Genomic DNA, 57,671 nt, shown 5'->3' on the forward strand with positions numbered 1-57,671 from the left:
CCCAGGAGACGCCCCGGCTGTCGCGCTGCGCGGCGGGCACCCGCACCTGGTAGCGGCCCTTGCCGTCGACGAAGAGGTAGGGCTTCTCCCGGCTCAGCGGGGTGGTCTCCAGGGTGGTGTACGGCGGATCGGGGAACGTGGCGTCGTCCGGTGCGCCCTCGACCCCCGCGAACACCTGGTTCCACACCGCGTTGGACCAGCCGCCGACCTCGCTGTTGCGGGTCAACCACTGTTGCTGCGAACCGTTCGTGGTGGCCGGCAGCCGTGAGTCGGCGATGAACCCGCCGCTGGCGTACTGCGGGCCGGCGGTGCAGTAGTCCATCAGCGACAGACCGCCGCCGCCGATGTTCAGTCGGCGCATCGAAACCGCCTGAGAGACCGCCCAGAAGTTCGCCGACGACCGGCAGTCGTCCTGACCGGTCGCGTTGATGGTGAGCGAGAGGTTGGACAGGGTGCGCCAGAAGTTGACCAGCGCGAGGCAGTTGCCGGTGCCGCCGTCGGCCAGGCAGCGGTTGTAGACCTCCAGCTTGCCGTTGATGGTGACGTCGGTGGGCGAGGCGCCCAGGCCGGACACCTCGGTGTAGTAGCCGACCTTGGCCTGCAACGGCTGCGCGGCCTTGCCGTACGTGCCGGGCTTGAACAGGTAGGCGTGCCGCTCGGTGCCCATCTCGTTGTCGACCTGCCGGGCGTGCGCCGCGTCGAGGGTCTGCTGGATCTCGGCGACCGGCATGGACGGGTCGAAGATCGTCACGTTCGGGCCGAAGTCGGGTGCGCCGTGCGTCGGGCGGCCGGCGCTGGCCGCCGTGCTGGTCATGACGACGGCGGTGGTCACCACCAGAGCAAGAGTGAGGGTACGTCGGGACGGGCTTGTCATCTGGTTCGTCCTCTCCGCTGGCCGGGCGTGACTCCGGCGCAGCTGGGGCGGTGAGAGCGCTCTCTGATCCCTGCCGCCGGAGGTTGGGCCGGGCCGGAAGGGGTTGACATGTTTCTACCCGCTAATTGGGCCGCCCGCCATGACCACGGGCGGCGAACTTGGTGCCGGGCCGATCGGCGAACTCCGACAAGCCCGGATCAAGGCGGGCGCCGTCCCCGCAGCTCGCCCGACTTCAACCTCACGCGATCTTGCACTTCGTGTAGCCGTAATGCGGCTTTCACGACGTATGCCGCCGTCGAAAGTGCAAGATCGCGCGCCGCCCTACGTCGCGGAAAGGTGCCCATGTCCCCGCCCGTTCACGGTCTGCGTCAGGTCACCGTACCGGCGTTAGGATGACCGCCGTGCAGTTCGGGGTGCTCGGGCCGCTCGCCGTGACCACGGACACCGGCGAGCCGGTGGTGGTGCCCGGCACGAAGGTGCGGGCGTTGCTGGCTGACCTGTTGGCCAACCGCAACCAGGTGGTCTCGGCGGACCGTCTCATCGACGACCTGTGGGGTGACGACGCCCCCGCCAATCCGGCCGGCGCCCTCCAGGTGCGGGTTTCGCAGCTGCGCAAGGCGCTCAACGATGCCGAGCCCGGCGCCCGCGATCTGGTCGAGTCCCGGCCACCCGGCTACCTGCTGCGGGTCGACGCGGTCGACGTCGACCGCTTCGACGAGCTTGCCCGCTGCGCCGACGTCGAACGGCTGACCGAGGCCCTCGCGTTGTGGCGCGGCGAGGCGTACGCCGACGTGGCCGACGCCGAGTTCGCGCGGGCCGAGGCGGCCCGCCTCGCCGAGCAGCGCCTCGTCGTTCAGGAACGGTTGGCGCAGGCCCGGCTGGCCCGGGGTGAGCATGACCTGGTGGCCGCGGACCTGGCCGAGCTGGTCGCCAAACATCCGCTGCGCGAGGGCCTGCGGGCGGTGCAGCTACGCGCTTTGTACGCGGCCGGCCGCCAGTCCGAGGCGTTGGAGAGCTACGCCGAGCTGCGGGCCCGGCTCGCCGAGGAGCTGGGCCTCGATCCCGGCCCCGAGCTGGTCGCGCTGCACCGCAGGATCCTCGAACAGGACGCCGGCCTGAACGCCCCGCCGAAGGCGGCGATCATCCGGAACAACCTGCCGGCCGCGCTCGACGAGTTGATCGGGCGGGACGAGGCGCTGGCCGAGCTGCGGGCGTTGCTGCCCCGGCAGCGGCTGGTCACGCTGGTCGGGCCGGGCGGCGTCGGCAAGACCCGACTGGCCACCGAGACGGCCCGCGCGACGTCCTACCCGGACGGTGTCCTCCTGGTCGAGCTGGCCCCGCTCCCGGCCGGTGACGCGCGCGTCGCCGACCAGGTGCTCGGCGCTCTGGGCGCCCACGAGGCCGCCGGAACGACCCACTCCCCCGCCGACCGGGTGGTCACGGCACTGCGGCACCGGCAACTGCTGCTCGTGCTGGATAACTGCGAACACGTCATCGAACCGGTCGCCGAGCTGGTCGCCCGGCTGCTGCGCGACATGTCCGGGGTGAGCGTGCTGGCCACCAGCAGAGAGCCACTCGGGCTGACCGGTGAGCTGCTCTGGGAGGTACCCCCGCTGCCGGTGCCCGACGACGGTGACCTGGACGCGGTCCGGCGCTCGGCGGCGGCCCGGTTGTTCGTCGCCCGCGCCGCCGCGCAGCAACGCGGTTTCCGCCTCGACGGGCAGACCGCGACGGCGGTGGCCCAGCTCTGCCGCCGCCTCGACGGTCTGCCGCTGGCGTTGGAGCTGGCTGCGACCCGGGTCCGCGCGCTGGGCGTACGCGGGGTGGTGGACCGGCTCGACGACCGGTTCCGGCTGCTCACCACCGCGCAGCGGGACGTGGCACCGCGACAGCGGACGCTCACCGCGGTGATCGGATGGAGCTGGGACCTCCTGGACGGGTCCGACCGGGTGGTGCTCGCCCAACTGGCGGTGTTCCCGGACGGCTGCACCCCGGAGGCCGCCGAACAGGTCTGCCGAACCGACCTGGACGCCCTCGCCCGGCTGGTGGACCGGTCCCTGGTGGTGCTCGACGACTCCGGCGCGGCCCCCCGCTACCGGCTGCTCGAATCGGTGGCCGCGTTCTGCCTGGAACGCCTCACCGACGCCGACGAGGTACGCGGGCGGCACGCCACCTACTACACCGAGCTGGCCGAACGGGCCGACCCCGGGCTGCGCGGGGCCGACCAGCAACGCTGGCTGGCGCTGCTCGACACCGAGCTGGCGAACCTGCGGTCGGCGCTGACGCACGGTGGTGGGCTGCGCCTGGCGGTCGCACTGAGCTGGTACTGGTTCCTGCGCGGCCGGCTCACCGAGGCACGGCGGGCGCTGGCGGTGCCCGGCGACCCGGAGCAGGAGGCCCGCGCGGCCCCCTGGCGGGTCGGCTTCGCCCTGTCGCAGGGTGAGGTGATCGCACCGGACGACGTGCGCGCCGCCGTGGCCGGCGACCCGGACAGCCACGCCGCCTGGTTCGCGGCCAACGCGGTGATCGAACACGGCGACCTGGCCCTGGTGTCGGAGCTGCTGCCCACCGCCGCCACCGACCCGTGGACCGAGGCCGCGGTGCTCACCTCCCTGGCCCACATCGCCCACGCCAACGGTGACCAGGCCACCCTGGAGCACACCGCGACCCGCAGCGCCGCGCTCTTCGCCGACCTCGGCGACCGGTGGGGTCGGCTCCGGGCGACCGAGTGGGTGGGTGGGCTGGCCGACATGCGCGGCGAGCACGAGCGCGCCGCCGCGCTGCACCGGGAGGGGCTGCGCTGGGCCGAGGAGTTGGCGCTGTGGCCGCAGGTCTGCGCTGAGCTGTCCTGGCTGGCCTGGCTCGCCGTGCAGACCCGCGACTACGCCCAGGGTCGGGAACTGGCCGAACGCGCCTATGACCTGGCGGTGGAGCAGGGCTCGCCCGGCGCGCTGATCTTCGCGGAGATGAGCCTCGGGCTGGCGGCCCGCCGCGACGGCAAGCTCGATCTGGCCGTCACCCACCTCAGCCACCTCGCCGACCTGGGTCGGGGAGAGAGCCAACCCGCGCTCTACCTGCCGATGGTGCTGGTGGAGCTGGGTTACGCGGTCGAGCAGGGCGGCGACCCGGACGCCGCGTTGGCCCTGCACATCGAGGCGTTCGAGGTCGCCGAGGCGATGGCGACGATGCGGGACGCGATCAACCCACTGGAGGGGATGGCGGCGGCGGTGCGCTCCCCCGAGGTCGCCGCCCGGCTGCTGGGTGCCGCGGCCGCCGCCCGGCTCGCCACGCAGTCCCCCGCCGCGCCGGCCGAACGCGACGACACCGACCGGGTGACCGCGCGACTGCGGGCCGAACTCGGACCGGAGCGCTTCGACGCGTTGCTCGCCGAGGGCGCGCGGCTGAGCCCGGGCGAGGCCCGGGCCCAGCTCTGACCGGTGCTCAGGAGGTCACCTTCGGCTGGTACGAGGCGACGATCACGCCGCTCTTGTGCACCCGGGTGTCGACCAGGTCGAACGACGCCTTGAGTTCGGTCAGCGGCGCGGTGAGGCTGGGGCTGCCCTCCAGCACCGGGTGGATCCAGAACCGGACCTCGTCCACCAGCCCGGCGCGGATCAGCTGGGCGGTGACCGAGCCGAAGCCGTACTGGATGATGTTCTTGCCCGGCTGGGCCTTGAGCGCGGTGACCGCCTCGACCAGATCGCCCTGGAGCACCTCCGTGTTGTTCCAGGTGGGGTTGGTCAGGGTGGTCGAGGCGACGTACTTCTTGACGTTGTTGAAGTACGCGGCGCCAGTGGTCGGGTCGCTCTCGTCCATGTTCGGCCAGGCGGCGGACATGCCGTCGTAGGTGGCCCGGCCCATCAGCATCGCGTCGGCCTCCTCGGTCTGCGCCCCGGCCAGGCTGGCGGCCTCCTCGTCGAAGTACGGCGCGGTCCACATCGGGTTGTCGATGACGCCGTCGAGGGTGATGTAGGTCGAGTTGACGAGCTTGCGCATCGGGATCTCCTGGGTGTCTGTCGTGCTCTCCGGTGACACCCAGAACTCTGCCGGAGCCCGCTTACGATTCGCTTCAGGTGCTCTTACCCGCGTCGTCGGCCCGGCCCTGCGCCGGGTCGGTCAACGGGATCGGCAGCGCCTGCGGGGTCACCGTGCCGCCGCCGGTCGAGTGGGCCGGGGCGGGGCGGTCACCGCCGCGGCTGTGCAGCCGTCCGCGCCCGGCCGGACCGGCCCGCCGGGTCACCTCGACGGTCACCATCCGCACCGGCGGTGACGGCGCGGTGAAACGCCCGACGCCCCACCGCACCCAGATCGGGATCCGGCCGGCGTCCGCCTCCGCGCGCAGCTTCTGCACCGTCCGGGCCCGGTCGGTGTGGTCGACCTCCACCACGACGGGTGGGCCGTCGGGACGGGCACACGCCACGTCGAGCACCGAGTGCCGCTGCTCCAGCGGCGGTGGCAACGGCAGCACGCTGGGCGCGCGCCGGTAGACCCGCCAGCCCTGGGCCTCGGCCCACCGCACCACCGAGTCGATCACCCGCGCGGTGACCTCGTCGGTGTCCAGGTCGACGAAGGTCACCTCGGCCAGCCAGCGACCCAGGTCCGCGGCCAACCGCTCGTCCTGCGCCGCGACCTCCACCGGCGCAGGATAACGCCTCAGCCGACGACGGTCGCGGTCGCGGCGAGGTGCCGGGCCAGCCAGCCGGTGGTGGCCGTACGGGCCGCCTCGGCGTTGGCCCGCGCCAGGAAGTCGTGCCCCTCCCCGGCGAGCACCAGGTGCCCGTACGGCACACCCCGGTCGGCGAGTGCCTGGGCGACCTGCGCCGACTCGCCCGCTGGCACGTTTGTGTCGTTGGCGCCGTGAATCAGCAGCACCGGCACGTCCAGCCGGTCGATGTGGGTCAGCGGGGAGAGGTCGCGCAGCAGGTCGGCGTCCCGGTGCGGGTCGCCGTACTTGCTGACGGCGGCGGCGGCGATCCACGGCTCGGTGCCGGCGAAGAAGGTCTGGAAGTCGGAGATGCCGCACTCGGCGACCCCGGCGGCGAACAGACCGGGGAAGTTCACCAGCACCGCGAGGACCAGGTAGCCACCGTAGGAGCGGCCCAGACAGCCGAGCTGGCCGGGCCGGGCGACGCCGGCGTCGACGAGGAAGTCGGCGCAGGCCGCCACATCGGCGATCGCACCGTAGCGGCCGGCGAGGTTGTCGGCGGCGACGAACGACCGGCCGAAACCGGACGACCCCCGGACGTTGGGCGCGAAGACCGCGACGCCCTGCGCCACCAGGGCCTGGAACAGCGGGTGGTAGCCGGGACGCTCCTGCGCCTCCGGTCCACCGTGCAGGCTGATCGCCGTCGGCCAGGGCCCCGGGCCGGCCGGGCGGTAGAGCCAACCGGAGAGCGGCAGCCCGTCACGGGCCCGCAGGTCGAGAAGTTGCGGTGCCACGCCGGCGTCGTCGATGCGCGGGGCGGTGTCCGGCCGCAGCGGGCGCGGCGCCCCGGTCGACGGGTCGACCAGCCAGACCTCCCGTGGTTGCACCGGCCCCTGCGCGGTGAGGCAGAGCAGGCCGCCGTCGGCGGCGAAGACGGCGTCGCCGAGCACCTCGCCGGGGGCGGTGACGGCCCGCTGCACACCGCTGGCGAAGTCGAGCAGGCTCAGTTCGCTGCGCCCGCCGTAGGTGTTCCACAGCAGCGCGCCGCGCTGCCCGTCCGCGCTGGGCGTGACGTGTTCCAGCTCGGCGTCCGGCCGTCCGGCGAGCCGGGTCGGCGGCTGCTCCGGTCGGGTCAGGTCGACCCGTACCAGCGCGGCGAGTTCGGAGTACGCGTCGGTGCGGGCCAGCACACTCGTTCCGTCCGGGCCGAACCAACCCTGGTCGGTGCTGCCCCGCCCGGTGTCCGGGAATAGCCGCAGCCGAACGCCGGTGGCCACGTCGAGCACCTCCAGCCAGCGGGCGTTACGGGGGCCACGGCGCAGCAGCGCGGTGCCGGCGTCCGGGGTCACGTCCAGGAGGGTGAGCAGGTCGCCCTGGGCGAGCACCCGCCGGCGCCCGGTGGCCGCGTCGACCAGGAGGGCCTGCCCGTGCTCGTCGGTCTCGGTGACCGCCAGCACCGCGCCGTGAGGCAGCCAGCCGGCCAGCGCGGCGCTGCGGCGACCGAACCCGGCGACCTGGTGGCGTCGCGTGCCGTCCGGGCGCAGCACCCACAGCTCGGTGCGGGGCGCGCCACCGGGGGCGACGACACAGGCCAGCCACTGGCCGTCCGGGGACCAGCTCAGCGCGAGGACCGGCTCGTCACCGACGGGCAGCGCGACGGGCGCACCCGCGTCGACCTGGCAGACCCAGACGCCGGGCGTGCCGGCCCGGTCGGAGAGGAACGCCACCCGGCGGCCGTCGGGGGACGGCGCGGGGGCGAAGTCCTCGCTGATCGGCACCGGCGGCGACACCGGCCGGTGGCTCGCGGGTCGGGGCCGCCGGGTGGTGCGCGGCGGCTCAATCCGTACGCTCATCTAAACCCCGATCCGCTGCAACCAGAGCTCCAGCAGCCCGAGCTGCCAGAGCGCGTTGGAGCCCAGCGTGGTCCGCCGGGCGTTCGGCGCGTCCAGCAACTCCTCCAGGTAGTCCTTGCGGAACAGGCCCCGCTCGCGCGCCGGTCGGGCGGTCAGCGCGTCCCGCACGTCGTCGAGCAGTGGGCCGGAGAGGTGCCGGATGGCGGGCACCGGGAAGTAGCCCTTCGGCCGGTCGATCACCTCGTCCGGGACGATGCCCCGGCTCGCCGCCTTCAGCACCCCCTTGCCGCCCTGCGCCAGCTTCATGGCCGGTGGGCAGGCGGCGGCCAGCTCGACCACCTCGTGGTCGAGGAACGGCACGCGGGCCTCCAGCCCCCAGGCCATCGTCATGTTGTCGACCCGCTTGACCGGGTCGTCGACAAGCATCACCAGGCTGTCCAGGCGCAGCGCCGCGTCCAGCGCGGTGTCCGCGCCGGGCGCGCCGAAGTGCGCGGCGACGAACTCCAGGCTGGCGTCGTGGTCGAGCATCCACTCGGGCGCCAGGTGCCCGCCGAGCGCGTCGTGGCGACGGTCGAAGAACACCCGGGCGTACGCCTCGACGGCATCCGCGCGGGCCACATTGGCCATCGGCGGGTACCAGTCGTAGCCGGCGAGGATCTCGTCGGCGCCCTGCCCGGACTGCACCACCGTGATGCGCTGCGAGACCTCCTCGGAGAGCAGGTGGAACGCGACGCAGTCGTGGCTGACCATCGGCTCGCTCATCGCCGCGATGGCCTGGTGCACGGCGGGGACGAACCGCTTCGCGCCGATGCGGATCTGCTGGTGGTCGGTGTCGAAGTGGCGGGCCATCAGGTCGGAGTAGTGGAACTCGTCGCCGCTCTCCCCCGCCGCCGCCTCGAAGCCGATGCTGAAGGTGGCCAGGCCGGTCTGGCCCTGCTCGGCCAGCAGGGCGACGATCAGACTGGAGTCGAGACCGCCGGAGAGCAGCACGCCGACCGGCACGTCGGCGACCATCCGCCGTCGTACGGCGGTGCGCAACGCCGCCATGAGCCGTTCCTGCCACTCGTCGGCCGACATGGCCGGGACGGCGGCCCGGTTGAACTCCGGCCGCCAGTAGGTGGTGTCGGTGCTCCGGCCGTCCGCGGTGATCACCCGCACGGTGGCGGGCGGCAGCTTGCGGACCCCGGCGAGGATCGTGCGCGGCGGCGGCACCACCGAGTGGAAGCTCATGTAGTGGTGCAGCGCCACCGGGTCGAGGTCGGTGTCCACGTCACCGGCGGCGAGCAACGCCGGCACTGTCGAGGCGAAGCGCACCCGGCCCGGCCCCTCGGCCAGGTAGAGCGGTTTGATGCCGAGTCGGTCGCGGGCCAGCACCACTGTGTGTGTGGCCAGCTCGACCAGGGCGAACGCGAACATCCCGTAGAACCGCTCGACGCAGGCCGTCCCCCACCGGTGGTACGCCTTGAGGATCACCTCGGTGTCCGAGGTGGACCGGAAGGAGTAACCGGCGGCGGTCAGCTCGTCGCGCAGCTCCCGGTAGTTGTAGATGCAGCCGTTGAAGACCACGGCCAGACCCAGCTCGCTGTCGACCATCGGTTGGGCGCCCGCGTCGGACAGGTCGATGATGCGCAGCCGGCGGTGCACGAGGGCCACCGGACCCTGCTGCCACAGCCCCTCGCCGTCCGGGCCCCGGGAGGCCAGGGCGGGGAGCATCCGCTCGACGGCGGCCAGGTCAGGTGGTGCCCCGTCGAGGCGGAACTCGCCTCCGATACCACACATGTCACGCACCTCTCATCGGCTGGGGCCGCTGACCGGTCCAGGCTTGGCGGACCGGGTTGCGTCCCGATGACGTGTGGGTCAAGCGTGGGTTACACCGATGGTTCGTCGGCTCCACCGAGCAGCCAGGTGTCCTTCGACCCACCGCCCCGCGACGAGTTGACGATCATGCTGCCGGCCGGCGCCACCCGGGTCAGCGCCACCGGCGCGACCTCGGCGGTGTCACCGAGGAACACGAACGCTCGCAGGTCGACGTGGCGGGGGGCCAGCGCCGTGCCGTCGAAGACCGGGTGGGTGGTCAGCGCGATCATCTCCTGGGCGATCCACCGGTGCGGGGCCGCGAGGATCTGCTCCCGGACCGCGTCCAACTCCTCCGCCTCGGCACGGGGGCCGATCACCACCCGGTCACCGCCGTACCCGTCGACCGGCTTGAGCACCAGCTCGTCGAGCCGGCCCAGCACCTCGGCCCGCTGCTCGGGCAGCCCACACAGGTACGTCGGCACGTCCCCGAGCAGCGGTTTCTCGCCCAGGTAGTACTCGATCAGCCGGGGCACGTACGCGTACAGCGCCTTGTCGTCACCGACACCGTTGCCCAGCGCGTTGGCCAGCGTGAGCCGCCCGGCGTGCACCGCGGCGAGCAGCGGCCACCCCAGCGGCACCCCGTCCGCGCCCGGCGCGTGCAGCAGCGCCTCCTCGTCCATCCGCAGGTAGATCACGTCGACCTCGCGGCGGCAGCCCTCGCGGACCAGCCGGACCCGGCCCTCCTCCACCAGCAGGTCACTGGTCTCGGTCAGCGGCACCCCCATCTCGTCGGCGAGCAGCCGATGCTCGAACCACGCCGGATCACCGGGGCCGCTGCTGAGCACCACCACGGCGGGGTCGTCGGCCGCGGCGGGGGCGGCGGCGACCAGCGCCCGGTACAGCATCGCCGGCGTCTCGTCGGCGGGCAGCAGATCCTCCGGCACCGGCAGCTCCGGCAGCACCGCCCGGGTCAGCCGCCGGTTCTGCACCGCGTAGCCGATCCCGGAGGGCACCCGCAGGTTGTCCTCCAGCACGTACCAGCCGCCGTCCGGGTCCCGGACGAGGTCGGTGCCGGACACCTGGGCGCGGGTGCGCCGCCGGCCCATCAGCGCCCCGGTCGGGCGCAGCCCGGGTGAGGACTCCACCACCCACGCCGGCACCACGCCGTCGGCCACCACGGCCCGGTCGGCGTAGACGTCGCGCAGGAACGCGTCGAGGGCGCGGGCGCGTTGCACCAGGCCGGTCCGCAGGGTCCGCCAGTCGGCGGCGGGCACCACCCGGGGCACCAGGTCGACCGGGAAGAGCCGGGTGCTCGCCTCGCCGGCCACGCTGAACGTCACCCCCCGGGCCCGCTGTTCCTCGTCCCGGTCGCGTTCGCGTTGACGCAGGGCCCCGGCGCCGAGCTGGCGCAGGGCCGCGAGCATCGGGGCGTACGCCGGCTGCGGTCCGGCCGGTCCGAAGACCTCGTCGCCGGCGTCGGCGTACGTGGGCAGCGCCGGCGGTGTCGGCGCACCCGGCAGCGGCCCGCGGACCCGACCCCGGGTCTCGTCGAGCAGCAGGTCGACCACGTCGGCCAACCGGCCCCGTCGCTCGTACGCCCGCCGCTGCCGGGCGGCGGAGCTGCCACGTTCCAACGCGTACCGGGTCAGCTCGCTGACCTGCTCCCAGTCCCCGGTCGCCTCCAGCTGCGGGCGCAGGTCGGTCACCAGGCGACGGACCGCCTGGGCGGCCGGCACCGGTCGGGCCGACCGGGGCAGGTCGAGCAGGTCACCTTCCAACCCGGAACGGGCCGCCCGCCACACGGCGGCGCGCAGCACCGGTGGTCGTACGGCCGTGCGCTCCACCCCGGCGCGCAGGGCGGCGACCTCCCGCCGCACGAGCGCCCGGAACAGGCCGGTGAGCAGGACGATGGTCTCCACGTCGGCGTTGGCGTCGGTGATCCGCAGCTCCACTGTGGGCACGTGCGCCGACGGCCGGACGTCGAAATAGATCATGGCGGGGTCGGTGATGGTCTCGGAGGAGATCAGCTCGGCGACCAACGCCTCGTGGTCGGCGGCGCTGGTCACCTCGCCCGGGTCACCGGCGGTGGGCCAGCGCTGCCAGACCAGGGACCGGACGCTGGCGTAGCCGCTGTCCTGACCCATCCAGTACGGCGAGCTGGTGGAGAGGGCGAGCAGCACCGGCAGCCACGGCTGGACCCGACGGGTGACCGCCACCGCCAGGTCCCGGTCGGAGACGCCGACGTGCACCTGCGCTCCGCAGATCAGCTGCTCCCGGGCGAGCAGCTGGTACTCGTCGAGCATCCGCCGGTACCGGGAGGTGGGGGTGACACTCGGATCGCCGTCGGCGCGCAGCGGCACCGTACCGGCCGCCACGATGCCCAGCCCGGCCCGGTCGGCGACCCGGACGGCGGTCTGCCGCAGCCCGGTCAGCTCGGCGCGGATTTCGTCCAGGGTGCGGCAGACAGCGGTGTTGGTCTCCACCACGCTGCGGTGCAGCTCGGCGGTGAACGAGGCCGCCGGCAACCGGTCGAGCAACTCCCCGGCGCGGGGCACCAACTCCCGGGTGTGCAGGTCGACGACGTGGAACTCCTCCTCCACACCGATCGTGGCCAGGTCAGCCGGGTCGCCGTCGTCGAGCGACAGGGCCGGATGGATGCGCGGCGTGGGCAGTGTCCGGCCGTTGCCGGACCGGCCCACCGGTCCGTCGTACGTCGGCGCGTTCGTGGTGTTGTCGGCCATGGTCACCCCGGTTCGCGTGTCGGTGGTGTCGACTGTCCGACGAGCGTTCCCAGGGTTGGTACCGGGGGTGTTTCGGGCGCGTTAAGGTGAGGCGCCCGTTCTGCCCGGGCTGCTCAGGGCAGGTGATCAGCCTGCGGGTGGAGTCGGGGACCGGCGCGCCGCTAACGGGTCAGGGTCTGCGGCCGGTACTCGATGGTCGCGGCGACCCGGTCACCGTCGTCGACCACCCGCTCGTCGAGAACGGTGACGTCATGCGCACGCAACTCGTCGTACGCGTTGCGGTTGGTGGTCGCCCGCCGGCCGGTCAGCAGGCCGGCGGCGGCGAGCAGCAGCGCACCGGTGCACACCGACGCCATCCACTGCGCCGATGGCGCCAGCGCGACCAGCCTGGCCGGGAGCACGCCGCGTTGCGCCTGGGCCAAGGCACCCTCTGCGGCCCGGTTCAACGGCCGGTACGCGATGACGGTGTGCGCGCTGGACGGTGGTTCGGTCTCCACCACCACCGTCGGCCTGGAGCTGACCGTCACCGCGACGCTCGACGCCCTCGACGACGCCGACACGGTGATCGTGCCCGGGTTCCGCCGTGGCCCGGCACCGCCGCGCGCTCTCGAGGCGCTGCGGCTGGCTCACCGTCGTGGCGCCCGCATCGCGTCGATCTGCACCGGGGCCTTCGCGCTGGCCCAGGCCGGTCTGCTCGACGGCCGCCGCGCGACCACCCACTGGGCGCACGCCGACGCGCTCGCGGATGAGCACCCCCGGGTGCTGGTGGACGCGAATGCGCTCTACATCGACGAAGGTGAGGTGCTCACCAGCGCCGGCCTCGACCTGTGCCTCTACCTGGTCGGCCGCGACCACGGGCAGGATGTCGCCATCCAACGGGCCCGTCACATGATCACCCCACTGCACCGAGCCGGCGGTCAGGCACAGTTCATCCCGGTCGGCGTCGGAGGTGAGGCGACGAGTTGGCCGCGGTCACCGCTTGGGCGAGCAGCAACCTGCATCGTCCGATCACCGTCGCGGACCTTGCCCGACAGGGTGTGATGTCCAGCCGTACGCTGCATCGCAGCTTTCAGAGTCGGTTCCGGATGGGCCCACGAGCGTGGCTGATCCAGCAACGGCTGCGCGAGGCCTGCACCCTGCTCGAGAGCGGCGAAATCACCGTCGACGAGGTCGCGCCGCGCACCGGCCTGGGCACGGCGACCAACCTCCGTGCGCATTTTCAGCGGGCCTTCGCCACCCCTACCGCGTACCGGCGGGCCTTCACCCCCTGAACCTGTCGACGGTGGCCTCGGCGGGATTGATCGACACGGGTTTGGTGATGTCGGGGTATCCCGCCGGCCTGGACACCCCGACATCAGCAGTCTCGATTCGATCAATCACGGCCAAGGAGCGGCCGAGGTCACCTCATGTTCGCCACCACGAACGGCGCGTGGCCGTGCAGGTAGTTGGTCCACCCGCCGGTCACCGGCGCGCCCGGGCTGAGCAGGTTGGTGGTGTCGGTGCCGACGTCGAGCTTCCAGGCCGTCCAGGAGATGCCGTTCGCCTTCATCCAGTCGATCCAGGACTGCGCCTCCGGCAGGCAGGCCCGGCCGTCGAGGCCGCCATCGGCGTTACTGGCGCCCCACTCGGTGACGAACAGCGCCAGACCCGCGCGGATCGCCGCGTCACCCTTGGCGCGCAGCGACGCCCCGTGCGTGCAGGAGTAGAAGTGCAGTGTGTACATCAGGTTGGTGCCGGTGACCGGGCTGGCCGCCGCGACGTCCACGTCCTGTGACCAGGTCGGGGTGCCGAGCACGATGATGTTGTCCGGGTCGGCGGCGCGGATCGCGGAGACCACCGCCTGGTGGTACGGCTTGATGACGTTGGTCCAGCTGACCTGGAGCGGCTCGTTGTAGGGCTCCCAGATGACGTTGGGCAGGTTGCCGTACCGGCGGGCCAGGTCACCGAAGAACGCCACCGCCTGGGACTGGTTGTTCTGCGCCTCATGCGCGTGCCAGTCGACGATCACGTAGACCCCGGCCGTGACCGCGTTGTTGATGATGGTCTCCACCTGCGCGCGTGCCTTGGCCGGGTCACTGAGGTACGCCCCCGCCGGCTCCACGCCCATGGCCGCGCGGATCACCTGGAGGTTCCAGTTGTCCCGCATCCAGCGCAGTGCGGAGAGGTTCTCGGCGTACGGGGCCGTCTCCCAGTTGAGCCACATGCTGCTGATGCCGCGCAGCTGCACCCGCGCGCCGGACTTGTCGCACATCGTGGTGCCGCAGACCCGCAGTTGCCCGTGCCGCTCGACCGGCGTGCCGGTGGTCGGCGGCGGGGTGGTCGGCGGCGGGGTGGTCGGCGGCGGGGTGGTGGGTGGCGGCGTGGTCGGGGGCGGGCCGCCGGCGCAGGACGCGCCGTTCACTGTGCAGTTGACCGGGGTGCCGGTGCCGTTGACGAGGAAGCCGAACGAGGTGGAGGCGCCGGCGGCGAGGGTGCCGTTCCAGGACACGTTGGCGAAGGTGTAGTGGCTGCCCGAGGTCGTCTGTTGCGCGTTCCACGACTGGCTGACGGTCGAGGAGGACGGCAGGTCGAACTCGACCCGCCAGCTGGTGATTGGTGCGGAGGTGTCGTTGGTGACGGTGACCTGCCCCTGGTAGCCGTTGCCCCAGTTGTTCGTCACGGAGAACACGGCGGTGGCCGCGCTGGCCGGTGTGGCGGCGACCACTGCCACCCCAGCGGCGAGCAGGCCGGCGACGGCCAGGGTCGTGACAAGTCTCAGTGTGCGCATGCGGAACCCGCTTCGGATCGACGGTGGTGGTCTGAGGCGGGGCGGCGCCTGCGCGCACAATATCGATCAATGCCAATGTATGCAAGGCTGGCCGGAGGGGGTCAGCGCCAGCACCGCACCCGCCCGGTCAGGGGCGCAGCGCGTTGAGCACCAGGTCGGCGTACCGGCGCCACACCGCCGGGTCGCGCTCGTCGAGCACGATGAGCTGCCGGACCGCCCCGCAGAGGATTACCCGGATGTCCAGTTCCCCGGCGTCCGGGCGGATCTTGCCGGACGCTCGGGCCTCCGCCACCAGCTGCCCGATCAGCCCCAGGATGCGCGCGGCGGGCACCAGCCTGCCCTCGAAGAACGCGTCGGCGAGGACCCGGTCGCGGGCGAGGCGTCCGAACAGGTCGGGCACGTAGGAACACCACTCCCGGTACGCGTCGACGCCGTCGAGCGCCGCGCGGGTGCGCTGCTCCAGCTCCTGGAACTGCCGCTGGACGACCGCGACGATCAGGTCTTCCTTGCTGGGGTAGCTGCGGTAGACCGTCGCGCGACCCACCCCGGCCCGCTCCGCCACCTGCGGCACCGTCACCTGCAGACCCTGCTCGCCGAAGAGCTCCCGGGCGGCGGCGATGACCCGCTCCTGGTTGCGACGGGCGTCCAGACGGCGATGGGGAGCATCCGGGTCGCTCGGCGTCGGTGGGGCCATGGCCTCAGTCTGCCCGTTCGGTCTCGTCGGTCAGCAGCGGCTCGTCGCCGTACACGGTGGTGAGTTCGACGTCGAGCACCGTGGCCACCCGGCCGAACGACCAGTAGTAGCCGATCACCTGGAGTACCTCGACGATCTCGCGCTCGCTGAGGATGTGCCGCACCTTGTCGAAGAGGTCGTCGGGAACGCGCGGTGACCGCACCACCTCGGCGGCGAACCGGATGAGCGTGCGGTCGTACGCGCGGAGGTGCGGGTTGTCGATGTCCCGGCTGCTGATGATCTCGCGGGTGCCCTCGTCGACGCCGGCCGCCTCGGACATGGGAGCGTGCTGGGCCGCCACGAACTCGCACCCGGTGTACTCGGCCACGGTGAGGATGACCAGTTCCCGCAAGCGGGCGGGCAGCTCCAACGAGGTGAACTGCGCCCTCGCGAGCTGGATGAAGAGCTTCACCGTGCCGACCGAGTGGGTCAGCATCTTGACCATCGGGTCGGGCGGCAGGGCGGACAGAACGTCACGGACGTCGGCCGGGATCGCGTTCGGGTCGGGGTCGGCAAGGCGGGGCATGGCTCGCTCCAAGGGTGGTCGTCGAGACGGTTCAGGCGGGCAGGTCGAAACCCGTCTCGCTGAGGTGGCGGAAGCGGCCGTCCTCGGCGTACGTCCCGAAGATGGTGATCTCCCGCCGGGCGGTCGACCCGTCGGCCAGGGTGATCTCGTAGACGTGTCGTTCGGCGTAGCGGAGACCGTCGCGCAGCTCGTCGAGGACCCGCACGGTGCCGCTGACGATCTGACCGCGTACCCGGGTCACCATCTCGACGAATCCGGCCCGGTCGAGGGTCTCGCCGTCGCTGCGGTGGGTGTAGTCGGGGGCGTAGAACTCGTCGAGCGCCTCGGTCAGGTCGCGCGTCGGCTCGAAGACCACAGCGCGCAGGGCGTCGCTGATCCGTACCGGATTCATGGGGCTCCTCGTGGGTAACCGTCGGGGTAGATCCGGACTCGCAGGTCCGCTTAACGCCACCGTACCGGACTCCCGAGTCCACTTTCGGTGAGAGTCGTCACGTACCCGGGGAGCAGCCGCGCCCGCCACGGCGGGTGCGGGTCGGCCGGTCCGGTCGTAGCGTGGGGCGCATGCGAACCACCACGCTGGGCAGCACCGGACCCGAGGTCGGCGTCATCGGCCTCGGCTGCATGGGCATGAGCCACGGCTACGACATCACCGGCCCGCGCGACGACGACACGTCGATCTCCGTCATCCGACAGGCACTGGACCTGGGCGCGACGCTGATCGACACGTCGGACGTGTACGGGCCGTACACCAACGAGGAACTGGTCGGGCGGGCGCTGGCCGGCGGGCACCGGGAGCGGGCCGTACTGGCCACGAAGGTCGGCCTGGTGGCCACCTCCCCCACCGGTGGCCCCGGCAACTCACCGAAGATCGGCAACAACGGCCGCCCGGAGCACATCCGTACGGCGATCGACGAGAGCCTGCGCCGGCTCGGCACCGACCACGTCGACCTCTACCAGTTGCACCGGGTCGACCCGGAGGTGCCCATCGAGGAGTCCTGGGGCGCGATGGCCGAGGTCGTGGCGGCGGGCAAGGCCCGGCAGCTCGGGTTGTCCGAGGTGACGGTCGCGCAGATCGCGCGGGCCCAGGCGGTGCACCCGGTGGGGTCGGTGCAGTCCGAGTTGTCACTGTGGACGCGCGACCCGTTGGCCGAGGTGTTGCCGTACTGCGCCGAGCAGGGCATCGCCTTCCTGCCGTTCTCCCCGCTCGGTCGCGGTTTCCTCGCCGGCCGGTTCACCTCGTTCGACGACCTGCCCGCCGACGACTTCCGGCGTGGCCTGCCGCGCTTCCAGCAGGACGCGCTGCGCGCCAACCTCGCCATCGTCGCCCGGGTCCGGGAGATCGCCGACCGGGCCGGCTTCAGCCCCGCGCAGGTCGCCCTCGCGTGGGTGGTCGCCCAGGGTGACCAGGTCATCCCGATCCCCGGCACCAAGACCCCGGAGTACCTGGTGGACAACTGCGCGGCCGCTGATGTGCGGCTCAGCGCGGAGGACCTGGCCGACCTGGACGCGCTGCCCGCACCCGAGGGTGGCCGTTACTGAGGCTCCGGCGGCCCGGCACCGCGTGGCCGGGCCGCCACCGGCGGGCCGAACCGGACCCCGACACCGGGCGAGTAGAGCACGCTGACCGGCGGCCCGAGCGGGGCCGGCAGCCCGGCGGCGGCCACCAACTCGTCATCCAGGTGCAGCACCTCGGCCCGGTGCAGCGGCCAGCTCGGATGCCAGTTCGGCAGGTGCAGCGTGCGCCCGTACGCCCGGGTGTGCAGCCCCCAGCGGGCGGTGACGAAGTGTTCGAGCGGGGTCGGCTCGACGATCCGCTCCCCCACCCGCACCACCATCCGGCTCGTCGCGCCCGCCGGTCCGGGCCAGCGCCGCCGGCACCGGTAGCTGCGACGGTCGCCGTCGCGATCCAACCGCATCGACGACCAGAGGTACGGCAGGCGCAACGTCGCCCGCGCCACCAGCACCGGCACCAGGCGGGACGCGTCGAGCGACCGGAACACCACCGCTCGTCGGCCGGCCTCGTCGACCGAGTACAGCCGGACGTTGGTCTCCCAGAAGGTGCCGAAGTAGGGCACCCTCGGCCCCCGGCCGAAGCCCAGCCCGACCATCCGGAAACCGATCAGGCCGACGTAGCTCACCCCCTCCAGGGTGTCCGGACGGGTGCCGGCGGGCAGCAGCGGCGCGACGAGCGCCGGAGCGACAGCCCAGTGCAGGAAGGTGAGGTCCTCCCAGCGCTGCCGCAGGAGCGCCCAGGGGAACGCCTGCCGGGGTGCGTGGTCGACCGGTTCGGGGTGCACCCCCTCATCCTGGCTCAGCGGGCTGGCCGGCGTGGTCTCAGGCGTGCGGGCCGACACCGATGGTGCCGATGGTCAGCGACGCCTCACCCTCCAGGATCTCGCCGACCCGCTCGACCTCCTCCCCCAACGCCCGCTGTTGGGCGGCACCGAGCGTCCGCAGCGGCTCGACGGTGACCCGGATCGAGCGGCCGGAGCGGCGTTGATGCCACACGCCGGCGACCACCCCGTCGACCAGCAGCACCGGATAGTTGCCGGCCTGGCCACCGGCGAGCGCCCGCTCGGCGGCGGCATCGGGGAAGAGCCGTTCGCGGGGGTGGCAGCCGACCGCGTACGCGTCGAAGTACGGCAGGAGCCGCAACCCGGACGGCCGGTCGTCGGGGAATTCGGTGTCGTCGGGGGCCACCCAGGCCCGGGTGCCCTCCACCGTCACCTCGGTCAGGTCGAGCGAGTCGAACAGCAACGTCCCCCACCCCGGAGGCACCCCCAGCCAGCGGGCGAACTGTGCCGGGGGGGCCGGCCCGTACGCGTGCAGGTAGCTGCGGACGAGGGCGGCCAGGGCGGCGGGACCGGGCATCGGCGCGAAGTCGGGCAGCCACCGGGTCGGGCTGGTGTACGTGCTGGCCCGACCGCGATTCGGGCCGAAGCAGACCACTCCGCCACGGGTGGCTGCGGTCATCGCCGCGACCCACCGGGGCCACTTGTCCTGGAACGCCTCCATGACCAGGTCACCCGCCCACGGGCCGGTACGGGCGACGATCTCCTCGGTCAGCTCGGCGGTGGTCAGGTCGGCGTCGGCGACCGCGTCGGCGATGGCCGCGAGGACCTGCTCGGTCTGCCGGGGCGTCAGCAGGACAACGCTCCGCTCCCAGGACGGCGCTGGCAACGCGGTCAGCGCGCCGACCCACATCGGCAGGTCCGCTGCGGCGAGCAGGTGCACGGTCCCGCGTGGCCCACGGGTCTTGACCAGGGTTCGGTCGGTCCACAGTGACCGGCGTACCAGGGCGCGGGTCGCGCCCGGCACCCGCAGCCCGATGGACAGCTCGGCGGCCGACGCGATCTGGGCGTGCGCGCCGCAGATCGCCGACACCACGTCGGCGATGCGCGCGGCGTCCGGTGCCGCGTCCGCCGCCGGTGTGCGGAGCCGGTGCCGCGCAAGCCGTCGGGCGGACACCTGCGCCCAGCTCAGCTCGATCATCGCAGGCCCTCGAAGAACGCGCGGATGTCCGCCGCGTGCGCCAGCGGCTCGTCCATCGCCACGAAGTGGCTGCCCGGGTTGCCCTGCGGCCAGTGGACGATCGTGTTGTCTCGCTCGGCGAGGCGGCGCATCAACGCGGAGCCGCCGCCGTACACACCGGACGGCACCCGCCGCTGGCCCGTCGGCCAGGCGAAACCGCCATCGTCGGCGACGGTGAGCCGCTCGTACATGGGCCACGACGACGTTCCCGACGTGCCGGTGAACCAGTAGAGGCTGACATTGGTGAGCAGGTGGTCCCGGTCGATGGCCTGCTCCGGCGTGGGCACCGTCATGGTGAACTCCTTGAACTTCTGCATCATCCAGGCCAGCAGCCCGACCGGCGAGTCGTTCCAGGCGTACGAGAGGGTCTGCGGCGCTGCCCGCAGCAGCGCGTGATGGTCGACGCCACCGCTCATCCACTGCTGCATCTGTTCCCACTCGGCGCGTTCCGCCGCGCTCATGTCCGGCACGTCGGCGGCGGTCGGGAAGCCGAACCCGCCGTCGATGTGCACGCCCACCACCTGCTCCGGCGCCACCGCGGCCACCCGTGGCGCGATGTACGCACCGAGGTCGCCGCCCTGGGTGCCATAACGGCGGTAGCCGAGGCGGGCCATCAGCTCGACCCACATCCGGGCGAGCCGGTCGATCGTGAACCCGGCCGGCGGCGCCTGCGAGAAACCGTAGCCGGGCACCGACGGCACGACCACGTGAAACGCCTGCGCGGGGTCACCGCCATGAGCGCGTGGGTCGGACAGCGGGCCAATCAGCTCGGTGAACTCGACCACCGAGTTCGGCCAGCCGTGTGTCAGCAGCAACGGCAACGCGTCCGGCTCCGGCGAGCGGACGTGCAGCACATGCACAGCCAAGCCGTCGATCTCGGTGACGAGTTGGGGAAAGTCGTTCAGGCGCGCCTCGTGGGCCCGCCAGTCGTAACCATTCGCCCAGTACTCGGCCAGCTCGCGTAGGTACGTCACCGGCACCCCACGGCTCCAACCGGTGCCGGGCAACGAGCGGGGCCACCGGGTTCGGGAGAGCCGGTCACGCAGGTCGTCGAGGTCCACCTGCGCAATGTCGATGCGAAATGGCGTCATGCCGGGAAACGCTACGGCCCATATAGGACAGGTTCTGGCACACATCGCTGGCATTCTGGGATCATGTCCGACACCCCCGCCCGACTGCTGGGCCTGCTGTCGCTGTTGCAGACGCCCCGCGAGTGGCCCGGCAGCGAGCTGGCCACCCGGCTCGGGGTCAGCCTGCGCACCATCCGCCGCGACGTGGAGCGGCTGCGCGACCTCGGCTACCCGGTGCAGGCGACGATGGGCGCGATCGGCGGATACCGCCTGATCGCCGGCAAGGCCATGCCTCCGCTGCTGCTCGACGACGACGAGGCGGTGGCGATCGCGGTCGGTCTGCGCACCGCCGCCGGTCACGCGGTGGCCGGCATCGAGGAGGCCTCGGTCCGCGCGCTGGCCAAGCTCGAACAGGTGCTGCCGTCCCGGCTGCGGCACCGCGTCAGCGCGCTGGGGGCGGCCACCGAACCGCTGCTCACCTGGGATCGACCGACTGTCGACCCGGAGCACCTGAGCGCGCTGGCCGCCGCCGTCAACAATCGTGAGCAGCTGCGGTTCATCTACCGCCGTCGCGACGGCGTGGACACCGAACGGCTCGTCGAGCCGTACAAGCTGGTGTCGGCGGGGCGGCGCTGGTATCTGGTGGGCTACGACAACGACCGCGACGACTGGCGGATCTTCCGGGTCGATCGGATCACCGACCTGCGCCCCACCCGGACCCGGGTCGCCGCCCGGCAACTGCCCGCGTCCGACGCCGCCTCGTTCATGACGGAGAAGCTGCTTGAGCTGACACCCGTCTACCGGGCGGTGGTGACGCTGCACGCGCCGGTCGAGCAAATGGCGGGCCCGCTCGGTGGTACCGGCGTCGATCTGGAGCCGATCGACGCGACCTCCTGCCGGTTGCGCAGCAACGCCGACACTCTGGAGTGGCTGGCGTGGCGCCTGCTGACCCTCGGTTGCGACATGGAGGTGCACGAGCCTTCGGAGTTGATCGCGCACCTACGGCAGATCGGCACCCGGGCGACCCGCGCCGCCGGCCCGTCCGCAGCGTAGGACGGTCGACGGCCCGGGGGCATCGGCACGCCGGTCCGCCGTACGCTTGATGGAGCACAAGCGTACGGAACAGGCGTTTCGGGGAGGAACTGGGCGTGACGCAGAGCGACGGGGAGCTGGTCGTACTCGCGCAGGCGGGAGACGCGGCCGCGCTGGGGGCGCTGCTGGCCCGGCACGAGGCCGGGATGCGGGCCGTCGCGCTGGGCGTCCTCGGTTACGGGCCGGACGCCGAGGACGCGGTGCAGGACACGATGGTCGTCGCCCTGCGTCGCATCGGCGAGATCCGCGACCCGAACGCCGTCGGCCCCTGGTTGCGGGCCATCGTCCGCAACAACAGCCGGATGGCGTTGCGCGGGCCCCGAGCCGTCCCGGTCGCCGAACCCGAGTGGTTCACCCGCCCCGCCGACACACCCACCCCTGAGGAGGCACTGGACCGGGCCGCGATGCGCGACTGGGTGTGGCACTCCCTCGGGCAACTGTCCGAACCTGACCGGCTCGTCACCCTGCTGAGGTACTTCAGCGACGCGTCCTCGTACGAGCAGATCGCGGCCGTGTGTGGCGTGCCGGTCGGCACCGTCCGCAGCCGCCTCAGCCACGCCCGCCGGGCGCTCGCCGGCGGCCTGCGGACGGCGGCGGACGCGGCACACACGGACGTCGCCGCCTCGAACGACTCGCGGTGGCGGGAGGGCAGCGACATGATCACCACGGCGATGGGCGGCGACTTCGAGCGGGTGGTCCGCGAGAGCTGGTGGCCGGACGCCGAGATGATCGTGCCAGGCGGCCCACGCGGTGGCCGTGACCTGGCCATCAGCGGCATGAACTGCGACCTGGCCGCCGGGGTACGTCAGCGGCTGCGCAACGTGGTGGCCAGCGGTGACGTGCTGATCTGGGAAACCGACCTGATCAGCCCACCCGACGACCCGGAGCACTGCCCACCCGCGGCGCTGTGGTTGCAGGTGCTGCGCGAGGGCCGGGTGCGCCAACTCACCCTCTTCCACCCCGTCCCCGCGCTGGTCTGAAAAACTTCTCCGACCGAGCGAACTTTCCTCTCGACCCGCGCATCTGGTCTGCGTCATGCACCAGTCGCCGTGTCGGCGGTCGCCGCACGGGTCTCGGATCGGGAGATAGTTCATGGGTTTCACCAGCCACGACATCAGCGCCCTCGCACCCGGTGCCCACACGTTCACAGTGGATGGCGTTCGGCAGGTCTACCACGTCGCCGGCACCGGTCCGGTCTGCGTGGCGCACTCCGGCGGTCCAGGCATCGAGTGGGCGTACCTGCGGACACCCAGCCTTGAGACGCACTTCACAATGGTCTACGTCGAGCCGGTGGGCACTGGCGAGTCGGGGCAGCTCGACAATCCCGACGATTACCGTCTCGACACGTATGTCCGGTTCCTGCACGCCGTCGTGGAGCACCTCGGCGAACCCCGGGTGTACCTCCTCGGGCACTCGCACGGCGGTTTCGTCGTCCAGCGGTACGCGCTCACCCACCCGGACCGGATCTCCGGCCTCGCCCTGTACGACACCTCGCCCGTCACCGGCGCCGAGTTCTGGGCCGAGGCCATGGCCGGCCTCGCCGCCTACCCGCAGCGGCACGCCGACCGGCCGGAGGCGGCGGCGGTCCCGGCCGCCTTCGCGCAGATCGGCGGCGCGACTGACGACGAGTCCCTGGGGGCCGCTCTGCGCGCCGCCCTGCCGGTGTACTTCGCGGACTTCTGGGGCCGACAGGACGAGTTCGCCCCCTTTCAGGCGGCCGTCCGGATCTGGGCGACGCCGGCCGGCGCGCAGGACCCCACGCCCTTCGACGTGCGGGAGAACCTCGCTGAGATCACAGTGCCCGTCGTGGTGATCGTCGGAGCGTACGACTTCATCTGTGGCCCCCGCTGGGCCGAGCAGTTGCACGCGGGGCTCCCGGACTCGCGGCTGGTGACGCTGGAGCGAAGCGGACACTTCGCGCACATCGAGCAGCCGGTGGAGTTCACCGACGCCGTGGCGGAGCTGCTGAAGCGTTGACCCACCACGGCAAGCGCCCGCCCCGAGGTCCGTTCGTCACAGCGGGCAGACCTCGGGGTGCTGCCGCGTTGCACGGTCATAGGCTGAGCGCTTTGCTGCACCGTGACGAAGAGGAGACCGCCGTGAGCCAGACCGAACGGATGGATTCCGTCGACGAGTGGAACGTGGCCGAGGACGACGGCGTCCTGGACGCCTCCGACACCCTCGACGACGACCGGGTCGGCGACCCCCTCGACACCGGCATCATCGCCGAGGACCACTGGACGGCGGCAAACCGGTTCGGCACCACGCCGGCCGAGGAGCGGGCGGGCGAGTCTTTGGAGCAACACCTCGCCCAGGAGGTGCCGGATGTCGACCCGTACGCCGAGGGTGGCGACGACGAGGACGAGCTGACCCGCCGGGGTTATGACCTGGAGGCGCGTGCCGGCCGTCTCGTCGCCTACGACGAGGGCGTCCGCGAGGACGACGAGGCCGAGTCGGTGGCATGGGACGCCGGCATCGACGCGGGTGCCGCCAGCGCGGAGGAGGCGGCGATCCACCTGGTCGAGGACCCGGACGGGCCCGGCGACGGTCCGTTGCGCTGACGCCGTACCCGCCGCGCTCGGCACCTCACCGGGTGCCGAGCGCGGTGGGTCGGTCAGTGGATGACGACGGGCGTCCTGACCTGCTCACCCTGCGGGTCGTCGAGCTGCGCCGGCTGACGTCGGCGCGGCAGGAACGCCGCCGGGATGATCGTGAGCACGACCAGCGCGAACGCGACCCAGAACGTGGTCGCGAACGACTTGGCGGCGAAGTCGAGCCCACGCTCGATGATCGACGGGTCGACCGGCATCTGCTGGAGCAGCTCCGGCCGCTGCTGGGCGGCGATGGCCAGCCCGGCCTCGGTGACCGGCTTGCCGCTCTCGTCCACCAGGCCGGGGATCTGCCGAGAGCCGTTCAGCTCGTTGGTGAGGATCACCGACATCACGGCGGCGCCGACCGAGCCGCCGATCTGCTGGAGGATGTTGACCAGCGTCGAGCCGCGGGCCACGTCGTTGGCCGACAACGTCCGCAGCGCCGACGTCATGATCGGCATCATCGTGCCGCCCATACCCAGGCCCATCACGAACAGCGACCCGCCGAGCAGCCAGTACGACGTCTGGGGGTCGACCTGGGTGAAACCGAAGAACCCGACGACGATGAGCCCCAGCGCGAACGGGACGGTACGCCCGATCGGCACCCGGTCGGCCAGCGTGCCGGCGATCGGCATGGTGATCATCGCGCCGATGCCCTGCGGCGCCATCAGCAGGCCGGCGGCCAGCGTCGACTCACCGCGCACCTGCAGGAAGTAGCTCGGGAACAGCAGGCCGGCGCCCATGAACGCGATGATGAACACGAACATCGTCACCGACGCGATGGTCAGACTGCGGTTGCGGAACAGCCGCAGGTCGAGCAGCGGGTGCCGGGGCTTGAACGAGTAGAGCACGAACGCCACCACCAGCGCGCCGCCGACCAGCATCGGGGCCCAGACCTTGGCCTCGGTGAAGGTGCCCGCCTCCGGCAGGGACGAGACACCGTAGAGGAAGAGGGCGAGGCCCGGCGAGAGCATGAGCATGCCGACGAAGTCGAACGACTCGGACGGCTCGGGCGCGTCCTTCGGCAGCGCGACCTGCGCGTAGATCAGGGCGATCAGGCCGATCGGCAGGTTGATCAGGAAGATCCAGTGCCAGCTCGCGGTGTCGATCAGCCAACCACCGAGGATCGGGCCGCCGATCGGCCCCAGCAGCATCGGGATGCCGAGGACGGCCATCAGCCGGCCGATCCGGTGCGGACCGGCCGCCCGGGTCATGATGGTCATGCCCAGCGGCATGAGCATGCCGCCACCGAGGCCCTGCAGGACCCGGTAGCCGATCAGCTCGCCGATCGTGTCGGCCATGGCGCAGAGCCCCGACCCGATCGTGAACAGGGCCAGCGCCACCATGTAGAGCCGTTTGGTGCCGAACCGGTCCGCCGCCCACCCGCTGAGCGGGATCACGGTGGCGAGCGCGAGGGTGTAGGCGGTCATGGTCCAGGCGACGCGGGCGTAGGACGCGTCGAACTCGCTCTGGAATGTGGGCAGCGCCACGCTGACCACCGTCACGTCGAGGATCGACATGATCGCGCCAAGGACGACGACGCCCGCCACCTTGAGCACCGCGGCGTCGAGTTTGTCCGATGTCGCGAGGGATTGCTGTGTCACTAACACTCCTGAAGTCGATTGAGCCGGCCGACGGTGGGCGGTGGCGGCGATGCCGCGCCAACCGGGCGCGGGGCGCGACGTGCCAGGACGACGACGCGCGGAGGAAGACTAACCGCCAGCTGTGACGATTCGCCGCCGGATTTCGTGACCGGCCGGCCACGTATCCGAACGGCCGCCCTTTTACAGCCGCTCGTCGGGGTGGCGGTCAGCCGGCAGCGCGACAGAAGATCCTGATCATCGCGGCCTGCCCCGGCTTCGTCGCGACCGTCCCTCAACGACTTCCGCGGCGTCCGGACCCCCGGGAACGGGGCGCGGCGATCGCGGTCCGCGTCGCGCCCCTGCCCGACGACGGGCCGACCGACGGGTTCGTCGAGGATGCCGGTGCGGTGCCCTGAAGTTCGCCGGTCGCCGACCGCGGCCAGGCGGAAAGTCCGCCCGTAGGCCACACCCGACCCTGTCCGGCAGGCCCTCATTCCGCCCCCGGTGGCTGGGCGTGCCGGGCCCTGGTCGCGCACGCACCTCGCACCGCCTCGGTAGCCGAGCCGGAGCAGGGCGCACCGGAGCAGGGCGCACGGAACCTGGCCGCGCGCCCCGCACCGCTTCGGTAGCCGCGTGGAATTAGGGCGTGCTGGCGCTGGCCACTCGGTCGGCCTGCTGAGCGGGGTGATTGTTGCGCTGGTGGTGCTTACGTTCGTCGGTGGTAGTGGTTGCGGCGGGGGACCTGGTCGGGGTCGAGCCAGGCCGGTGGCACGAACTCGGGGTGGCCGCAGCCTGCCAATCGCACGGCCCAGTCGCTGTGGTGCAGGTGGCGGTGGTGATGGCCACAGAGCAGCACGGCGTTGTCGAGGCTGGTGTCGCCGTCGTCGGCCCAGTGCTTGATGTGGTGGGCGTCGCACCAGCGCGGTGGTCGGTCGCAGCCCGGGAAGGCGCAGCCCCGGTCACGCAGCACCAGGGCACGTCGTAGCGGGCCGGCGATGAGACGACGTTGTCGGCCGAGGTCGAGTGGTTGGCCCGCTCCGCTGAGGACGGCGGGAAGGATGGCGGCGTCACAGGCGAGGCGGCGCACGACCTCGGAGGTGAGGTGCAGGCCAGTGTCGAGGGCACCGCTGCCCAGTTGCCGGGTCAGCCCGTCGTAGCTGGTGGTGACGACGATCTGGGCGGAATCACCGCCGTGCTCGGGCAACTCGCCGGTGCGCAGTGCGAGGCGGCACACGTCGCTGAGAGCGTCATGGCGGCGTTGCCCGGGAGAGCGCTGGTCATCGGGGCCGGCTGGTGCGCTGAGGGGGTCGATGGCGGCGCGGAGCAGGCCGGCGGTCTCGGTGTCGAGGATGCCGGTGAGTCGCAGGCGGCCGTCGGTCAGGGTGGAGAGGGTGAGGTGGCGGTCTCGGGTGGCGCGGCGGGCTTCAGCGTCCAGGGCCGCTTTGGCGGCGTCGTCGGCGATGTCGGGTGCGACGTGGTCGAGGATTCGGGTGCTGAGTTTGCGTAAGAGGGTGGGGTCGAACTGGCTGGCCCACTCGACGAGCACTCCGAGGGCCTTTTCAGTGGCCTCGGGACCAGCGACGGTCTGCACGTTGTCCACCGTGTCGGCGATGACCCGGGCCTGGTCCACGGTGATGTGGCCATCGGCCAGTGCGTGGCGTACCCCAGGGTTGCCGGTGTCCAGGACGGCGGCGAGGTCGACGAGGCGGCGGGCGGCCGGGATGGTGAGGCGTAACCGTTCGCGGAGCCAGACCGCGGTGGAGGAGGCGCCCTGGGTGGTAGCGGTGCCCCGGCCGTCGAGCTCACGGATCAGGGCCAGCTTCACCGCGGCGAGCCGCTGCTCGATGCGGTGCGCGGCGTCGAGCGCGGCGATCAGCTCGTCCTCGGGCAGTGCCCAGGTGGCCGCGTCGGCGCAGGCCGCGATGGCATCCTCTGCCTGCGCCAAGCCGTCAACCATGACCCGAGACTAGAACAGGTGTACGACACTTTCAGTCATCATGATCGATCTGCTGCGGGCCCGGCCGGCGAACGGAGGCTCTGCGCCGACGGTCCCGCCGCCGCATGCCGCGCCGACCGGCGGAGGATGCCGCCGGCGTGACCGGCGTGCCGTTGGGTTTCCGCGATGACGTGGACCAGGACATGGTGCAACGTGACCGCTGCATCGCCCCACCACGGCACGTGGCCTACCTCATGCAGCGCAAGGGCTTCGATGGTGGTGTCGGCGTGGGCGATCGCGCGACGGTACAGTTCCACGATCTCCTCGCGGGTCTCATCTGCGCTCGCCCACATGTCGGCATTGGTCTCTGCTCCGTCGCCGACATACGGCAGCTCCTGCTCGAACGGTCGGCCGAACACGACGCCGAAGTAGAGGATCTCCATGGCCGCTGCGTGCTTCACCAGACCGAGCAAGTTGGTCGCGGTCGGGGTCAACGGACGCCGAATGTCGTATTCGCCGAGCCCGTCGAGCTTCCACAGCAGCGACTCGCGGCCGCCATTCAAGTAACTGCGCAGGTCCGCCTTCATCGCGGCACTATGGCATCCGGCTGGGTGTCGGCGCTGCCCCGGCCGATCCGCGAAGCCCATGATCGGTAGGACAAGCCCTAGGCCGTGACCACCGGCACGGCGGCGGTGAGTGCCCAGTCGTGCCCGATGTCGGCGGCCGCCCGCAGCAACCTCGGAAGGTGTTCCTCGCGCAGGGTCTCCAGCGAGGTCTCGGCGGCGTGCACTGTCACGTTGATGGCGGCGACGACCCGCCCGTCGCCGTCGCGTACGCCGGTGGCGACGGACCGGATCCCCGGCGCCAGGTCCTGGTCGGCGAGCGCCCAGCCCTTCGCCCGGACCTCACGCAGCACGGCGTCGAGGTCGCCCGGGGCGGGCTGCCAGCGCGGCGTGATGCCGGAGCGGCTGGGCTCGGCGAGGACGGTCGCCAGCGTCTCCGGTGGGAGGGCCGCGAGCAGCACCTTGCCCATCGACGTCGCGGGTGCCGGGAAGCGGGTGCCGATGGTGACGCCCAGGGTGACGATCTTGGGGACGGCCACCCGGGCGACGTAGACGATGTCGCTGCCGTCGAGCTGGGCCATCGAGGTCGACTCGTTGGTCTGCGCGACGAGCTTCTCCATGTGTGGCCGGGCCACGTCCCACATGTTCAGCGCGTTGACGTACGCCATCCCCAGCTCCAGGACACGCGGGGTGAGGGTGTGGCCGCGGCCGACCGCGCGGACGTAGCCAAGCGATTCGAGCGTGATGAGGATGCGCCGGACGGTGGGGCGGGCCAGGCCGGTGGCGGCGGCGAGTTCGCTGAGCGTCATCGAGGGGCAGGCGGGACGGAAGGAGCGCAGGACGTCGAGGCCACGGGCGAGAGCCTCGATGAAGTCGGGCCCGGCGCCCCTTCCGTTGTCACTCATGTCCTTAATGCTTCCATTGCGCCGACCCGGCGTCCCACTCGGTGTACTGGTACGGGTTCTCCAGGATCGCGGTCTCGGGGACGTCCGGGTTCATTCCCCGCTGCCACGCCTCCTCCCCCATCGTCTCGCGCAGGTGGTCGATGGTCGCGGCCACCCTCGCCCGCGCGGCGGCGAGGTCGACGCCGACGAGGCGGCCGTCGCGCTTCACGACCCGGCCATCCACCAGCACTGTGTGCACGTCGGCACGCTGGGCCTGGAAGACGACGTGACCGTGCGGGTTCAGGATCGGGAACATCACCGGCGAGGCGTCGTTCTTGATCAGGACGACGTCGGCCTGACGGCCGGGGGTGAGCGCGCCGATCGTGGCGTCCATGCCGAGCGCACGGGCGCCGCCTCGGGTGGCCCACTCGACGACCTGCTCGGCGCGCAGGTGGCAGTGGGTGATGGTCTCCTGCTTGGCGTGCGCCTCCAGGTGCTCCCGGGAGCGGTCCGCGCCGAGCGTGCTGCGCATCGCGGAGAAGAGGTCGCCGCTCCACCACACGCTGGTGTCCATCGACAGTGACACCGGGATGTCGTGGTGGCGCAACTGCCAGGTGGGCGGGTAACCCTGGCCGGCGCTCTGCTCACTCTCGGTCGAGACGGAGACCGAGCCGCCGGTCGCGGCGATCCGGTTGTACGAGTCCTGGGTGAGCGTCGCCGCGTGCACGTACACGTTCGACGGGGTCATGAACCCGTTCTCGTGCATCAGCCGGATGCCGTCGTCGTTGGTGGCGCCCCACACGCCCGCGTGGGTGGTCACCGCGGCACCCAGCTCCCGGGCCACCTCGAACGCGGCCCGTTCCGGGAAGGCGGGGTCGCCGGTGACGTCGAACGCCAACTGGAAGCCGGCCAACTTGCCACCGTCGATACGGCGGCGGTGGAAGTCACGGAACTCCGGCGAGGTGGCCCACTCCCACGGCCCCTGCTGGATGTTGCCGTAGGCGAGCACGAACCGTCCGTCGACCGCCTCCAGGGCGTCCACGGCGGCGTCGGCGTGCTCGGGCGTCTGCAACCCGTGCGACCAGTCGACAGTGGTGGTGACGCCAGCGTCGATCGCCTCGATCGCGCCGAGCAGGTTGCCGGCGTAGACGTCCTCGGGCCGGAACAGCTTGCCCGACTCGAGGTAGTACCAGACGAAGTACTGGGTCAGGGTCCAGTCGGCGCCGTACCCGCGCATCGCGGTCTGCCACAGGTGCCGGTGGGTGTCGACCATGCCGGGCATGAGGATGCCGTCGGTGGCGTCGATCTCCAGGGCGTCGTCGGGTGCGGTGAGGCCGACGCCAACCTGCGCGATCCGGCCGCCGGTGACCAGCACGTCCGCGCCGGACAGCACCGTGTGCGCGTCGTCCATGGTGAGAACCAGGCCGTTACGGAAGACCACCGGCCGGTCGGTTGCGCTCATCGCCACCCATTCCTTTCGGGGGTACGAGGGGATTCCGGACTTGTGTCCGCTGTACGGCCAGCCCGAGTGGGGCAAGTGTGGTCCCGGTCACTAATCGTGTCAAGGGCGTGGTCCAGCGCGCGAATCGCACCGTTGACATGCACCGTCTGGTATCGCAAGCTGTGCCGGCGGACAGGTGTCCGCAGAACGGGCGGAAACATGGTGCAGCATTCGGCAGGCCCACTGGCCGGTCTGCTCGTCGCGGACTTCTCCCGGATCCTCGCCGGGCCGTACGCGACGATGCTCCTGGCCGACCTGGGCGCCCAGGTGATCAAAGTGGAGAGCCCCGGTGGCGACGACACCCGCACCTGGATGCCGCCCACCCGCGACGGGGTCTCGACGTACTACCTCGGCATCAACCGCAACAAGCGGTCGGTCGCCCTGGATCTCAAGAAACCCGACGACCTGGCCGCCGCGCAGGAACTGGCCCGCCGCGCCGACGTGCTGATCGAGAACTTCCGGCCCGGTGGCCTCGCCCGGTTCGGCCTCGACTACGACACCGTCACCGCGACCAACGACAAGATCGTGTACGCGAGCATCAGCGGCTTCGGCACCGGCGCCGGCAAGGACCTCCCCGGCTACGACCTGATGGTGCAGGCCATCTCGGGCCTGATGAGCCTCACCGGCGACCCGGAGGGTTCGCCGTACCGGGCCGGCATTTCCGTCTTCGACGTGATGGCCGGGCTGCACGCCAGCATCGGCATCCTCGCCGCGCTGCACCACCGCGGCGAAACCGGACGAGGCCAGCACGTCGAGGTCAACCTGCTCAGCTCGGCGCTGTCCGGATTGGTCAACCACTCCAGCGGCTACGTCGCCGGCGGCACCGTCCCGTTCCGGATGGGCAACGCGCACCCCAGCCTCTTCCCGTACGAGCCACTGCCCACCGCCGACGGCGAACTCATCGTCATCGCCGGCAACGACGGGCAGTTCCGCAAGCTCTGCCAGGTGCTCGACCTGCCCGGCCTGCCGGACGACAGGCGCTTCGGCCGCAACCAGGACCGCACTGCCAACCGCGAACAACTGCGGCCCCTCCTGGTCGAACGCCTCGCCAAGCGGACCACTGACGAGTGGTTCCGGGACCTGCTCGCCGCCGGCGTCCCGTGCGCGCCGATCAACACCATCGACGGTGGTGTGGCGCTCGCCGAGGAGCTGGGGCTCGACCCGGTGGTCACCGCCGGAGACGTGCCCGGCGTCCGCAACCCCATCACCTTCTCCGACACCCCGGCCCGGTACGAGCTGCCGCCGCCGGGGCTCGACGAACACGGCGAGGAGATCCGCGCGTGGCTGAAGAACTGAGCTTTCCCACCGGGATCGGCACCTCCGACCCGACCACCATCTCCCTGCTCGGGCAGGACCTGGCCGCCGACCTGATGGGCACGGTCGGCTTCGGCGAGCTGGCGTACTGGCTGGTCGCCGGGCGCCGCCCCACCCCGGGTGAGGTACGGGTCTTCGAGGCGGTGCTGGTGGCCCTCGCCGATCACGGCTTCACCCCGACGGCGATCGCAGCCCGACTGACGTACCTGTCCGCGCCCGAGTCGTTGCAGGGCGCGCTCGCCGCCGGCCTGCTCGGCGGCGGCTCCCGCTTTCTCGGTGTCACCGAGGACTGTGGACGCTTCCTCGCCGACACGCTCGCTCAGGCCGGCGACGTGACCGACTACGACGCGGTGGCGCTCGACGCGGTCACCCGGGCCAGGCAGGAGCGTCGACTGGTCCCCGGGCTGGGGCACCCCGTGCACAAGGAGCAGGACCCACGCACCCCCGTGCTGATCCGGATCGCCATCGAGGAGGGTCTGCACGGCCCGCACCTGCGGCTGTTCGAGGCGATCGGACGGGTACACCCGCAGGTGCTCGGCCGCACCCTGCCCCTCAACGGTGCCGGAGTCTGCGGGGCGGCCCTCGCCGACCTCGGGCTCCCGGTCGAGATGTTGCGCGGTTTCGCCCTGTTGGCCCGCGCGGCGGGGCTGCTCGGGCACCTCGCCGAGGAGCGACGACGACCGCTCGGCATGGACATCTACCGCACCGTCGACCGCAACGCCGTCTACGAACCCTGATCTCCTCTCCACCCCCGAAAGGAGTGGGAATGGCTTCCATCGTCGCGGTCATCGCCTCCACCCACCACCCCTTCTACTACCGGGCCAGCACCGCCACCGGCGAGGACCGGCCACCGTTCGCCGACGAGTGGACCCGCAAGATCCTGGCGTTCCGGGAGACGTTGACCCGGGCCCGACCCGACGTGCTGGTGATGGTCGGCTCCGACCACTTCCACCAGCTCTGGCTGGACAACATGCCGCAGTTCCTGGTCGGCAAGGCGCCCCACTACGACGCCAACTGGCACAACGAGGAGCGCGAGTTCGGGCTGCCCCGGATGCTGCTCAAGGGCCAGGAGGACCTGTCCGGGCACATCCTGCGGGCCGGGCTCGACGCCGGGTTCGATCTCGCGTTCAGCAACGAGCTGCGCATCGACCACAGCATCACCTGCCCGATCATCACGCTGCGGCCCGAGGCCGACCTGCCGATCGTGCCGATCTACACCAACATCTTCGCGCCGCCGCTGCCGCAGCCGAAGCGCTTCGTCCAGCTCGGCCAGAGCATCCGCGACATCGTCGGGTCGTGGCCGTCGCACCTGCGGGTGGCCGTCATCGGCACCGGCCACCTCTCGCTGGAGCTGGGCGGCCCCCGGCAGTTCGGCCCGCACGGCCCGGACCCGGAGTTCGACCAGCGGGCCGTCGAGTGGATCGCCAACGGCGACCTGGACGAGTGCCTGCGCGAGGTCACCCTGGACAGCCTGCACACACCGGGCAACGCGACCCACGGTTTCATGGACTTCATGCTGATGATGGGCGTGGCCGGTGCCGGCGTGAAGGCCGACTACGTGGACACCCTCGATCTGTTCCACACCATGGAGGCGTACTTCACCTGGTACCCGAACGGAGCGCCGACGGCATGAGCAAGTACCTGCTGAACAAGTTCCTCTTCACTGTCGACCGGGACCCGGAGCTGGTCGAGCGTTACCGCAGCGAGCCGCGTGAGCTGGTCGCCTGGTGGGAGGCCGAGTGCGCCAACACGGTGCTGAACTGCCACACCGGTGAGGCGAGCACCTGGCTGCGCTTCGACGACGTGGAGCGTGAGGCGTTGGCCACCCACGACCACGTGAAGCTCTTCGAGCTGGGCGCGCACCCGTTCCTCACCCTGACCCTCTTCATCGCCCTCTTCGAGCGGGACAACACCGAGCCGCTGGAATACCAGAAGTCCTACGGCGCGCGGCTGGCCCACTTCTCGATGCCCTACCCGGACATCGCGACGTGATCCGCGCGGCAGTGCTCACCACCTGCGGTGCCGCACCGACGGTCGTCGAGCGGTCGGCACCCGTGCCGACCGACGGGGAGGTGGCGGTCACCGTCGAGGCGGCGCCGATCACCCCGCTCGATGTGCTCTGCGCCAGCGGCACCAGCTACTTCGGCCCGCCGAGCACCCCGTACGTGCCGGGCGTGCAGGGCGTTGGTCGGCTCGCCGACGGCACACCCGTCTGGTTCGGCACGTCGGCCGGGATGCGCTCCGGTGTCGACGGCAGCATGGCGAGCACTGTCATGGTGCCGGCCGTCGACGTGGTGGCGCTGCCGGCCGGCGTCCCGCTGACCCTGCTCGCGGCCCTCGGTCTCTCCGCGGTCGCCGCGCACGCGGCGCTGACCCACGCCGGCGGCCTGGCGGCCGGCGACCAGGTCATCGTGCTCGGCGCCGGAGGTGTGGTCGGTCAGGCCGCCGTCCAGCTCGCCGTGCTCGGCGGCGCCCGCCGCGTCATCGCCGTGGCGCGGTCGGCCGCGGCACGGGCCCGCGCCGAGGAGCTCGGTGCCGCCGTCGTGGTCCCGCTGCTCCCCGACGACGACGTCGCGTCGATGACCGACCGGCTGCGCCACGCCGCCGACGGGCCGGTCGACCTCGTCCTCGACCCGGTCTTCGGTGTCCCGGCCGCGGCGGCGCTGCGGGTGCTGCGCCCGGGTGGGCGACTGGTCAACCTGGGTAGCGCGGCCGGCGCGACCGCGCCCATCGAGTCCGCCGTGCTGCGCAGCGGCGCACTGCGGATGATCGGCTACACCAACAACGGGTTGTCGACCGCCGAACGGGCGGCGGCGCTGACCGTGGTGGCCGGGCACGCGGCGGCCGGCCAACTCACCGTCGACCACGAGACCGTGTCGTTCGACGCCATCGCGGACGCCTGGGCCAGGCAGGACGCCGGCACCACCGCCGGCCGGATCGTCCTCGTGCTCTGAGGGGGCCGGGCCCCAGCCAGGGATCGCGGAACCGTGGACAGACCGCACCTGGTTGGGGTTCGGCAGCGGTGCGACGGTCGGTCCATGACACCTTCCACCTACACCGTCGCCGGCCACTGGATCGGTGGCGAGACCGTCACCGGCTCCGCCGACACTCTTCCCGTCGTGAATCCGGCCACCGGCGAGGTCGTCGCCGAGACCCCGGCCGGCACCGCCGCCGACGTCGACCGCGCCGTCGCCGCTGCCCGAGCCGCCTTCCCGGCCTGGTCGGCGACCACCCCGCAGCACCGGGCGGACGTGCTGCGCCGCCTCGGCGCCGGCCTGGCCGCCCGCACCGAGCAGATCGCCCAGGCGATCACCGCCGAGATGGGCTCTCCGATCGGTATGTCCCGGACCGCCCAGGTCGCGTTCCCGGCCGCTGTGGTCGAGTCCATCGCGGGCCTGGCCGACGACTTCGCCTGGACCGAGGAGCTCGGCAACTCGCTGATCGTCCGCGAGCCGATCGGCGTCGTCGGCGCGATCACGCCGTGGAACTTCCCGCTCCAGCAGATCGTCTCCAAGCTGGCGCCGGCCCTGCTCGCCGGCAACACGATGGTCTTCAAGCCGTCCGAGAACGCCCCGCTGACCGCGCGCATCCTCGCGGAGGTCGCCGCCGAGGCCGGCGTACCGGCGGGCGTCTTCAACGTCGTCTACGGCACCGGCGCGACCGTCGGCGAGGCGATCTCCGCACACCCGGACATCGACATGATCTCCTTCACCGGCTCCACCCGAGCGGGGCAGCGGATCTCCGCGGTGGCCGCGGCGACCGTCAAGCGGGTCGCGCTGGAGTTGGGCGGCAAGGGCGCGAACATCATCCTCGACGACGCCGACCTGCCCGCCGCGGTTGAGCGGGGTCTCATGATGGGGTTCAGCAACGGTGGTCAGGTCTGCGGCGCATGGCCGCGGATGCTGGTGCCCGCCTCCCGTCAGGACGAGGTCGTGGCGTTGGCCGTCGAGGCCGCGAAGCAGTACACAGTCGGCGACCCGGGCGACGAGGCCACCCGGATCGGCCCGATGGCGTCCGAGGCCCACCGGCAGAAGGTCGTCGGCTACATCGAGCGGGGCATCACCGACGGCGCACGGCTCGTGTTCGGCGGCCCGCAGCGGCCCGAGGGGCTGACCGTCGGGGCCTACGTCCAGCCGACGATCTTCGCCGACGTCGACCCGACCTCCGAGATCGCCCAGGAGGAGATCTTCGGCCCAGTGCTGACGATCATCCCCTACGCCGACGAGGAGGAGGCCGTGGTGATCGCCAACGGCACAACGTACGGCCTGACCAGCGGCGTCTTCGGTGAGCCGGAGCACGCGCTGGCGATCGCCCGGCGGCTGCGCGTGGGCCAGGTCGACGTGAACGCCGGCCACTGGAACCCGCTCGCCCCGTTCGGCGGCTACAAGCGCTCCGGCAACGGCCGCGAGTTCGGCCGCTTTGGGCTGGAGGAGTTCCTGGAGACCAAGTCCATCCAGCGCTGAACACCCCCAAGGTCCCCAACCCACGCCCACACCCACGCCCACGCCCACGCCCACGCCCACGCCCACGCCCACGCCGATCTTGCACTTCCGGTCGCCGACATGGAGTGATACGCGCCTTATGTCGCGACAGAAAGTGCAAGATCGCGGGGGCCGGGGTGGGGGCCGGGGTGGGGCCGGGGTGGGGCCGGGGTGGGGGGTGGGGTGGGGGTGGGGTGGGGGTGGGTGGAACAGCGGGGTGGGGCTGCTCTGTTGCACTCGATGTGCCGGTCGACCGCCGGCATTCACCGATCGGAGACACCAGTGGACCGCGCCCAACTCGCCAGCTTCCTGCGCACCCGCCGCGAGGCCCTCCAGCCCGAGGACGTCGGGTTGCCCCGGGGCCCGCGTCGGCGCACCGGTGGGCTGCGGCGCGAGGAAGTCGCCACGTTGAGCGGGATGTCCACCGACTACTACAGCCGGTTGGAGCAGCAGCGCGGGCCGCACCCCTCGGAGCAGATGCTCGCCGCCCTGGCCCGGGGCCTGCGGCTCTCCCTCGCCGAACGCGACCACCTGTTCCAGCTCGCCGGTCACGCCGTTCCGCGCCGCGCGGTGCGGACCGACCACGTGAACCCGGGGATGATGCGCATCCTCGACCGGATGCACGACACCCCGGCCCAGGTGGTGAACCACCTTGGCGAGACCCTGGCGCAGACCGCGCCGGCCATCGCCCTGCTCGGTGACGAGACCCGGTACACCGGGTTGGCGCGCAGCGCACACCATCGCTGGTTCACCAACCCGACGGCACGGCAGCTGCACTCGGCACAGGACCACCAGACGCAGAGTCGCCTGCTCGTGGCGCACCTGCACGCGGCGTACAGTCGCGACGGGCGCGGGTCGCGGGCCGCTGCGCTCGTCGACGACCTGCTCGCCAGGAGCCTGGAGTTCGCGCAGCTGTGGCGGGAGCACCCGGTGCTCGCCGGTTACTGCCCGCCCAAGCACTTCGTGCACCCGGAGGTCGGGGCGTTGGAGCTGCACTGCCAGACGCTGGTGGACCCCGATCAGTCCAAGACACTGTTGGTCTTCACCGCCGTGCCCGGGTCGCCGAGCGACGAGAAGCTGCGCCTGCTCGCCGTCATCGGCGGCCAGCTCGTCTGACGCGATCAGCTCGGGCGGGAGTAGCGGGCCGGGCTGACGCCCAGGTAGCGCCGAAAGTGGCGGGTCAGGTGCGCCTGGTCGAAGAACCCGGCCGCAGTGGCGGTCTCGACGGGCCGCTGCCCGGCGAGGAGCAGGCGACGTGCCAGCTCGACCCGACGGCCGGTCAGGTACGTGTGCGGTGGCACGCCGTGCGCCTGGGTGAACGTCCGGACCAGGTGGGTCGGGTGGGCGTGCAGCAGCTGCGCGGCCTCCCCCAGCGTGACGCCCTCGACGGTCCGGGCGTCCAGCAGCTCCCGGAGTCGCACCGCGAGACCGCGTCCCGGGGGCTGGTCACCGGCCGGGGAGCGCTGGCGGAGCTGGCGGCGCAGCCGGTCCAGGATGAAGGCGAGCCGGCTCTCCGCCTCGAACTCGTCGCCGGGTGTGGCGAGCACCTGGTGCAGGTGGTGGACCCGGTCGCGCAGCTGCGGATCGGCCAGGTCCGGCTCGTCGACGGCCCGCCCGACCAGCTCGGCGTCGAGCGCGGAGGTGTCGAGGTACAGGACCCGCTTGCGGAAGCCGTCCGGTGTGGCGGAGCTGCCGTCGTGCGGCACGTACGGCGGCAGCAGGGTGACCGACGTGCGCAGCGCGCCGTGCCGGTGCCGGTCCAGGTCGAAGCGGACCGCGCCGTCGTCGACGATCAGCAGCGTCCACACCTCGTGGATGTGCCGGGGATAGGCGTGGTCGACGAAATGGGCGTGGAAGACCTCGGCGACCCCGGCTACCGCGGGTCGCCACGCGCTGACGTGCGAGCCCGCCGGGCGGGTGGCCACGCTAAGAACGTACAAGACCGGTAGGCGTCGGGGCGGGCAGGCTCGACGCCATGACCGAACCGATCCGCTTTCCCACCAAGATCGCCGTACTGCTCCGCAACGACCTGGCGAGCTGGCAACGGTTGAACGTCACCGCCTTCCTGGTCAGCGGCATCGCGAGCACGCTGCCGGAGCTGCTCGGCGAGGAGTACCGCGACGCGGACGGCACCAGCTACCTGCCGATGTTCGGCCAGCCGGTGCTGGTCTTCGCCGGGGATCGAGCGACGTTGGTCGGCGCACACTCGCGCGCCCTCGCCCGTGGCCTTCGGCTGGCGATCTTCACCTCCGAGCTGTTCGCCACCGGCAACGACCGGGACAACCGCGCCGCCGTCCAGGCGGTCGGACGGGAGAAGCTCGATCTGGTGGGCCTGGCGCTGCACGCGCCGCGCAACGTGGTGGACAAGGTGCTCAAGGGTGCGTCCATGCACCCGTAACGGCATCCGTGGCGACGAAGACATTGATATCGGTGCGTATGACTGCAATGATTAACACACTTTACAGTTGTTTCGCCGCCCCGGAAGGACCCCCACATGGCGCGACGATCGGCCGGGCTCCTGCCCCGCCACCCCCGCATCAGACTGGCCACCGCGCTCGCCGCGGCCGTGCTCGCCGTACCGACCGGCCTGGTCGTCGCCGCATCGCCCGCAGTGGCGGCCGCGACGGGCGCCATCACCGGGTACGGCGGCAAGTGCGTCGACGTGGCCGCAGCGAACCCTGCCAACAACACACCGGTGCAGCTCTTCACCTGCAACGGCTCCACAGCGCAACAGTGGACGGTGGCCGACGACGGCACGATCCGGGCGCTGGGCAAGTGCCTGGACATTGCCGCCGCCAGCACCGCCAACGGCGCCCGGGTGCAGATCTACGACTGCAACGGCACCGGGGCGCAGCAGTGGTCGCCCAGCGCCGGTCAACTGGTCAACCCGACCTCGGGCAAGTGCCTCGACGCGACCGGCCCCAGCTCGGCCGACGGCACCCCACTGCAGATCTGGAGCTGCACCGGCACCGCCAACCAGACCTGGGCGCTGCCCACCGGCGGCGGCACCACCCCACCGCCCTCGGGTGGTTTCACCCACCCCGGCGTGCTGGTCAGCCGTGGCCAGCTCGACTTCGTCCGCGGCCGGGTGCAGGCCGGCGCGCAGCCGTGGGCGGCGGCCTACAACCAGATGATGAGCAGCCGGTACGCCTCCCTGTCGCGCACCCCGGCTCCCCGTTCGGTGGTCGAGTGTGGTTCCTACTCCAACCCGAACAACGGCTGCACCGACGAGCGGGAGGACGCGATCGCGGCGTACACCGACGCGCTCGCCTGGTACTTCACCGGGGACGCCCGGTACGCGCAGAAGTCGATCCAGATCATGGACGCGTGGTCGGCCACCATCACCGCGCACACCGGCAGCAACGCCCCACTGCAGACCGGCTGGGCCGCCTCGGTCTGGCCCCGGGCAGCCGAGATCATCAGGTACACGTACACGAGCTGGCCGAACGCTGACCGCTTCGCCACCATGCTGCGCAACGTCTACCTGCCGATGGTGCGCAACGGCTCGAACAGCAACGGCAACTGGGAACTGACCATGATGGAGGCCACCGTCGGCATCGCGGTGTTCCTAAACGACCGGGCGGTGTACGACGCGGCGGCCACCCGCTTCCTCAACCGCGCCCGGGCCTTCGTCTACCTGCCCAGCGATGGCGCGCTGCCGTACACGATGCCCGGCAGCGGCCTGGACACCAGCGCGGAGATCATCGGCTACTGGCACGGCCAGTCCACCTTCGTCGCCGGCCTCGCCCAGGAGACCTGCCGCGACTTCGTCCACACCGGGTACGGGATCTCAGCCATCTCGCACGTCGCGGAGACCTCCCGGATCCAGGGACGGGACCTGTACCCACAGGTCGGTGAACGGCTGCGTCAGGCGCTCGGCTTCCACGCGCGCTACCAGCTCGGCGAGGCACCGCCCTCCTGGCTCTGCGGTGGCAGCCTCACCCGGGGCCTCGGGCCGATCACCGAGGTCGGCTTCAACGCGATGAGCACCCGGTTGGGCAACGTCATGACCAACACCCAGACCCTCACGCTGCAACAGCGTCCGGCCGGAACCAACAACCTCTTCGTCGCCTGGGAGACGCTGACCCACGCCAACAACCCCAACTGACCAGGCCGTCGTGGGGTGGCACCGAAGGCGCGGCGCCACCCCACGACGCTGCTCAGTTGTCGGCCCCCAGTGCCGCCACCGGGCTGACCCGCGACGCTCGACGGGCCGGCAGCACCCCGGCCAGCGCGGTCAACCCGACCAGCACCACGAAGATCCCGGCCAGCGGCAGCAGCGGTGCGGTCAGCGGCGCCTCGATCCCGAGGGTCTGTACCGCCAACCAGGCGTACGGGATGCCGAGCACCAGGCCGATGGTCGCGCCGATCACCCCGTACAGGCCGGACTCGACGGTCAGCATGGTGCGCAGGCCGGTCCGGGACAGCCCGATCGCCCGGAGCAACCCGGACTCGCGTACCCGCTCGACCACCGAGAGCGCGGTCGTGGAGCCCACGCCGACGACAGCGATCAGCACGGTCAGGCCGACCAGACCAACCGCGATCCAGACCAGGGTGCGCACCAACGCGTCGTTGCGGTCGCGTTCGTCGGCGAGCACCGCGAGGCCCACCCCGTCGCTGGCTCCGATCGCCTGCCGCAGCGCCCGCACGCCAGCGGTGCGACCGTCCTCGCCGGCGCCAGCCGCGTCGGCCAGCAGACCGGTGTACGCGGCCGGCACGCCGAGCCGGTCCAGGTCGGCCGGATCAGCGAGGATGCCCGCGTGCAGCGGCCCGTCACCCGGCAGGACCGCTGCCACCCGGACGTCGACAGTGCGGGTGGCGACGGCGAGCGTGACGGTATCGCCGGCCCGCAGGCCCGCGTCCCGCGCTACGAAGCTGTTCAGCACGATCCGGCCGGGGCCACGATCGGCCAGGGTGCCCTGGGCCACGTCCAGGTCACCGGTGCTCGGCAACGCCGCCAGGTTCAGGTCGCTGGTCGGGTAACCGGACTCGACATCGCCGAGCTTGTCGGCGCCGCGCAGCAGCCGGGCGTCGTCGACCATCCGGTACGGCACCACCCTCGCCAGCGCGCCGTGTGCCGCCTCGGCCCGGGTCACGACGGCCGGCGGCAGCGTCCCACCGTTCCTGGTGACCTCGAAGTCGGTCGGGGCCGAGAGCGCCATCTCACGGTCGGCGAGGATCTGCAACGACGCACCGCCGATGACCACCCCGGAGATCAGGGTCACGCCCAGGGCGACCACGACGGAGACCGCGGCGGCGCGGCGCGGCGTCCCGCCGATTCCGCCGACCGACATCCGCCCGAGCGGCCCGAGCTGGCGCAGCGGCCAACCCACCACGGCCAGCACCGGGCGCACCAGCAGCGGGCCGAGGGCCACCAGCGCGAAGAACGCCATCGCGCCGGAAACGACCAGCAGGAGCAGGGGCATCGACGGGTCGTAGTCCGACTGGTCCGGCTTCGGCAACTGGCTGATCGTCCCGACCGCCGCCAGGACCGCGCCGACGGCCAGGAGCGACCCGGAGACCAGACGCGACACCCCGATGCCCCGGCGGCCGGCGGTGACGCTCGCTGCCCGCAGTGCCTCCAGCGGAGAGACCCGGGCGGCCGACAGCGCCGGTGCCAGCACGGCCAGCACGGTGATCACGACTGCGCCGATCACCACAGTGACCGCCGCCGCCAGTGGCAGACCCGGCGAGGAGACCGCGTGGCCGGTGGCGCGCAGGATTGCCGGCAGCGCGTACCCGAGGGTGAGTGCGCTGGCGACCCCGACGACGCCGGCGACCAGCCCGGTCAGGGCTCCCTCGGCGGTCAGGGCAGCCACCAGGGTGCCCCGACTGGCGCCGACCGCCCGTAGCAGCGCGAGCTGCCGCATCCGCTGGGCGAAGACGATGCGGAAGGTCGAGGTGACCACCAGCGCCGCCGCGACGACCGCGACGGAGACGAACATGCCGACCAGGATGAAGAGCTTCCCGACCTGTTGGGCCGCCGCCTGGGCCTCGGCCTCGCGCACCTCGGCGCCGGAACGGATCGGCTGGCCGGCGACCGCCGCGGTCACCCGTTGGCGTACCGCGTCGGTCGAGGCGCCGGGCGTCACCCGCAGGTCGACGCGTTCCACCGCTTTCAGGCGCGCCCAGGCGATCACGGCGCTGTCCGGGGCGTACGCGTCGTAGCCGGCGTCGGCGCTGCTCTCCACCATGCCGGTGACGGTGAGCGGGGCGGGCGTGGTGAGTTCACCGCCCATACCGCTGGTGGTGGTGCCGACCGACAGCCCGAGCCGTTCGGCGGTACGCGGCGTGATCGCGATCTCGCCGGGTTGGTCCGGGTAGCTGCCCTCGATCACCCGGACCGTGGAAAGCGGGCCGGTGCCCGGATCGGACTGGAGGTTGAGGTACCCCTCGCCGATGGAGACCCCGGTCGAGACCCGGGCCACCGCCTCGGCCACACCGGGCACGGCCCGAATCTGCCGCATGTCCGTCACTGTGGGTGGCGGGACGTCGAAGCTGCCGATCACCAGGTCGGTGACGGCCGGGGTGCCGCTGAGGTTGTCCCGCACGGTCCGTTCGGTGATCTGCTGCACCAGCACGGTGCCGAAGACGACGAACGACGCGACCAGGATCGCCAGGCCGGTCAGGATCAGCCGGCCGGGCCGCCGGGCCGCGGCGGTCGTCTGGGTACGCAGCACTGTCGCCCTCATCGGCGGGCCGCCAGGTCACGCAGGGCGTCGGTGACCGACACCTGGCTCGGCTTGTCGATCTCGCCGGCCAGCCGACCGTCGGCGAGCAGCACCACCCGGTCGGCGTACGCGGCGGCGATCGGGTCGTGGGTGACCATGACGACGGTCTGACCGAGGTCGCGTACCGAGTCGCGCAGGATGGTGAGCACCTCCGCGCCGGAGCGGGAGTCGAGGTTGCCGGTCGGCTCGTCGGCGAAGACCACCTCGGGCCGTGCCACCAGCGCCCGGGCCAGCGCCACCCGTTGCTGCTGGCCGCCGGACAGCTCGCTGGGCCGGTGGTTCAGCCGGTCGCCGAGGCCCAGCACCCGCACCAGGTGCGCGAGGAGTTCCGCGTCGGGCTGCCGACCGGCGAGGTCCAGCGGCAGGGTGATGTTCTGCGCGGCGGTGAGCTGCGGCAGCAGGTTGAAGGACTGGAAGACGAACCCGATCCGCTCCCGGCGTACCCGGGTCAGCGTCCGGTCCGACTGACCGGTCAGCTCCGTTCCACCGAGCAGGACCCGACCGGAGGTGGCCGTGTCGAGGCCGGCGAGGCAGTGCATCAGGGTCGACTTTCCGGACCCGGACGAGCCCATGATCGCGGTGAACTCGGCGCGGCCGAAACCGACCGAGACCCCGTCCAGGGCACGGACGGCGGTGTCGCCGCTGCCGTACACCTTCACCAGGTCGACCGCGGCGACCGCGGCGTGGCTGGTCTCCGGCGGGGCGTGGGTTGTCATCGTTCCTCCAGTGGCTGCTTGGTGACCCGGAAAGCGTGGCCGCCCCCGGCGGGTGGACGCATCGGCCCGGGGTCGGGTATCGCCGGTGCCGGGTCTGCCTTTTGGCCGATCTGCCACCTCCGTCCGGTTGGCTACGCTGGGTCATCATGAGCGCGCCGGATCTTCGACGTTTGTGGGTACGCCTGGCCCAGGCGGCCGGGCTGGTGGCCTTTGGCCTGCTCGCCTTCTTCGACTTCGCGGCCAGCACGGCGGATGAACGCAGCATCGCCGCTCTCGTGCTCCTGCTGGTGCCCATGGGGTTGGCGATGGCGACGGTGCCACTCTGGCTGCCCGTTCACCGGCCGGGTTCCCGGCGGCTGCCGGTGGCCGCGCTGGCCCTCGCCACCGCCTCACTGACCGTGACCGCAGGGGTGGTGCTCGTCTCCGGAGGCGGTGGCCTCCTGCCCGCCCGCACCTGGGGGCTCGCCGAGTCGGCCGGGCTGATCGGCGTGGTCTTCGTGGTGAGCCGTTGGGGCGCGCCCCGGCTCGCTCCGTGGGCGGCGGTGGCCGCCGGGCTCGCCGTCGCCGCGATGCCACTGCGCGTCGGCACCGAGAACCTGCTGGTGATCTTCGGCCTGCTCCAGGTGCTCGCCGCGGCCGGCGCCGCCGGGGTGGGGCTCTATCTGCGCATCATGGCCGCCGGCCGGGAGCGGGCCATCGCGCTGGTCCGGGCCGAGCAGCGTGCCGAGTTCGCCCGGGATCTGCACGACTTCATCGCCCACCACGTCACCGGCATCGTGGTGCAGGCACAGGGCGCCCGGTTCGTCGCCGAACAGGACCCGCAACGGGTGATCGTCGCCCTGGAGCAGATCGAGCGGGCCGGCGCGGAGACGATGGCCTCGATGCGGCGGATGGTCGGGATCCTGCGCAACCCGGACGCCCCGCCGGACGCGCCGCTGGCGCCACTGGCCGGGGTGACCGAGCTGGAGCCGCTGCTGACCGGGTTCAACGGCGCGGCGAACGCGCCGGCACGACTGCACGTCGACGGCGACCTGAACGGACTGCCGGTGGAGGTGTCGACGTCGGCGTACCGGGTGGTGATGGAGGGGCTGACCAACACCCGCCAGCACGCGCCGGACGCGCGGTCCGTGGACGTGGCGGTGCGGCGTACCGCGGACTGGTTGCTGGTCCGGGTCGCCGACGACGGCGCGTCGCCACGCACCGCACCGGCCCGGGGGCACGGCTTCGGCCTGATCGGCCTCACCGAGCGGGTACGCGCCCTCGGCGGCACGATCACCGCCGGGCCCGGCGTGGCCGGTGGCTGGGTGCTCGACGCGGCGTTTCCGCTCCGGGTGGCGGTGCCGCGGTGATCCGGGTGCTGATCGCCGATGACCAGGCAATGGTCCGGACCGGCTTCGGCATGATCATTGGCGCCCAGTCGGACATGGAGGTGGTCGGCGAGGCCGCCGACGGTGTCCAGGCCGTCGAACTGGCTCGACGACTGCGCCCGGACGTGGTGCTGCTGGACATCCGGATGCCCCGCCTCGACGGTCTTGAGGCACTGCGGCTGCTCGCGGGGCCGGGCGTCGCCGACCCGATCCGGGTGGTCGTCGTGACGACCTTCGACCTCGACGAGTACGTGCACACCGCGCTCTCCAACGGCGCGTGCGGCTTCCTGCTCAAGGACTCCGGCCCGGCCCTGCTGGTGGAGGCGGTCCGCGCGGCCGTGTCCGGCGATGCGCTGATCAGTCCATCGATCACGGTACGGCTGTTGGAGCACCTCAGCTCCCCCGCCCCGGCCCGCGACGACGGCGGCCTGTCCCCACGGGAACTCGACGTGGTGAAGCTCGTCGCCCGGGGCCTGACCAACGCCGAGATCGCCACCCGGCTCTTCATCGCCGTGGGCACGGTCAAGACCCACCTGGCGAGCGTGCAGATGAAACTCAAGGCCCGCAACCGGGTCGAGATCGCCGCCTGGGCCTGGGAACGCCGCCTCGTCGGCTGACGGGACAGCGGCGCGACCAGCATTGGCCTAACATCGTCAAGAGTCGATGGCTGGTCCGCTGCGGTCACCCGGAAGCGAGGCAAGCATCATGCGCGATCATCAGGTGCGCGGCGTCCGCCCCAGAGCCGCCGCGCTGGCCGCCTGCGCGCTCACGGCGACCCTGCTGGCAGCGGGCGCGACACCGGCGTACGCCGCGGCGGACACCGAGCGCCCCACCGCACCCGGCGCCCTCACGGTCGTCGCCGTCGACACCACGTGGATCGAGTTGACCTGGGCGGCCGCGACCGACAACGTCGGCGTGGTCGGCTACCCGGTCTCCGCGCGGTTCGAGGACACCGGCGCCCACTACTCGACCGACACCACCAGCATCCGGATCACCGGCCTGCGGCCGTCGCGCACGTACGTCTTCTCCGTGGCGGCGGTGGACGCGGCCGGCAACCGCTCGCTGTCCGACCCGACACTGCGGGTGACCATGCCACCGGGAGACGACCAACCGCCCGGCGCACCCGGCCAACCGGTCGCCTACGACGTCGCCGCCACGCTGGTGTGGCTGCGCTGGGCGCACTCGATGGAGAACGTCGCGCTCGATCGGTACGAGGTGTTCCGGGTCGACGCCGGCGGCACACTGACCCGGGTCAGCGAGGTGTACCAGTACCCGCCGGGGCGCAACAGCACCCAGATCAGCGGGCTGACGCCGAACACCGCGTACACCTTCGTGGTGCAGGCCCGGGACGAGGCCGGGCACCTGTCGTCCCTGTCCACGCCGGTCACCGTGACCACGTTGCCACCACCGCCGAGCTGCGCGGTCCGGTCGGCGGTGGGGCAGTGGCCCGACGGTCTGGTGGCACGCCTCCTGGTCACGAACACCGGCTCGACGGCGATCGACGGTTGGACGATGAGGTGGCGGTTCTACGCCGGCCAGCAACTGCGCAGCCTGTGGGGCGCCGAGGTGGTCGACCGCGACAGCAGCTACCTGCGGGTGCGCAACGTCCGCCACAACGCGCTGATCCCACCCGGCGGCACCGTGTCGCTGGGGTTCGTCGCCACCGGGTCGCAGACGCCGGAGGAGGTCACGCTCAACGGCGGCGTCTGCGTGGTGGCGGCTGAGTAACACTCGGGTGCGAAGTCTGGCGCGCGCCGGGACATCTTGCGACGCTAACGCCTGTGTATGACTACGACCTGTTGGTGCTGGGTTCCGGACCCGGCGGTCAGAAGGCCGCGATCGCCGCCGCCAAGCTCGGCAGGCGGGTCGGCATCGTGGACCGCCGCGACATGATCGGTGGGGTGTGCATCAACACCGGCACCGTGCCCTCCAAGACCCTGCGCGAGGCCGTGCTCTACCTGACCGGCCTGAGCCAGCGGGACCTGTACGGCAGCAGCTACCGGGTCAAGGAGGAGATCACGGTCAGCGATCTGGCGGCCCGGACCCAGCACGTGATCACCAGGCAAACCGACGTCATCCGTAATCAGCTGGCCCGCAACCGGGTCACGATGATCACGGGCACCGGGCGTTTCGCCGACGCGCACTCGATCTGGGTCGACGGCGGCTCCGGCCGCGAGTCCACTGTGACCTTCGACAAGATCGTCATAGCGGCGGGCACCCGCCCGGCCCGCCCGGACAGCGTCGACTTCGACGACCGGACGATCGTGGACTCCGACGGCGTCATAAACCTTCAGGCCGTACCCCGCAGCATGGTGGTGGTCGGCGCCGGCGTGATCGGCATGGAGTACGCCTCGATGTTCGCCGCGCTCGGCACCAAGGTCACGGTGGTGGAGCGCCGTGAGCGGATGTTGGATTTCTGCGACGACGAGGTCGTCGAGTCACTCAAGTACCACCTGCGCGACCTGTCCGTGGCGTTCCGCTTCGGCGAGGAGGTCGCGGCCGTGGAGAAGCACCAGACGGCGGCGCTGTGCATCCTCAAGAGCGGCAAGAAGATCGTCGCGGACACGGTGATGTACTCGGCCGGACGGCAGGGTCAGACCGACGACCTGGCGTTGGAGGCCGCGGGGCTGGAGGCGGACCGACGTGGCCGGATCACTGTGGACGCCAACTACCGCACCACTGTGGAGAACATCTACGCCGTCGGTGATGTGATCGGCTTTCCCGCGCTCGCGTCCACCTCGATGGAGCAGGGCCGGCTGGCCGCGCAACACGCCTGCGGTGAACCGATCCGGGAGATGCACGGCCTGCAACCGATCGGCATCTACACGATTCCGGAGATCAGCTTCGTCGGGCAGACCGAGGCGCAGCTCACCGAAAGCTCGACACCGTTCGAGGTGGGCATCGCCCGCTACCGCGAACTGGCCCGGGGTCAGATTGTGGGCGACTCGTACGGCATGCTGAAGCTGCTCGTCTCCCCCGACGACGGCCGACTGCTCGGGGTGCACGTGTTCGGCACCGCCGCCACCGAGATCGTCCACATCGGTCAGGCGGTGATGGGCTGTGGTGGCACTATCGACTACCTGGTCGACGCGGTGTTCAACTACCCGACGCTGGCCGAGGCGTACAAGGTCGCCGCCCTGGACGCGTCCAACAAGATCCGCAACATCACACGCATCGACGGCTAACCACTGCCCCCGACCTCCACCAGCTCCGCCAACTGGCTGCGGTAGTTCGGGCAGGTCGAGACGTCCTCGTGTGAGCAGCTCAGGCCGGCCTCCAACAGATCGAGCGCCGACCGTAGCGCCGCGATCCTGGCCCGCAGCGCGCCGTGGTTGCGGCGCAGCACGTCCTTGCGAACGGCGGGGTCGCCTGCGGCGAGGAACGCCCGGATGTCCGGCAGCGACAGGCCGGCCTGCTTCGCCCGCAGGATCGAGGCCACCCGGAACAGGTCGTCGCGGGTGTAGCGGCGACGACCGCCGGTGACCCGGGCAGGGCAGAGCAGACCCACCGACTCCCAGTGCCGCAGTACGTGCGCCGGTAGGCCAAAGTGGTCGGCCACCTCGCCGATCGTAATCGTGCTTGACTTCATGTCGACATTAAGTCCGAGCATGGCGGGCATGTCCAGTTTTCTAGTGCTGTGACCACTAACGTTCACCGGGTTGTCGGTGGTGTTGTGGTTCCTCGCCCAGACGTTGTCGGAGCGAGCGATTCCCCACCGGTAGTGGGGCGGGCCTCAGCGGGCCAACCGACCCTGACACCGCTGGTGGGCGGCGTGGGTCACGCCGGGACAGCCCGGCACCGGGAAGGTGTCGGCCTGCTCGACGGTGCGTGATGACCGCACCCGTGTCGGGTGTGGTGGTGGTGACGCCGCCCGGGGTCCGGGTGGCGATGGTGAACGCCGCGGCAATATCACGATGCCCGACGAACCCGCAACTCCTGCACATCATGGTCCGCCCACGGGGCTTGACCACTCTGCGCCGGCACACCGGGCAGGTCGACGACGTACCCCGCTCATCGACCAGATACACGGTGATCCCGGCCAGCTCCGCCTTGTCCTTCAGGACCGCGATCGCCCGGCCGAGTTGCCACTGCCGCAACCGCAGGTTGTGCCGCCGACCCGCCGGCAGATCGAGGACACCACGCGGGTCACCGACGGTCAGCGTCCCGACCCGGTGCTGCACTGCCCAGCCGATCACGGTCTTCGCGGCCTCGTGCCCGGCCTGCCGTACCCGACGCCGATGCTGCCCCTCCATCAGCCGAGCCCGCCGGCGGGTCTTGCGCCACCGCCGCGAACCCCGCTGGCCCCTCTTCGGCGCCCGGGCGGCGGTCGCCCGGCGGCGGCCTTTCGTGTCGGCCAGGTGCTGACGGTGCTCGGCGCGGATCGCCCGCCCGGACACCAGCAACATCTGCCCGTCACCGGCTGCCACCGCGTACGGGTGAATGATGCCCAGGTCGACCCCGGCGACCCGCCCCCGCTGCGGCTCCTGACCCGCAGGGTAGGTCGTGACCGGAAGCTCCGCGGTGACCTCGACCCACAACCGCCCCTGATCGAACACCAGCGTCACTGACCGCACCGCATCATGGGGGTAGGGAACCGTCCGGTCCAGGCGCACCACCAGCGGCGGGCTCCCGGCCGAGGTCGGCAACCGCAGCCGCCGTTCACTCAGCCCGAACGTGCCGTGATACCAGCGGACCGGCATCAACGACCGTCGCCGCCGCGGATACCGCACCTCACCATGCCCCGCTCTGCGGCGGGCGGCAGCGCTGAACCACGCATCAGAATAGCGACGCAACACCGACCGGGCGCCGGTCGAGTCGAGCTCACCGAACGTACCCGGACCAGACGCGGCGAGCAGTCGACACAACTCCTGATAGCTCGCGACCGGCCGATCTTGACGACGATGCCGCCAGCTGTTGTATTCCAATACACACGACCAAAGATCCCCGGCCGCGCGGAGCAGGCCGAAGCAGCGTTGCCGCTGCGCCCGGGTCAGACGCAGACCGACCCGGGCGGTGCGATGCACCACCCGCGGCGCTCCCGAATCCCTACGTCTGGGCATACCCGAAGCCAACCACGAAGGTCTGACACAACCCGGCCAACGTTAGCGGTCACAGCACTAGCTGTCCTCGATGCCATCGAGAGCGAGCCCGCGGCCGTCGCACTGCGCGCCCGTTCCTACGAGTTGCTCGGCGACCTCACTGGCCGAACCGTCGTCGACGCTGGCTGTGGCGGCGGCCGCGCCGTCGGCGAGTTGGCCGAGCGCGGAGCCCACGCGGTCGGCGTCGACGTCGACCCCGAGATGATCGCCGTGGCCCGGGAGCGCTGGCCCGCCGGCGAGTTCCATGTCGGCGACGCCACCGAGTTGCCGTTCGAGACCGGATCGGCCACGTACTACCGGGCGGACAAGGTGTTGCACGTGCTCGACGACCCGACGCGAGCCGTGGCCGAGGCCCGGCGGGTGCTCGCACCGGGCGGCCGAGCCGTACTGCTCGGCCAGGACTGGGACCTGATCGCCATTGACTCGGACCAGCCGGGAACCACCCGTCGGCTGGTCCACGCGAAGGCGGATTCGCTGCCGTCGCCGCGCGTTGCCCGTAGGTATCGCAACCTGCTGCTCGACGCCGGGTTCACCGACCCGATCGTCGAGGTGCACACGGCTGTGTTCACCGACGAGACCGCGCTCGACGTGTTGAAACGGATCACCGACGAGGAGACCTGGCTCTCCGAGCAGGCCGAGCGCGCCCGCGCGAACCGGATCCTCGTCGTCGTGCCGATCTTCCTCGTCGCCGCCCAGGCGTGACAACGGCGAATCGCTCCCTCCCCTCCCCCACCCTGCGCCCCGGTGATCAAGAGGTTTGCGTCGTCCTTTCGGGCGTGTCGTGACGCAAACTTCTTGATCACCGAGGGCTGGTGGGTTGGGAGCCGGGTGGGTCGGGGGTGGGGGTGGGGTTTAGCGGGCTGCGCAGGTGGGGGTCAGGCTGCCGGCGGTGCCGTTGGCCTGGAAGCCGTACTCGGTGGATTGTCCGGCGCCGACCTGGCCGTTGTACGCCACGTTCGTCCAGTTCGTCGTGCCGGTGTTACCGCTGCGGTTGGCGTTCCACGCGTTGGTGACCGTCGCGCCGGAGGGCAGAGCGATGGTGACCGTCCAGCCGCTGATTGCCGACGAGCCGGCTGTCACCTTCACGGTACCCACGAAGCCACCCGTCCACTGGTTCACCGATACCGTCGCCGTGCAGCCACCCGGGCCCGGAGGCGGAGTCGTGGGCGGGTCGGTCGGCGGGTCCGTGGGCGGGTCCGTGGGCGGGTCCGTGGGCGTGGTGCCGTTGTTCAGCGCGGCGAGAACCGCGTCGTACGCGGGCTTCTTCGAGCCGTTGCTGTTGAACAGCAGCGGGGTCTGCGAAGCCCGCCAGGAGTCACTGTCGCGGATGCCCCACACGGTGATGCCGTTGCAGCGGGCCACGGCCAGGCAGTCCTCGACGACGCTGCGGTACGTGTTCGCCGAAGCGCCCTGGATGTCCAACTCGGTGATCTGCACGTCCACACCGAGCGCCGCGAAGCTCGACAGCGTGGTGCGGTAGTTGCTCACGTACGGGGATTCGTTGTTGAAGTGCGACTGAAAGCCCACGCAGTCGATCGGCACGCCACGGGCCTTGAAGTCGCGCACCATGTTGTAGACACCCTGGGTCTTGGCGTGCGTCCAGTTGTCGGTGTTGTAGTCGTTGTAGCAGAGCTTCGCACCCGGATCCGCAGCACGCGCCGCGCGGAACGCCGCCTCGATCCAGTCATTGCCGGTGCGCTGGAGGTTCGAGTCGCGACGGCCTCCGGAACTGCCGTCGGCGAACGCCTCGTTCACCACGTCCCACGCCACGACCTGACCCCGGAAGTGAGTGGCCACCTGCGTCACGTGGTTGAGCATCGCCTGCCGCAGAGCGCTGCCGCTCATGCTCTCCATCCAGCCGGGCTGCTGCGAATGCCACGCCAGAGTGTGACCCCGCACGCTCATCCCACGGCTGCGCGCGTGGTTGACGATCTGGTCCGCCGCCCCGTAGCTGAACTGACCCTGCTGCGGCTCGGTGGCGTTCATCTTCATTTCGTTCTCGGCGGTCACCATGTTGAACTCACGGTTCAAAATCGTGGTGTACGCACTGTCGGAGAGCTTGAATCCGGCCACCGCCGTACCGAAGTACCGACCCTTCTCGGCGGCGGACGCACCGAGCGTCGTCCCGGCGGAGGCGGGTGCCGTCGCGAACAGCGCCATGCTGGCGGCGAGGGCACCCGCGCCCGCGAGCGCGATGGCGGCTCTGGATGCCGCCTTCCATCTCGTACTTCTCATCGTGTGGCTCCTTCTGAGGATGGTGGGGTGGGAAGGGAAATCAGGACACCGAACAGGCGGCGCCGTTGAGGGCGAACGACGTGGGCTTGCCGGTGCCGCCCTCGTGCGTGGCCTGGAAGCCGATCTCGACCGACGCGTTCGGGGCGATGGTGTTGTTGTAGGAGACGTTGCGAGCGGTCACCGCACCGCTCGCCGGGGCGTACTGGGCGTTCCAGCCGCTGGTGATGCGCTGTCCGCTGGGCAGCGTGAAGGTCAGCGCCCAGCCGTTCACGGCGGTTGCACCGGTGTTGGTGATGGCCACGCTCGCGGTGAGGCCGCTGTTCCAGGCGTTGACCGTGTAGCCGACCCGGCAGGCGCCCTCGGTCGGGGGCGGCGTGGTCGGCGGCGGCGTGGTCGGGGGCGGAGTCGTCGGCGGCGGAGTCGTCGGCGGCGGCGTGGTCGGCGGCGGCGTGGTCGGCGGCGGCGTGGTCGGGGGCGGGGTGGTCGGTGGCAGGGTGCCGTCCAGCCCGAAGAAGCGGATCACCTGCGCGGCGTCGACCGGCAGGTTGTGCGTGACACCCTGCATGCTGATCGCCTCGACCGGTGCCATCGGGCCGCTGCTGCCGTACCGGGTGCGGGTGTAGCCGGACTGCGGGGAGTCGGTGTACGTCGGGGTCTGACTCAGCCCGTGCACGTTGGTCCACTGCTTGACCTGCTCACCGAAGTTCGGGTAGCGCAGCGTCTCGTCGTTGGTGCCGTGCCAGATCTGCATCCGGGGTCGCTGGCCGGTGTAGCCGGGGTACGCCTCCCGGACGAGGTCACCCCACTGCTGCGCGGTCCGGATGAGTTGCCCGTTGGCGCACTGGCTGTTCCACTCCGAGGTGCCGCCGGTGGCGAAGCAGGCGAACGGCACCCCGGCGAACGAGGCGCCCGCCGCGAACACGTCCGGGTAGACGCCCAGCATGACGTTGGTCATCATCGCGCCGGAAGAGGTGCCGGTGGCGAAGATTCGCGCGGGGTCGGCGGAGTAGCGCTGCCGCACGTAGTCGACCATCGACATGAGCCCGACCGGGTCGCTGCCGCCGCCGCGGCGTAACGCCTGCGGCGAGTAGACGTCCCAGCACTTGCTGCTGCGGGTCGCCGACGGGTAGATCACGATGAACCCGTACCGGTCGGCGAGGGAGGCGTACTGGGTGCCCGAGTGGAACGCGGGGCCCGTCCCGGTGCAGTAGTGCATGGCCAGGAGGATCGCCGGTCGGGCCGCCACCCGGTCCGGGACGTACAGGTGCATTTGCAGGTTGGTGGGGTTGGTGCCGAAGTTGGTCACCTGCGTGAGCGTCGCCGCCGACGCGGGAGTGGCGAACGTCAACGCGGCGGCGGCCAGTGTCACGGCCGTCATGACGACGCCAAGCATTCTCGTCTTCAGTGTCATCGTCGCGATCCCTTGCGAAGAAGGCGCGTGGAAGGGGACTTAAGTCGAGGACTGCCCTTCGCCCGACCTTGACCGCGGCTCGCGTGACCATGTCAGCTTCAATCGAGCACACTCGATTGTCAAGACTTCCGGAAACCTTTCGCCGCAACGGTTCCGGCGGCCACCTGCGCAGCAGTGGGCATCGACGGGCATGATCAGCGCCGATGGGTGGCGATAAATTATCGGGACGTTTTCGGAACCTGTCAGGCCCATGGGGCACACGGCAGGGCGGCCCGACCGGATGGCCGAGCCGCCCTCACCGCCGCTCAGTGGATGACCCGCCCTCGCTCGTCCGGCACCCCGGACTTGCGGAAGAAGTACGTGTTGATCTGGTCGCGCCACTCGGTGGCGCAGCGCACCTGCTCGTCGAGGCGTTCGGCGACCCGCTCGTACACGCTCGGGTCGATCATGCCGTTCAGCGTCTGCCACCTCCGTCGCATCACCGTCACCTCCTCGACCCCCGCGAAGTGGGTGTCGTAGATGTGCTGGATGACTGTCGAGCCGCTGTGCAGCGCGTGCCCGTACGGCACGTGGTGGAAGAAGAGCAGCAGCTCGTCGGGGCAGGTCTCGGGTGACTCGTACACCTGGGCCCAGTACGGCGGGTACTGGCCGGCGAAGCCGGTGCCCGACGCGCAGCTGCGGTCCACGCCAACGCCGTCGCGGTCGGCGAAGTGGTAGGTGCCCCACCGCGTGTACTCGTACCCGTCGACTCCGGGGCCGTAGTGGTCGCCGGGGTTGACCATGAAGCCGACGCCCAGCGGGGCGGTGTAGCGCTCATACGTGCGCCACGAGTCGTCCATGATCTCGTGCAGGGTCCGCCGCACCAGCTCCGCGTCGGCGGTCGCCGACGGCGGAAAGGTCAGCGTGATCCATTCGTCGAGGATCGCCGTCGGGTCCCGCCGAGGGTCCCAGGCCAGCCGGCCGAACGTGTACAGGTTGGCCTGCGCCAACGGATGCCCGGTCCAGAAGAGGTCGTCGCCGACGTTGGCGACGGCGACCATCCCGCCGCCCGCCGCCGACTCCCCCGTGACCACGTCGGCGATCGTCCGCCCGTCCGGTCCCCAGGGGGCGAAGCTCAGTACCTCACTCCACCACGGGCCGAGGTGGCAGACGTGCCGCTGTTGACCCGTGTACTCCTGGGTCACCTGCAATTCCACCGCCAACCGGGTCGCCGGCATCGCGGCGAGCACCGGTGAGACCGGCTCGCGGGTCTGGAAGTCCACCGGGCCGAACTTCACCTGGACGACGACGTTGGTCCGGAACCGCCCGTCGAGCGGGGCGAAGTGGTCGTACGCGGCCCGAGCCCGGTCGGTGGACCGGTCCCGCCAGTCCTGGTGGTGGTTGTAGACGAACGCCCGCCAGTGCACCACTCCCCCGTGCGGAGCGAGCGCCTCGGCCAGCAGGTTCGCCCCGTCGGCGTGGTCACGGCCGTAGGTGAACGGGCCGGGTTGCCCCTCCGAGTCGGCCTTCACCAGGTAACCGCCGAAGTCCGGGATGCGGTCGTAGACCCGCCGGGTGGTAGCGGCCCACCAGGCCCGCACCGCCTCGTCGAAGGGGTCGGCGGTCGGCAGGCCACCGAGGACCACCGGCGCGGCGAAGCTGACCGACAGGTGCACCCGGATGCCGTACGGGCGCAGCGCGTCCGCGATCTCGGCCACGTCGCCGAGCCGTTCGGTGAGCAGCAGCGCCTCGGTACGGGCCACGTTGACGTTGTTCACCGAGATCGCGTTGACCCCACAGGAGGCCAACAGCCGCCCGTACTCCCGCACCCGGGCCAGGTCGCCGCGCGGACGGCCTTCCTGCCAGAAGATCGAGCCGCCCGCGTACCCCCGTTCGACCTGGCCCATCACCGGGTGCACGGCCACGTTGTCCCAGTGGTTCAGCATTCGTCGGCGCAGCGCCGGTTGGTGCCGCTCCGGCGGTCGGGCCGGGTCGAAGGCCGCCGCGCAGAGCCGGACCACGTGGAAGAGCCCGTACAGCAGGCCGGCGGGGGCGTCGGCCAGCACCGCGGTCACGTCGCCGGCCCGCGCCAACACGAAACCCTCGTCGCCGAGCGTCCCGCCGTCGCCCAGCTCGACCAGCGCCGCCTCGCCGGCGGCGCGCGCCGCCTCCACCGCCGGGTTGGGCAGCTCACCGGCGGCGCGCAGGGCGAGCACCAGGTCGACGTCGACGTCCCAGGACGGAGAGTGCCACACCCGTCCGCCGTAACGCGCGCAGGCGCGCGAGACCTCGTTGAGGACGGTGTCGACGAGCAACCCCTCGCCGTGCAGGAGGACGCGGCGCGCGCCGAGCGATCGGAACGCCTCCGGGGGCAGCCAGGCCGGGTGGACGCGCAGCTCGTCACGGTCCATCGGCTCCTCGACGAACATCAGCTGCTCCAACTCCACCGACTCTTCGGCGTTCACCGGTCCTCCTCCAGCACGACAACCCCGTACGCCGGCAGCCGCAGGGCAGCACCGGCCGCCGTACGGTCGCCGGTGAGCAGGTCGACGCCGCCGGTCCGGGCGGTCACCTCGACCGGCTCGGCGCGGTGGTTGAGCAGAAACAGCAGCCGCGACCCGTCCGCCGCGACCCGCACGGCGGATTCCAGGTCCGGCACGTCCGGGTAGGGCCCGAGCAGGTCGTGGCGGGCGAGCACCTGCCGCACCACCCAGGACACCCCGGCCTGGTCGAGTCCGGCGGCCACGTACCAGCCGTCGCCGGCGCCGAGGGAGTTGCGGGTCACCGCCGGGGTGCCCGCGTAGAAGTCGGCCTGGTAGGTGCCGATGACCTGAGCGCCCTGCGGAATCACCAGCTCGAACAGCAGCCGCGCGTCGACGTCGACCTGATCCACGCCGTCGCCGAGGCGGACCGGGTTGACCACCTCCGGGCCGCGGGCGTCCCACTCGTCGACCCGGACGCCCATGAGCTGCCCGAGCGGGCCCGGCACGTCCATCAGGAACGCCTGGTCGTTCTCGTCCACCCGGCCGGACAGGTAGGTGGTCAGCACCGATCCGCCGCGCGTCGCCACCGCCTCCAGCCGCTGCGGCAGGTCACCCTTGAGCAGGTGCAGGGCCGGGGCCACGACCACGTCGTAGCGGGACAGGTCGGCGGTCACCGCGACGACGTCCAGGTCCACACCGGCGTCCCAGAGCGCCCGGTGGTACGCGAGCACGACCTGCTGGTAGCGGACCAGCCGGGACGGGCCGTCGGACAGCTCCAACGCCCACCAGCTGTCCCAGTCGAACAACAGCGCCACCCGGGCCGGGGTCCGCGCGCCCAGCGACGCCGGGCCGAGCCGTTCCAGTTCGGCGCCCAGCTCGGCGACCTCCCGGAACACCCGGGTGTCGGAGCGACCGGCGTGCCCGATGACCGCACCGTGGTACTTCTCGCTGGCCCCACGGGAGGCACGCAGTTGGAAGAAGAGCACCGCGTCGGCACCGTGCGCCACGGCCTGCCAACTCCACAGCCGCATCAGCCCGGGGCGCTTCAACGGGTTGACGTCGCGGCACGCGGTGAAGCTCGGGGTCTGTTCCATCAGCCAGAACGGCTGGCCGTCCTTGAGCCCGCGCATCAGGTCGTGGGTCAGTGCCATCCGGGCCGCCGACTCGT

The 57,671-nt window shown here is 71.6% G+C and carries 50 protein-coding genes (2 of these 50 cut by a window edge); 22 read left to right on the forward strand and 28 right to left on the reverse strand.

Going from position 1 to position 57,671, the window contains the following annotated elements; all coding sequences use genetic code 11:
- Positions 1-874, reverse strand: the beginning of a protein-coding gene (locus tag ACIA47_RS01905; RefSeq protein WP_396704645.1) for an adenylyl cyclase. It extends 980 nt beyond the left edge of the window; the window shows 874 of its 1,854 coding nt (coding positions 1-874); it begins with the start codon at positions 872-874; the stop codon falls past the left edge of the window.
- A gap of 392 nt (positions 875-1,266) precedes the next feature.
- Here ACIA47_RS01905 and ACIA47_RS01910 point away from each other — a divergent pair, with 392 nt between their 5' ends.
- Positions 1,267-4,308, forward strand: a complete 3,042-nt coding sequence (locus tag ACIA47_RS01910) for a BTAD domain-containing putative transcriptional regulator (protein ID WP_396704647.1) — start codon at positions 1,267-1,269, stop codon at positions 4,306-4,308.
- Positions 4,309-4,315: 7 nt separating this feature from the next.
- On the opposite strand, the gene ACIA47_RS01915 is transcribed toward ACIA47_RS01910, so the two are convergent.
- The 6 genes from ACIA47_RS01915 to ACIA47_RS01940 all read right to left on the reverse strand — a co-directional run bounded on the left by ACIA47_RS01915 (position 4,316) and on the right by ACIA47_RS01940 (position 12,257).
- Positions 4,316-4,870 carry a dihydrofolate reductase family protein gene (locus tag ACIA47_RS01915; protein ID WP_396704649.1) on the reverse strand — a complete coding sequence of 185 codons (555 nt, stop codon included), beginning with the start codon at positions 4,868-4,870 and terminating at the stop codon, positions 4,316-4,318.
- A 73-nt stretch (positions 4,871-4,943) separates the two neighbouring features.
- Positions 4,944-5,510, reverse strand: coding sequence for a hypothetical protein (locus ACIA47_RS01920; protein ID WP_396704651.1), 567 nt, complete (start codon positions 5,508-5,510; stop codon positions 4,944-4,946).
- Positions 5,511-5,527: 17 nt separating this feature from the next.
- Positions 5,528-7,372: a prolyl oligopeptidase family serine peptidase gene (locus tag ACIA47_RS01925; protein ID WP_396704653.1), complete on the reverse strand. Its 1,845-nt coding sequence runs from the start codon at positions 7,370-7,372 to the stop codon at positions 5,528-5,530.
- Positions 7,373-9,151, reverse strand: a complete 1,779-nt coding sequence (locus ACIA47_RS01930; RefSeq protein ID WP_396704655.1) for an N-acetylglutaminylglutamine amidotransferase — start codon at positions 9,149-9,151, stop codon at positions 7,373-7,375. It lies immediately after the preceding gene.
- 89 nt (positions 9,152-9,240) lie between these two features.
- Positions 9,241-11,910 (reverse strand): glutamate--cysteine ligase, encoded by a 2,670-nt coding sequence (locus ACIA47_RS01935; protein WP_396704657.1) that lies wholly within the window; start codon positions 11,908-11,910, stop codon positions 9,241-9,243.
- Between the two features lie 161 nt (positions 11,911-12,071).
- Complete coding sequence (locus ACIA47_RS01940; protein ID WP_396704659.1) at positions 12,072-12,257, reverse strand: DJ-1/PfpI family protein; 186 nt, start codon at positions 12,255-12,257, stop codon at positions 12,072-12,074.
- Between ACIA47_RS01940 and ACIA47_RS01945 the strand changes: the two genes are divergently transcribed.
- Positions 12,250-12,951, forward strand: coding sequence for a GlxA family transcriptional regulator (locus ACIA47_RS01945; RefSeq protein WP_396704661.1), 702 nt, complete (start codon positions 12,250-12,252; stop codon positions 12,949-12,951). The genes ACIA47_RS01940 and ACIA47_RS01945 overlap by 8 nt on opposite strands.
- Positions 12,951-13,181, forward strand: coding sequence for a helix-turn-helix domain-containing protein (locus ACIA47_RS01950; RefSeq protein ID WP_396704663.1), 231 nt, complete (start codon positions 12,951-12,953; stop codon positions 13,179-13,181). The genes ACIA47_RS01945 and ACIA47_RS01950 overlap by 1 nt, the downstream gene beginning before the upstream one ends.
- Before the next feature lie 128 nt (positions 13,182-13,309).
- Here ACIA47_RS01950 and ACIA47_RS01955 read toward each other — a convergent pair whose 3' ends face one another.
- The 4 genes from ACIA47_RS01955 to ACIA47_RS01970 form a co-directional block, all read right to left on the reverse strand.
- Entirely contained in the window at positions 13,310-14,677 is a 1,368-nt protein-coding gene (locus tag ACIA47_RS01955; protein ID WP_396704665.1) for a cellulase family glycosylhydrolase, read from the reverse strand.
- Between the two features lie 127 nt (positions 14,678-14,804).
- Positions 14,805-15,371 (reverse strand): TetR/AcrR family transcriptional regulator, encoded by a 567-nt coding sequence (locus tag ACIA47_RS01960; protein WP_203121002.1) that lies wholly within the window; start codon positions 15,369-15,371, stop codon positions 14,805-14,807.
- A 4-nt stretch (positions 15,372-15,375) separates the two neighbouring features.
- Entirely contained in the window at positions 15,376-15,936 is a 561-nt protein-coding gene (locus ACIA47_RS01965; protein ID WP_396704667.1) for a carboxymuconolactone decarboxylase family protein, read from the reverse strand.
- Between the two features lie 31 nt (positions 15,937-15,967).
- The gene (locus ACIA47_RS01970) at positions 15,968-16,327 is read right to left on the reverse strand and encodes a hypothetical protein (RefSeq protein ID WP_203120998.1); all 360 of its coding nucleotides are present in this window, start codon (positions 16,325-16,327) and stop codon (positions 15,968-15,970) included.
- Between the two features lie 170 nt (positions 16,328-16,497).
- On the opposite strand from ACIA47_RS01970, the gene ACIA47_RS01975 reads away from it, so the two are divergent.
- Positions 16,498-17,475: an aldo/keto reductase gene (locus ACIA47_RS01975; RefSeq protein ID WP_396704670.1), complete on the forward strand. Its 978-nt coding sequence runs from the start codon at positions 16,498-16,500 to the stop codon at positions 17,473-17,475.
- Here the strand turns inward: ACIA47_RS01975 and ACIA47_RS01980 are convergent.
- Genes ACIA47_RS01980 through ACIA47_RS01990 form a run of 3 tightly spaced genes read right to left on the reverse strand, consistent with a single transcriptional unit; the run spans position 17,469 to position 20,558 of the window.
- Positions 17,469-18,233 carry a YqjF family protein gene (locus tag ACIA47_RS01980; protein ID WP_396704672.1) on the reverse strand — a complete coding sequence of 255 codons (765 nt, stop codon included), beginning with the start codon at positions 18,231-18,233 and terminating at the stop codon, positions 17,469-17,471. The two genes, ACIA47_RS01975 and ACIA47_RS01980, sit on opposite strands and share 7 nt — an antisense overlap.
- Before the next feature lie 37 nt (positions 18,234-18,270).
- The gene (locus ACIA47_RS01985; RefSeq protein WP_396704674.1) at positions 18,271-19,428 is read right to left on the reverse strand and encodes a winged helix DNA-binding domain-containing protein; all 1,158 of its coding nucleotides are present in this window, start codon (positions 19,426-19,428) and stop codon (positions 18,271-18,273) included.
- Positions 19,425-20,558, reverse strand: coding sequence for an epoxide hydrolase (locus ACIA47_RS01990; RefSeq protein ID WP_203120992.1), 1,134 nt, complete (start codon positions 20,556-20,558; stop codon positions 19,425-19,427). Before ACIA47_RS01990 ends, ACIA47_RS01985 begins: the two co-directional genes overlap by 4 nt.
- Before the next feature lie 63 nt (positions 20,559-20,621).
- On the opposite strand from ACIA47_RS01990, the gene ACIA47_RS01995 reads away from it, so the two are divergent.
- The 4 genes from ACIA47_RS01995 (at position 20,622) to ACIA47_RS02010 (ending at position 24,190) form a co-directional block, all read left to right on the forward strand.
- The gene (locus ACIA47_RS01995; RefSeq protein ID WP_396704676.1) at positions 20,622-21,590 is read left to right on the forward strand and encodes a helix-turn-helix transcriptional regulator; all 969 of its coding nucleotides are present in this window, start codon (positions 20,622-20,624) and stop codon (positions 21,588-21,590) included.
- A gap of 95 nt (positions 21,591-21,685) precedes the next feature.
- On the forward strand, positions 21,686-22,609 hold the full coding sequence (locus ACIA47_RS02000) for a sigma-70 family RNA polymerase sigma factor (RefSeq protein ID WP_203120988.1): 924 nt from the start codon (positions 21,686-21,688) through the stop codon (positions 22,607-22,609).
- A gap of 112 nt (positions 22,610-22,721) precedes the next feature.
- Positions 22,722-23,606: an alpha/beta fold hydrolase gene (locus tag ACIA47_RS02005; RefSeq protein ID WP_396704679.1), complete on the forward strand. Its 885-nt coding sequence runs from the start codon at positions 22,722-22,724 to the stop codon at positions 23,604-23,606.
- A 122-nt stretch (positions 23,607-23,728) separates the two neighbouring features.
- Positions 23,729-24,190 (forward strand): DUF5709 domain-containing protein, encoded by a 462-nt coding sequence (locus ACIA47_RS02010; RefSeq protein ID WP_203120984.1) that lies wholly within the window; start codon positions 23,729-23,731, stop codon positions 24,188-24,190.
- Positions 24,191-24,243: 53 nt separating this feature from the next.
- Here ACIA47_RS02010 and ACIA47_RS02015 read toward each other — a convergent pair whose 3' ends face one another.
- The 5 genes from ACIA47_RS02015 to ACIA47_RS02035 all read right to left on the reverse strand — a co-directional run bounded on the left by ACIA47_RS02015 (position 24,244) and on the right by ACIA47_RS02035 (position 30,648).
- Positions 24,244-25,824 (reverse strand): DHA2 family efflux MFS transporter permease subunit, encoded by a 1,581-nt coding sequence (locus ACIA47_RS02015; protein WP_203120983.1) that lies wholly within the window; start codon positions 25,822-25,824, stop codon positions 24,244-24,246.
- Positions 25,825-26,509: 685 nt separating this feature from the next.
- Entirely contained in the window at positions 26,510-27,760 is a 1,251-nt protein-coding gene (locus tag ACIA47_RS02020) for a DUF222 domain-containing protein (protein ID WP_396704682.1), read from the reverse strand.
- A 38-nt stretch (positions 27,761-27,798) separates the two neighbouring features.
- Entirely contained in the window at positions 27,799-28,326 is a 528-nt protein-coding gene (locus ACIA47_RS02025; RefSeq protein ID WP_396704684.1) for a DinB family protein, read from the reverse strand.
- Positions 28,327-28,403: 77 nt separating this feature from the next.
- Positions 28,404-29,207 carry an IclR family transcriptional regulator C-terminal domain-containing protein gene (locus tag ACIA47_RS02030; protein ID WP_112589518.1) on the reverse strand — a complete coding sequence of 268 codons (804 nt, stop codon included), beginning with the start codon at positions 29,205-29,207 and terminating at the stop codon, positions 28,404-28,406.
- Positions 29,208-29,211: 4 nt separating this feature from the next.
- Positions 29,212-30,648: an amidohydrolase family protein gene (locus ACIA47_RS02035; protein ID WP_396704686.1), complete on the reverse strand. Its 1,437-nt coding sequence runs from the start codon at positions 30,646-30,648 to the stop codon at positions 29,212-29,214.
- 198 nt (positions 30,649-30,846) lie between these two features.
- Between ACIA47_RS02035 and ACIA47_RS02040 the strand changes: the two genes are divergently transcribed.
- The 7 genes from ACIA47_RS02040 to ACIA47_RS02070 all read left to right on the forward strand — a co-directional run bounded on the left by ACIA47_RS02040 (position 30,847) and on the right by ACIA47_RS02070 (position 37,598).
- Entirely contained in the window at positions 30,847-31,983 is a 1,137-nt protein-coding gene (locus tag ACIA47_RS02040; protein ID WP_203120980.1) for a CoA transferase, read from the forward strand.
- Positions 31,968-32,738 carry a citryl-CoA lyase gene (locus ACIA47_RS02045; protein ID WP_396704689.1) on the forward strand — a complete coding sequence of 257 codons (771 nt, stop codon included), beginning with the start codon at positions 31,968-31,970 and terminating at the stop codon, positions 32,736-32,738. Before ACIA47_RS02040 ends, ACIA47_RS02045 begins: the two co-directional genes overlap by 16 nt.
- Positions 32,739-32,767: 29 nt before the next feature.
- Positions 32,768-33,634 carry an extradiol ring-cleavage dioxygenase gene (locus tag ACIA47_RS02050; RefSeq protein WP_396704691.1) on the forward strand — a complete coding sequence of 289 codons (867 nt, stop codon included), beginning with the start codon at positions 32,768-32,770 and terminating at the stop codon, positions 33,632-33,634.
- Complete coding sequence (locus tag ACIA47_RS02055; RefSeq protein ID WP_203120977.1) at positions 33,631-33,993, forward strand: hypothetical protein; 363 nt, start codon at positions 33,631-33,633, stop codon at positions 33,991-33,993. The genes ACIA47_RS02050 and ACIA47_RS02055 overlap by 4 nt, the downstream gene beginning before the upstream one ends.
- On the forward strand, positions 33,990-34,955 hold the full coding sequence (locus ACIA47_RS02060; RefSeq protein ID WP_396704693.1) for a zinc-binding alcohol dehydrogenase family protein: 966 nt from the start codon (positions 33,990-33,992) through the stop codon (positions 34,953-34,955). Before ACIA47_RS02055 ends, ACIA47_RS02060 begins: the two co-directional genes overlap by 4 nt.
- A gap of 84 nt (positions 34,956-35,039) precedes the next feature.
- Positions 35,040-36,464: an aldehyde dehydrogenase family protein gene (locus tag ACIA47_RS02065; protein WP_396704695.1), complete on the forward strand. Its 1,425-nt coding sequence runs from the start codon at positions 35,040-35,042 to the stop codon at positions 36,462-36,464.
- Positions 36,465-36,764: 300 nt separating this feature from the next.
- Complete coding sequence (locus tag ACIA47_RS02070; RefSeq protein WP_396704697.1) at positions 36,765-37,598, forward strand: helix-turn-helix transcriptional regulator; 834 nt, start codon at positions 36,765-36,767, stop codon at positions 37,596-37,598.
- 5 nt (positions 37,599-37,603) lie between these two features.
- Here the strand turns inward: ACIA47_RS02070 and ACIA47_RS02075 are convergent, their stop codons facing one another.
- Positions 37,604-38,407, reverse strand: a complete 804-nt coding sequence (locus tag ACIA47_RS02075) for an AraC family transcriptional regulator (protein ID WP_396704699.1) — start codon at positions 38,405-38,407, stop codon at positions 37,604-37,606.
- Positions 38,408-38,457: 50 nt separating this feature from the next.
- Between ACIA47_RS02075 and ACIA47_RS02080 the strand changes: the two genes are divergently transcribed.
- On the forward strand, positions 38,458-38,880 hold the full coding sequence (locus ACIA47_RS02080; protein WP_203124550.1) for a DUF2000 domain-containing protein: 423 nt from the start codon (positions 38,458-38,460) through the stop codon (positions 38,878-38,880).
- Between the two features lie 96 nt (positions 38,881-38,976).
- Complete coding sequence (locus ACIA47_RS02085) at positions 38,977-40,590, forward strand: ricin-type beta-trefoil lectin domain protein (protein WP_396704702.1); 1,614 nt, start codon at positions 38,977-38,979, stop codon at positions 40,588-40,590.
- A 52-nt stretch (positions 40,591-40,642) separates the two neighbouring features.
- On the opposite strand, the gene ACIA47_RS02090 is transcribed toward ACIA47_RS02085, so the two are convergent.
- Positions 40,643-43,162 carry an ABC transporter permease gene (locus ACIA47_RS02090; protein ID WP_396704704.1) on the reverse strand — a complete coding sequence of 840 codons (2,520 nt, stop codon included), beginning with the start codon at positions 43,160-43,162 and terminating at the stop codon, positions 40,643-40,645.
- 8 nt (positions 43,163-43,170) lie between these two features.
- Positions 43,171-43,929: an ABC transporter ATP-binding protein gene (locus ACIA47_RS02095; protein WP_203124548.1), complete on the reverse strand. Its 759-nt coding sequence runs from the start codon at positions 43,927-43,929 to the stop codon at positions 43,171-43,173.
- A 146-nt stretch (positions 43,930-44,075) separates the two neighbouring features.
- Here ACIA47_RS02095 and ACIA47_RS02100 point away from each other — a divergent pair, with 146 nt between their 5' ends.
- From ACIA47_RS02100 to sthA, 4 genes are all read left to right on the forward strand, one after another.
- Positions 44,076-45,278: a sensor histidine kinase gene (locus tag ACIA47_RS02100; RefSeq protein WP_396704706.1), complete on the forward strand. Its 1,203-nt coding sequence runs from the start codon at positions 44,076-44,078 to the stop codon at positions 45,276-45,278.
- Entirely contained in the window at positions 45,275-45,913 is a 639-nt protein-coding gene (locus ACIA47_RS02105) for a response regulator transcription factor (protein ID WP_112623700.1), read from the forward strand. The genes ACIA47_RS02100 and ACIA47_RS02105 overlap by 4 nt, the downstream gene beginning before the upstream one ends.
- Positions 45,914-46,001: 88 nt before the next feature.
- Positions 46,002-47,024: a fibronectin type III domain-containing protein gene (locus ACIA47_RS02110; protein WP_396704711.1), complete on the forward strand. Its 1,023-nt coding sequence runs from the start codon at positions 46,002-46,004 to the stop codon at positions 47,022-47,024.
- A 53-nt stretch (positions 47,025-47,077) separates the two neighbouring features.
- Complete coding sequence (gene sthA, locus ACIA47_RS02115; protein WP_203124542.1) at positions 47,078-48,481, forward strand: Si-specific NAD(P)(+) transhydrogenase; 1,404 nt, start codon at positions 47,078-47,080, stop codon at positions 48,479-48,481.
- Here sthA and ACIA47_RS02120 read toward each other — a convergent pair.
- The gene (locus ACIA47_RS02120; RefSeq protein ID WP_396704713.1) at positions 48,478-48,855 is read right to left on the reverse strand and encodes a MerR family transcriptional regulator; all 378 of its coding nucleotides are present in this window, start codon (positions 48,853-48,855) and stop codon (positions 48,478-48,480) included. The genes sthA and ACIA47_RS02120 overlap by 4 nt on opposite strands.
- 85 nt (positions 48,856-48,940) lie before the next feature.
- Positions 48,941-50,356 carry an RNA-guided endonuclease InsQ/TnpB family protein gene (locus ACIA47_RS02125; RefSeq protein WP_396704715.1) on the reverse strand — a complete coding sequence of 472 codons (1,416 nt, stop codon included), beginning with the start codon at positions 50,354-50,356 and terminating at the stop codon, positions 48,941-48,943.
- Between ACIA47_RS02125 and ACIA47_RS02130 the strand changes: the two genes are divergently transcribed.
- Complete coding sequence (locus tag ACIA47_RS02130) at positions 50,315-51,097, forward strand: methyltransferase domain-containing protein (RefSeq protein WP_396704717.1); 783 nt, start codon at positions 50,315-50,317, stop codon at positions 51,095-51,097. The genes ACIA47_RS02125 and ACIA47_RS02130 overlap by 42 nt on opposite strands.
- 150 nt (positions 51,098-51,247) lie before the next feature.
- Here the strand turns inward: ACIA47_RS02130 and ACIA47_RS02135 are convergent, their stop codons facing one another.
- From ACIA47_RS02135 to ACIA47_RS02150, 4 genes are all read right to left on the reverse strand, one after another.
- Entirely contained in the window at positions 51,248-52,630 is a 1,383-nt protein-coding gene (locus ACIA47_RS02135; protein ID WP_396704719.1) for an endo-1,4-beta-xylanase, read from the reverse strand.
- A gap of 40 nt (positions 52,631-52,670) precedes the next feature.
- A complete protein-coding gene (locus ACIA47_RS02140) occupies positions 52,671-54,041 on the reverse strand; it encodes a PHB depolymerase family esterase (protein WP_396704721.1) in 1,371 nt (456 codons plus the stop codon).
- Positions 54,042-54,346: 305 nt separating this feature from the next.
- The gene (locus tag ACIA47_RS02145) at positions 54,347-56,485 is read right to left on the reverse strand and encodes an alpha-glucuronidase (RefSeq protein WP_396704723.1); all 2,139 of its coding nucleotides are present in this window, start codon (positions 56,483-56,485) and stop codon (positions 54,347-54,349) included.
- Positions 56,482-57,671 carry the 3' portion of a beta-galactosidase gene (locus ACIA47_RS02150; RefSeq protein WP_396704725.1) on the reverse strand. The gene runs 844 nt beyond the window's last position, so 1,190 of the gene's 2,034 nt are visible here — the last part of the coding sequence; the start codon falls outside the window, past its right edge; its stop codon occupies positions 56,482-56,484. Before ACIA47_RS02150 ends, ACIA47_RS02145 begins: the two co-directional genes overlap by 4 nt.

This window comes from Micromonospora sp. NPDC051227 (assembly GCF_044455385.1).
In the GTDB taxonomy this organism is placed as follows: Bacteria; Actinomycetota; Actinomycetes; order Mycobacteriales; family Micromonosporaceae; genus Micromonospora.

Bases quoted from the DNA above. Each gene is read 5' to 3' on its own strand.
- ACIA47_RS01910 (WP_396704647.1), top strand. From the start codon at position 1,267: ATGACCGCCGTGCAGTTCGGGGTGCTCGGGCCGCTCGCCGTGACCACG.
- ACIA47_RS01915 (WP_396704649.1), bottom strand. From the start codon at position 4,870: ATGCGCAAGCTCGTCAACTCGACCTACATCACCCTCGACGGCGTCATC.
- ACIA47_RS01925 (WP_396704653.1), bottom strand. From the start codon at position 7,372: ATGAGCGTACGGATTGAGCCGCCGCGCACCACCCGGCGGCCCCGACCC.
- ACIA47_RS01930 (WP_396704655.1), bottom strand. From the start codon at position 9,151: ATGTGTGGTATCGGAGGCGAGTTCCGCCTCGACGGGGCACCACCTGAC.
- ACIA47_RS01935 (WP_396704657.1), bottom strand. From the start codon at position 11,910: ATGGCCGACAACACCACGAACGCGCCGACGTACGACGGACCGGTGGGC.
- ACIA47_RS01950 (WP_396704663.1), top strand. From the start codon at position 12,951: ATGTCCAGCCGTACGCTGCATCGCAGCTTTCAGAGTCGGTTCCGGATG.
- ACIA47_RS01955 (WP_396704665.1), bottom strand. From the start codon at position 14,677: ATGCGCACACTGAGACTTGTCACGACCCTGGCCGTCGCCGGCCTGCTC.
- ACIA47_RS01960 (WP_203121002.1), bottom strand. From the start codon at position 15,371: ATGGCCCCACCGACGCCGAGCGACCCGGATGCTCCCCATCGCCGTCTG.
- ACIA47_RS01965 (WP_396704667.1), bottom strand. From the start codon at position 15,936: ATGCCCCGCCTTGCCGACCCCGACCCGAACGCGATCCCGGCCGACGTC.
- ACIA47_RS01970 (WP_203120998.1), bottom strand. From the start codon at position 16,327: ATGAATCCGGTACGGATCAGCGACGCCCTGCGCGCTGTGGTCTTCGAG.
- ACIA47_RS01975 (WP_396704670.1), top strand. From the start codon at position 16,498: ATGCGAACCACCACGCTGGGCAGCACCGGACCCGAGGTCGGCGTCATC.
- ACIA47_RS01985 (WP_396704674.1), bottom strand. From the start codon at position 19,428: ATGATCGAGCTGAGCTGGGCGCAGGTGTCCGCCCGACGGCTTGCGCGG.
- ACIA47_RS01990 (WP_203120992.1), bottom strand. From the start codon at position 20,558: ATGACGCCATTTCGCATCGACATTGCGCAGGTGGACCTCGACGACCTG.
- ACIA47_RS01995 (WP_396704676.1), top strand. From the start codon at position 20,622: ATGTCCGACACCCCCGCCCGACTGCTGGGCCTGCTGTCGCTGTTGCAG.
- ACIA47_RS02005 (WP_396704679.1), top strand. From the start codon at position 22,722: ATGGGTTTCACCAGCCACGACATCAGCGCCCTCGCACCCGGTGCCCAC.
- ACIA47_RS02020 (WP_396704682.1), bottom strand. From the start codon at position 27,760: ATGGTTGACGGCTTGGCGCAGGCAGAGGATGCCATCGCGGCCTGCGCC.
- ACIA47_RS02025 (WP_396704684.1), bottom strand. From the start codon at position 28,326: ATGAAGGCGGACCTGCGCAGTTACTTGAATGGCGGCCGCGAGTCGCTG.
- ACIA47_RS02030 (WP_112589518.1), bottom strand. From the start codon at position 29,207: ATGAGTGACAACGGAAGGGGCGCCGGGCCCGACTTCATCGAGGCTCTC.
- ACIA47_RS02035 (WP_396704686.1), bottom strand. From the start codon at position 30,648: ATGAGCGCAACCGACCGGCCGGTGGTCTTCCGTAACGGCCTGGTTCTC.
- ACIA47_RS02040 (WP_203120980.1), top strand. From the start codon at position 30,847: ATGGTGCAGCATTCGGCAGGCCCACTGGCCGGTCTGCTCGTCGCGGAC.
- ACIA47_RS02050 (WP_396704691.1), top strand. From the start codon at position 32,768: ATGGCTTCCATCGTCGCGGTCATCGCCTCCACCCACCACCCCTTCTAC.
- ACIA47_RS02055 (WP_203120977.1), top strand. From the start codon at position 33,631: ATGAGCAAGTACCTGCTGAACAAGTTCCTCTTCACTGTCGACCGGGAC.
- ACIA47_RS02065 (WP_396704695.1), top strand. From the start codon at position 35,040: ATGACACCTTCCACCTACACCGTCGCCGGCCACTGGATCGGTGGCGAG.
- ACIA47_RS02080 (WP_203124550.1), top strand. From the start codon at position 38,458: ATGACCGAACCGATCCGCTTTCCCACCAAGATCGCCGTACTGCTCCGC.
- ACIA47_RS02085 (WP_396704702.1), top strand. From the start codon at position 38,977: ATGGCGCGACGATCGGCCGGGCTCCTGCCCCGCCACCCCCGCATCAGA.
- ACIA47_RS02095 (WP_203124548.1), bottom strand. From the start codon at position 43,929: ATGACAACCCACGCCCCGCCGGAGACCAGCCACGCCGCGGTCGCCGCG.
- ACIA47_RS02100 (WP_396704706.1), top strand. From the start codon at position 44,076: ATGAGCGCGCCGGATCTTCGACGTTTGTGGGTACGCCTGGCCCAGGCG.
- ACIA47_RS02110 (WP_396704711.1), top strand. From the start codon at position 46,002: ATGCGCGATCATCAGGTGCGCGGCGTCCGCCCCAGAGCCGCCGCGCTG.
- ACIA47_RS02130 (WP_396704717.1), top strand. From the start codon at position 50,315: ATGCACCACCCGCGGCGCTCCCGAATCCCTACGTCTGGGCATACCCGA.
- ACIA47_RS02125 (WP_396704715.1), bottom strand. From the start codon at position 50,356: ATGCCCAGACGTAGGGATTCGGGAGCGCCGCGGGTGGTGCATCGCACC.
- ACIA47_RS02135 (WP_396704719.1), bottom strand. From the start codon at position 52,630: ATGAGAAGTACGAGATGGAAGGCGGCATCCAGAGCCGCCATCGCGCTC.
- ACIA47_RS02140 (WP_396704721.1), bottom strand. From the start codon at position 54,041: ATGACACTGAAGACGAGAATGCTTGGCGTCGTCATGACGGCCGTGACA.